Origin of the sequence: Pseudomonas sp. SZ57 (genome assembly GCF_009495975.1) — a bacterium.
Classification (GTDB): domain Bacteria; phylum Pseudomonadota; class Gammaproteobacteria; order Pseudomonadales; family Pseudomonadaceae; genus Aquipseudomonas; species Aquipseudomonas syringae.
The window spans coordinates 139,130-194,078 of record NZ_WIBD01000020.1 but is presented as its reverse complement, the minus strand read 5'-3'; the positions used below and the strand labels follow the sequence as shown (position 1 = coordinate 194,078).

Sequence of the window (54,949 nt, the reverse complement as noted above, 5' to 3'; positions counted from 1 at the left end):
GCCAATGTAGGCAAAGCCCGCAGCTCCGTTTCCGGCCCGACTTCGTCGGGTTCCTTCGCCCTGTCACTGATCCGGGGGGCGCCGCAACGTGCCAGGCTACCCCCGTATCAGCGCCAGGACTCAGCCGTCACTTACGTCGCAATTTGCGTCGTCAGTGCCATCGCGGTTGAAAAGCACTTTAGAGCAATTTGGATTTGGCTAAAGGCACGGCCCGGAATCTGATGACTATCGTTCCTCACGCTCCGCGTGGGAATGCAGTTCGTGACGCTCCGCGTCACACTCAGGTGCAGTAACCACCGGGCAGGGCAAAGAGCCGCACCTTGGGCAGGCGCGGCGCTTCAGGTCAGTTCAGGCCCAGTTTGCCGCGCAGGGTCGAGAGGTCTTCTGCCAGGGTGTTGACCGGGCCGATCAGGGCTTTGCGGTCGTTTTCTTTGACCTTGTCGTAGGTTTCAAAGCCACCGTCCTTGGTTTTGTACTTGGCGAGGATTTTGTCCACGGTGGCGAAGTTCTTGTCGACTTTGCTGGAGAAGGCCTTGTCCTGCTGTTCGATCTGCGGGCGGAACAGGTCGACGATTTTCTTCGCGCCGTCGATGTTGCCCTGGAAGTCATACAGGTCGGTGTGGCTGTAACGGTCTTCTTCGCCGGAGATCTTGGTCGCTGCCACTTCTTCCAGCAGGGCTGCGGCGCCGCCGACGACTTTTTCCGGCGGGAAGGTCAGGTCGGCCACGCGCTTTTCCAGGTCCTTGACGTCGCTCAACAGCTTGTCGGCGATAGGGCCTTGATCTTTTGTGGTGTTCTGCGAGAACAGCGCATATTCCAGACGATGGAAGCCGGTGAAGTCTTCCGCCGTCACGCCTTGTTCATGATCGTCGACGCGTGAGTCGATGGACGCGTCCAGGTCACTGAACAGTTCGGCAATCGGCTCGACCGACTCGTAGTACACGCGGGTTGGGGCGTAGAGCTTCTTGGCTGTCGCGATGTCGCCTTTCTTCACGGCATCGGTGAATTTCTGGGTGTGGCTGACCAGTTCTTCGATGTTCTCGGTCACGTAAATCTTGTAGTCCGACACCGGGCCTACCAGATCCAGCGGCGCGGTGGCGGCGAAGGCCGCCAGTGGAGTCTGGAGCAGGCCAAGGGTCAGGAGCAAAGCCAGGGGCGTCTTTTTCATGAGGGTCTTCCGGGTCAGGAGTGGATAGGTCATGCGTTTTGAGTGGACGATACGGCCGCCAGCAGCGAGCGACCGATGAAATCCTGGTCGCCGGTTACCCCCGGCAGGGTGAAGAAATAGCCGCCACCGACCGGTTTGAGGTATTCCTCCAGCGGCTCGCCGTTAAGCCGGCTCTGTACCGTAATGAAGCCTTTTTCCAGGTCGGCCTGGTAGCAGATGAACAGCAGACCCATGTCCAGCTGACCGTTCTTGTTCACCCCGTTGGAGTAATTGAACGGGCGGCGCAGGATCAGGTTGCGCTGGCTTTCGGCAGTACGCGGGTTGGCCAGGCGGATGTGCGAATCCAGCCGGGTTTTCTTGCCTTCCGGGTCGGCTGCGTAGTTGGGCACATCGCTCTCGACTTTGCCGTCCATGGGCGCGCCGGTGCTTTTGCTGCGGCCGAAAATCGACTCCTGCTCCTGCAAGGGCGTGCGGTCCCAGCGCTCGACGAAGTTGCGGATGATGCGCACCGCCTGATAGCTGCCGTTGGCGGACCAGGCCGGTTCGTCGCTGCCCGGCTGCACCCAGACCAGTTCGTTCATGGTCTTCTGGTTGTTGGAATCCGGGTTCGCCGAGCCATCCCGGAAACCCAGAAAGTTGCGCGCGCTTTCCGGCGGCTGACCGGGTTTCTTCGGTGCCTGGGGCGGCACGGTGCCTTCCTGTTTCCAGCGCACCAGCAGCAGGTCGGGCAGGTTCTTGACGATGTCGCGTAGCGCATGGATGTTGCTGTCGGCGGTGTTGGCGCAGAACTGGATGCTCAGGTCGCCATGGCAACTGGCCGGGTCCAGCGCATCGTTGGGGAAACCGGTCATGCGGCTCAAGCGTTTCGGCTTGATCGGGGCCAGACCAAAACGCTCGTCGAACAGCGACTCGCCCACCGACACGGTGATGGTCAGGTTGTCCGGGGTCACCACCGGACCGAGAATGCCCGAGTCCGGCGGTGGCAGTTTCGGATCGATCTCCGGCACCGGGCCACCGGTCATCAGGAATGCGATGCGCTCGTTCAGCGTGCGAAACAGACGTTCCAGGTCCTCACGGTCTGCGGCCAAAACATCGAATGCCACCAGCATGCCCGCAGCAGGGCGTGGGTTGACGATGCCGCTCTGATGCAGGCCGTGAAACTCGTTGTGGTCCTGCGTTTTCTCACTGTTCGGCGCTTCGGCGACTTGTGCAGGTGCTGCGGCAAGTACGTTGCCACTCAGGCTGCTGCCAGCCAGCGCGGCCCCTGCAGCGCCAAGCCCCATCAGCACGCGGCGGCGTTGCAGGGAGGCCGGAGCGTTGCTTGTTTCTGGATTGCTGTCCGGATTTTTCATCGTGCTGTGCTCCAGTAAATCAAAGGCCGGAGAGGCCGAGTGCCGGGTCGATGCCATTGAGTGCGTCAGCCAGAGCGCCAGCCTTGGCGGCGATCTGCTGACGCTGCGCCTCATCCACTTGATCGTAGGGGCGCACGCCGCCATCGGCGCTGCTCAACGCATCGAGCGTGGTGTCCAGATCAGCCATGGCTGCGTCGATCTTTTGCAACAGATCGCCCGCACTGCGGGCCAGCAACGGCCGCAGCAGGTCGACGATCTTGCGGGTGCCGTCCAGATTGGCAGCAAAGCCGTTGAGGTCTCTGTGGCTGTAGCGTTCCTCTTCGCCGTTGCTGCGCACATCAGCCAGGCTGCGCAGTGTGCGCGTGGCAATGGCCGCCAGTTGTTCGGGCGCCAGCGATTGCGCCATCAACTGTTGCTTGAGCTGGGTGACATCGGTTTGCAGACGCTGTGCGACCGGCGCCAGGCCCTCGACACTGTGTTGCTCGTAAAGGCCGTATTCAATGCGATGAAAGCCGCCGAAGCCGGGGTCCTGTTCACGTTTCTCGTAATAGTCGGCGCGGGCATTGATCGCATTGTCCAGCTCGGCCAGGCGCTGTGCAGCCGGTGCAATGCGCTGGTAAGCGGCGCGGGCGGGCAGATAGGCCGCTTGAGCAGCGCTCAGGTCGCCGGCATCAATGGCCTGTTGCAGAGCCGTCACTGCCTTGATCAGCGCCGAGCTCTGCAGGCTCAGGTACACGCGGTACTCGGAGAGCGGCCCGATGAAGGCGGTCATGGACGGACGCGCCTTGGCCTTGGCGTCGGACTCTGCCGTCGGCGTGACGTGCAAGGTGCCGCGCGGATTACTCAGCAGACCGCAGGTAATCGCGTAATCGCCGGGTGCCAGGTTGGCATTGATCACCTGGCTCAGACCTGGCGCGATGTTTTCCCGTTCTTCAATCACCAGCACGCCATCGAGGATTTCCCATTCGACGGCGCGCTCCGAGCGGTTGACGATGCGGAAGGCGTTGTTGCCCGCGGCGACCGTCAAGGCGTTCGGTTCGCAGTTGTGGGCGTGGATATTGACCACGGTTTCAGTACCGGCATTGGCCGCGCGCTTTTTCGCCGCAACCTGCGAGGCGTAGTAGAACAGCCCGCCTGCGGCGATCATCAGGATCACTGAGCCGGCGACTGCCAATTGCAGGACACGGGGCGGCCGGGCTTTCCCGGAAGGCCCTGAGGGACGGTTAGACATGGAGGCCCTTATTCGTTCGTAACAGAAGATGTGTTTGGCTGCATGACCTTGCCAGCGGTCGGGGTGTGCGGCTTGAAGAACAGCAGCAGCGCCCCGATCAGGTAAATCAGGTAGGCACTCAGGGTGCTGACCGTCGGCGCGTCCTGGTAACCGAACATGCCCGCCAGTACCGAACCGGCAGGGCCGTCCATCGGCAGCAGCGCACTGATGTCGAAAACCACTTCCTGCAGGTGATTCCAGACCCCGGCTTCATGCAGTGCCTGAACGGAGTTGGCGAGAATGCCCGCTGCCACTACCAGAATGAACAACCCGGTCCAGCGGAAAAACAGGCTCAGGTTGAGGCGCATGCTGCCGCTGTAGATGGCCACGCCGAAAGCGACTGCCAGCAACAGGCCGAGCAGGGCGCCCAATGGCGCGCCGGAGCCTTCGCTCTGCTGGAATACGGCGAGCAGAAAGAACACGGTTTCCAGGCCTTCGCGGGCCACGGCGAAAAACACCATGGCGATCAGCGCGTAGGTCTGGTTTTTCGAGCCGGTGAGGGCAGCGTCGAGTGATTCGTGCAGCGCATGTTTGATCGACCGTGCGACCTTGCGCATCCAGAACACCATGGAGCTGAGAATGCCGACCGCGATCAGGCCGACGATGCCTTCGAACAGTTCCTGCTGCTTCTGCGGAAACTCGGCGCTCATCAACTCAAGCCCGCCACCGACGAACAGCGACAGCGCGGCAGCCAGAAATACGCCGATCCACACCGCAGGCATCCACTCGCCGCGGCCGGTCTGCTTCAGGTAACTGGCGATAATGCCAACGATAAGCGCGGCTTCGATGCCTTCGCGCAGCATGATCAAAAAGGGAACGAGCATATCTCACCGGGTCAAAGCTGTAGGGTGAACGTGTCTCAGCGGGTCGTAGGCCGGAAACACTGCGTAACATAATGATACTCATTCTTGAATGCGGGTAGTTGTTTTTTATCGGCTTTGTGTTTTTGGCAGGTCGTTCAGGTTAGGTTCAGCGAAGAATTCAGGAGCAATAAACGGGAGGCGCTGCGCCCAGGGTGTGCGTAGGGTAAAGCATGCCATTTAAGGAAGGACGCCAATGCTCGACCCTACGCTGCAATCAAGGCTCGATTCGGAAAACTGGACCCAGCATCTGCGACGTATCAACGACCATGGGTTTACGGTCTTTTCAGGCTTGTTGCGAGCGGACACCTGCGCGCGCATCGCTGAGTCGTACCCTCAGGAACATTTGTTCAGGTCATGCATCGATATGAGGCGGCACGGTTTCGGCGCGGGACAATACAAGTATTTCGCGTACCCGCTGCCCGAGCCTGTTGCGGCACTCAGGTCTGATATTTATCGTCGCCTTGTGCCTCTGGCCAACTGCTGGAACGAGAATCTCGGATTCGAACACCGATACCCCGAGCAGCACTCATCATTCCTCGACCAATGCCACGCCGCTGGTCAGACCCGACCCACTCCCTTGCTACTGCGTTACGGCGCGGGGGACTATAACTGCCTGCATCGGGATGTGTATGGCGACACTTTATTCCCTTTGCAGATGGCTGTTTTGTTGTCGCCACCGCACGAGGCGTTCTCGGGTGGCGAGTTTGTCATCACCGAACAGCGGCCCAGAATGCAGTCGAGAGTCAGCGTCGTGCCTCTGGAGGCCGGTGACGCGGTGATATTTGCCGTTAACCGGCGCCCGGTGAAGGGGGGGCGGGGTTTCTACTCGGTTTTCGCCCGGCATGGCGTCAGTGAGGTTCTCACGGGGAGTCGCTTCACTTTGGGCGTTATCTTTCACGATGCGCAATGATGCAGGTCGCCGCGCGAACCTGATCAGGAGGGCTGCGTGGTTGCTGGGGCTGGAGCATAACGCGATCATTTGCAGAAACTGCGACGGCTCACTCACATTGAGCTTTCCCTCGGCTCATATCTTTCGCTTTGGAAAACACCATGTCACCAGAATCGGATAGGGCTGATGCGCCACACGCCCATGCAGTCGAGCGGCTCAAGGCCATCGACAGGCGCTGGGAGTTGCTTATCAATCACGTCGGTCCCTGCCTGCACCCGGTCACTTCCGCGCAGGATCCATTTCAGGCACTGATCAAGGCTGTCGCCTATCAGCAGTTACATGCCAAGGCGGGCGACGCGATAGTCATGAGGCTGCGGGCCCTGTTTCCAGACATCGCCTTCCCGGCTGCGCAGGCGTTGATCGATCTGGATGAACAGACACTGCGGTCCTGCGGTTTCTCGGCGTCCAAGTGCCGCGCAATCAAGGCTATTGCTGTTGCAAGGAGCAATGGGCTGGTCCCTGATATCAGTGATGCACTGGCCATGAGCAATGAGGAACTGGTCGCTCGTCTTGTCCAGTTGCCGGGTGTCGGCCGCTGGACCGTGGAAATGATGCTTATCTACGGTCTGGGGCAGATGGATGTGATGCCAGCCAGCGACTATGGCGTGTGCGAAGGCTACCGACGGCTGTATGCTCTCGAGCTCAAGCCAGGTCATAAAGAGATGGCCGCTATGGCTGAACGGTTCGCACCGTTCAGAACGGTTGCGGCCTGGTATCTTTGGCGTGTGCCTATCGATTTGGTCGAAAGCGCCCCATTTCGAATTTGAAAGCAAGAGTCGGAGTGCCAATGGGTTCGGTTGACGATATGTTCATGGAAACTCAAGGCGGGGTACTACCATGGAAAGCACAGAGAATCGAGTCGCAGAGCACGCTCCACGGACCGAAGACGATCCGCGCTGGAATGTTCTGATCAACCGCCGTTCGGGAATCGGCGCTGATTTTGTCTATGGCGTGGTGACGACGGGTATCTATTGCAAGCCGTGCAGCCCGACCAAGCTTCCCAAGCCGGAAAACGTCGTATTCTTTGATACAGAGGGCGAGGCTGAAGCCGCTGGTTTTCGCCCGTCCATGCGCGGCAACAGTGATCAGGAAAGCGTGGCAATCAAGCATGCGGCGGCGGTTTCCGAAGCCTGCAGGCTGATCGACACGTTCGACTCGGTGCCAAACCTCAGCGACCTTGCGGAAAAGGTCGGAATGAGCAGTTTTCATTTTCACCGCACCTTCAAGAAACTTACGGGGTTGACGCCGAAAGCCTATAGCGTCGCTTCCTTACGCTCGCGAGTGAAAGTCCAGCTCTCTCACGATGTGACCATCACCAGTGCGCTGTATGAAGCAGGTTTCAACTCCAATAGCCGATTCTATGAGGCTTCGCAGAAAATGCTGGGTATGAAACCTTCCGAATATCGGGCAGGCGGGGCCAATGTCGATATCAGGTTTGCATTGGGTGAAAGTTCACTGGGCTCGATTCTGGTGGCCAGAAGTACCAAGGGTATCTGCGCCATTTCACTGGGGGATGACCCGAATGTTCTGGTCGAAAGGTTTCAGGATCAGTACCCCAATGCCAATCTGATCGGCGGGGATGAAGAGTTTGAACAACTGGTCGCCGAGGTGGTGGGGTTTGTCGAATCACCCGCGACCGGCCTGGCGCTACCGCTCGATATTCGTGGCACGGTTTTTCAGGAGCGGGTATGGCAGGCGCTCAGGGATATACCTGCCGGATCGACTGCAACCTACACCGATATCGCCGCCAGAATAGGTATGCCGAGCGCGGTACGGGCGGTCGCCAACGCGTGCGGTGCCAACAAGCTGGCAGTTGCCATTCCCTGCCATCGTGTCGTGCGCAGCGACGGGTCTTTATCCGGTTATCGTTGGGGTGTCGAGCGCAAGCGCAAATTGCTTGAGCTTGAATTCCAGGATAAGGCTGAAGATTTTCGACTGGACAACGGCCAGGAGCACGATGACACCACTTTTGCCAAGTGCAAGGTCTGAGGTGCACATCAATGTGGAAGCTCGTGGATGCACAGGGTGAACCCTTTCTGAGCCGCGAGCCGGGTCGGTTGGGAGGGCATCGACGAAGCAAGATATACGGTCGTCTGAATTGTCCCGCCGCGCTTCTGGCGTTGAGCAAGGGAGGTTACAGGCAGCACCGGGTCTTTTTTATTGACGAGCCGACAGCTATTTCTGCCGGTTTTCGCCCCTGTGGCAGGTGCATGGCTGCCGAGTATCGACACTGGAAATCGGAAAGCAGGTCGAACATGAAACTTTCGATTGCCAAGATAATGTGAAAGCAAGAAACGGGGTGTTCCTCGTATCATCCTGAAATAAAGTGATTGTCCCGCCTGCTACTTCTTCTGTTAGCGCCGTCGAGCGGAACGTATTAGAGCGCCTTGGCGCTGTCGTACGTGTGAAAGCAAGTAATGGATTGCCTGATCTAATCGACCGCACCTAATGGCTTGGGAGTATTGCAATGGAATCTGCATTGTCTGTATACGACTTCGACGATCATATGGCTCGCTTAAAGGACATACACCTCTACAAAGATGGTGTTTCCTGGGTTGAAAAAAACAGCGTATGGAAAAGACCACTTCGGCCCCAGGCATTCGCGTATTTGAGTTTTGAACCTGTTTCCCGAACGACATTATTTGACGCTTCATCCTTTACGATGAACCGGGCATTGACTGCACTGTATGAACAAGATTTTTTCTACTTGCCAGACACGTCGGAAAATATTGTTTCTGCCCTCAAGACGTCTTACAGCGACCCGCTCAGAGCACTGGCCGCCACCTTGATTCCTGAACTGGAGCACCGGGTATTGGGCGCGTTGCAGGACGAAGTGACTGTCGGTGGAGAGTGGGACAGTGTGTTGTTCAAGCGCTACCTGGCGAACAGGCTGGAACCTTCATCCTCCGCCGGTAACGATTCGATCAGCCTCATAGAAAACGCCACCGATCAGGCCGTACTGGTGCGTCTTCTGCTGATGCAGCACGCCGTAGACTTCCTGCCCGAGTCATCGCACATGGCCCGGTTTGTGAAAGGTGATTTCGGCGAAGCGCAATCGGCTTTGTTCCGTGTGCTGCTGGATGAGTTTGGCTACGGCAGACATGCTGCCAAACACAGCACGCTGTTCAAGGAAACATTGAAATCTGTCGGCCTCCAGGATCATTCACATGCGTACTGGAATTTTTATCTGAATGCTTCTCTGCTCAATAACAACTACTTTCATATGCTGACGCGCAGCCCCGAACGGTTTTTTGAATACGTCGGCGCAATCACCTATGCGGAAAACTCATTCGGTCCTTACTGCGGACGTGTCAAGGCACTGCTGCAACGCTGCTTTTCAGACGCCGACACGCGCTATTACACCGAGCATGTTCATATCGACGGCTACCACGGGTCCATGACGTTGAATGAGCTGTTGTTGCCGCTGGCAGAGAAGTACGGTGCTTGTGTATATCCCGAGTTTGTCAAGGGCATCGAAATGGCCTGCGCCCTGCAACAGATCATGGAAGATGATCTGTGTGCGCAAATAACATGGATGGACAAGCGTGCGCAGTATCGACAACTGGGCATGGATATCAAAGCCGCAGTACTGGCCAGTATTCACACGATACCCGTGACTCACCTTGACGAGCCAAAAGGCGAACTTTCCGTTCCTCATGTGCATGACGGCGATGAGTTCTGCATCGTGGATGAAGGCCTGCTGAGGTTTTGCCATGGCCCTGACTGCTTCAGCGATCTGGGACCTGGCGAGTGTGTGGTTATTGCCAAAAACAGACTGCACGGTGCATTGGTGCTTTCCGAGTCTTGCAAGTACCGAATTCTTTCTATTGGGGATTATCGCCACTATGCAACTTATAGCCTTTGAAAGCTCAGGTCACGACACGGTTATAAAAACGGCGCTCAAATACATTCAGATGCGACGTGGAGAGCACGGAGAGATTACGTTCAAGGATATGACGTGCCAGCACCGGGGCGGGCCTTTGACGCATGGCAGTGAGGATGAGGAGTCGGTGACCTGCCCCTGGCATGGCAGGAAAACCAGAAAATGCCGGATTCCTTATCTGGATATTCCCTACGTGCAAAACAGGGGCGCTGTGTGGGTCGGCCTTCAGGATTTTCAACGCCTCATACAGAACGTTTGATCAAGTGCGGCATGGAAAGACGATCATTATTATCTTCGGAGAGATGAAATGTTGAGTGTAAACAGTACACCCGTTTTTACTTCCCCCGCCGTGGGCGAGCCCCCTCATAGGGTCACCAGTATTCCTCGCTGGCACTTCGCGATGTTGAATGACCACCAGCGTAACCAAGCGTTTTACGAGGCCATTGAAGCAACAGACTTTTCCGGTAAAACCGTTCTGGATATAGGCACCGGGTCGGGATTGCTCGCCATGCTGATCGCTCGCAAAGGGGCCAGGCATGTTTACACCTGCGAGTTCAATACACGCGTGGCCGACAAGGCACGGGAAATCATTCGCGCCAACGGGCTGGAACAGCAGGTGACGGTCATTAATAAAATGTCTACGGACCTTTTGTCAGGTGTCGACGTGCCTCGGCACATCGAAGTCATGATTTCCGAAACGGTTGACTGCGGTTTTTTTGGCGAAGGTTTCGGTATGGCCCTGTTGCATGCCAAACGCGAGTTGTTGAAACCGGACGCTGAGGTGATTCCTCGCGCCGTCACGTTGAATGCCTGTCTGCTATCGAGCCAGGACGTAGCGAATCTGAACGGTGTGCACGACGATATTTATGGGCTGGATGTCAGCGCTTTCAATCAATTCAAAACTGCTGGCTATTTTCCGGTTCGTCTACAGACCTGGCCTCACCAGCTGATCAGCGATCCGGTCGAGTTTTACAGCGCCAGGTTTGAGGGCCGTGTCTCTTTTGATATGGCGTCAGAAATGACTTTTACCGCAGATGCCAACGCGGTGGCGCATGGTGTTGTTTTCTGGTTCGACCTGTACCTGAAGGACGATAACTGTCTGTCCAACGATCCTCATAACAGTCGCTCTCACTGGATGCAGGCCGTTCAATTGTTCGACAGTCCGGTCTATGTCCGGCAGGGGCAGGATTATCAAGTGCCTTTCTCCATCGATTGCAGTGGTGTGCAGTTCGGCGACAGCCTTTCAACGGGTGCGCTGCGCACGATTGCCGGTTGAGGCACCCGGCTGCCCCAATCAAGGCGCGGCCCGTTCCCATGAGTCAGGAGATGCGGTATGGACGCTGAAACAACAGATCCGGTGCAGCACGCTGCGCACAGGAATTTCAATTTATTATGGTCGGGTCAATCGTTAAGTCTGTTGGGTAATCAGTTTCTGGTTATCGGACTTCCGCTGCTGGCCGTGCAAGTGGTCGGTGCATCGGCGGCGCAGGCGGTGTTGTTGCCGTTTCTGATGTTTGTACCCTTTCTTTTCTTCGGGCTGCCGGTCGGTGCGTGGGTGGACCGCCTGCCCAAGCGCAAGACAATGATACTGGCTGATCTGGTTCAGATGGTCGTGTATGCAAGCATCGCATTGCTCTCGATGCAAGGCTGGATGACCTTTCCCTTGCTGATGGTTTTGGTGTTCTGTGCGGGGGTGGCCACTGTGTTCTTTCAGGTGGCCTATAACTCGTTTCTCCCTGAACTCTATTCCAGGGCCAGTGAGCTTCAGAAAGGCAACGCCAAGCTGTTTTTTTCCGAGTCGATCGCTCGAACGCTCGGACCCATGGCCGCAGGGCCCGTCATTGCCGTGTTTGCGCCGCCGTTAGCCATTTTGCTCAATGGAGGTTCTTTTCTGGTCTCGGCGCTCACGCTGGGCGCGATTCGCCATCAGAGAACTGACCTGGATCGAGCCGAGGTCGCACCGGTAAGAATGTCGATCATGTCCGATATAAAGGCCGGACTGAGATTTGTCTTTTCGCACCCGAAACTTGAGCCGGTGTTTTTATGCGGTGCCGTGTATGTGCTGTTTCTGACCATCATAGAAACCAGCCTTGTGCTGTATTGCAAAGATGTTCTGATGCTGTCTCCCGGCACTATCGGCCTGGTAATCGGTGCCGCAGCGGCAGGTTTTCCGGTGGCTAATCTAATCTCGTCGCGGTTGATGAACCACTTCGGTATTTCGCGCACGCTGGTTATCGCTGCGGCGACCTCGGTCTGCGGTCTGTTCCTGATTGCCGTCTTCGGTGCCGCGGGTTCTATTGCAGGGCTGATTGCTGCCAGCGTTCTGCATGGTCTGGGCGAAGGCGTATTTGGCCCCACTTCATTGACACTGAGGCAGACCGAAACGCCTCTGACGCTGCTGGGCAGAGTGAATTCGGTACAGCGCTTCATGATCTGGGGAGCGATTCCCATGGGCAGCGTCTTGACCTCTCTGATCATCACGTATGCAGGGCTCGAATGGACGCTCTGGTTCGGTGGGATAGGAACTGCTCTGTGTCTGTTGCCGCTCGTACGGCGAGGGATTCTGGCCGATCTACGCGCACCGAATCAGGCAGTGAACGCGGATGTCACCCACTAACCTGCTGGAGAATCGTCGATGAGTTACGCACCTGGTATTGAAGAGTTTGTGGGGCGCTGCAACGCAGTCATGCCGCCTGATTTCTATACGTATCCGCTGGATGAACAACGCCGCTTGTATCAGAGCCTTGTGGTCGAGTTTCCTTACGACGTTCCGGCTGACGTGAGCTGGAGCGAGCAGGATGTGATCCATCGCCAGTTGCCCACGCGATTCCGGTTTTATGAGCCGGCGCAGACACTCCATGCAGGTCTGGTCATCTACATCAGGGGTGGCGGTTTCGTGGTCGGCTCCCTGGACACGCACCACAGTGCTGCTGCCGAGATCGCTTCCAAGGCTTCGGTAAAGGTTATGGCGGTCGATTTCAGACTCGCCCCGGAGCATCCCTTTCCCGGGGCGCTCGAAGATTGCTATGCGGCGTTGGTCTACGCCTGCGAAAACGCCGCGCTTCTTGGAATCGACCCCAGACGCATTGTCATCGCAGGAGACAGCTCGGGGGCGAATATGGCCGTGGTCATCGCCATGATGTGCCGTGATCGCAACGGTCCAGAACTTGCTGGTCAGGCTTTGATCAGTCCGGTGCTGGACTTCACACGGTGGCAAGAGGGAGGCGATGACGCGCCATTGCTGACAGGTGGAGAAATGGAGTTCTATACCGCGTGTTATTCGCCGGACGCCCAGACCGTTTCGCACCCTTATATCTCGCCCCTGATAGCAGGCAATTTCGCGGGTTTGCCCAAAGCCTACATCATGGGGGCGGAAAAAGACTCGCTGGCCATTGATGCCGAGCAGTATGCGCACAAGTTGCAGGAGCAGGGGGTCGACGTCGAGTGGGTGATCGAGCCCGGAATGGTTCATGCCGCCATTCGGGCGCGCTCCTTGAGCCCCTCGGTACAGGATGCATGGGACCGCTACTGCGCGAAAATCGGCGAGATGCTGGGAGCGGCATCATGAGCCCGGTCGCGCAACGCTATGTGGTCATCGTGGACCCGTATTCGTCCGGCAGCCTGTTTGCCAGGGAGTTTGAGTCGTCTGGCTGCAAGGTCATTGCGGTTCTCTCGTCAGTAGAACCGCCGGATGTCTACGCCGCTTCTTATCGACCCTCAGACTTCGAGCGGGTCTGCGTCGCCGATAGCGAAGACCTTGGCCCGTTGCTTGACACGTTGCGTAACTACCTGCCGCTCTGTGTACTTGCCGGCTGCGAATCCGGCGTGGAGCTTGCCGAACAACTGGCTCCGTTACTGGTCCCCGAGTGCGCAAACACGGTTGATCTGGCAGCCGCCAGGCGGGATAAGGGTGTGATGGCGCAGGCTGCGGTCGAGTCTGGCGTGGCGATGATGAAACAGATATGTACGGATGATTTTTCCCTCGTGCAGGACTGGCTGCTGCGCAGCGGACTTGCAGGCCGCAGTCTGGTAGTCAAACCTCCTAAAAGTGCCAGTACCGACGGCGTTGTCAGAGTGGATGACGAGTCTGGCCTCAAGCAGGCATTCGATGCTTTGCTCGGTCAGCCCAATCGGCTGGGAATCATCAACGACCGGGTACTGATTCAGGAGTACCTGTCAGGTACAGAGTACGTTGTCGATACATTCAGCCACGGCGGCACGCACACGCTCTGCAGTGTCTGCAAATACACCAAGCTGGAACATGCAACCGGCATGGCCATCTACGACCGAATGGATTGGGTCAGCCCGGAGGATGCCGTGGTAGAGCCGCTGATGGACTATGCGCAGGAGGTTTTGAATGCGCTGGGCATTCACTGGGGCAATGCTCATATTGAAATCATGCAGACCCGCGACGGTTTGCGCTTGGTCGAAGTGGGGGCCAGACCCCACGGCGGAGGGCACCCGCGGCTTTGTTTTCAGGCAACGGGAGACAGTCAGATTCACCGTTCAGTCAATTACTTTGCACACAGCATCGTGCCTGGTCGGCGCTATACCCTGCTCAAGAACATGACTGTAGTGTTTTTCAGGGCATTGGCACCCTCAGTGGTCAGAGGGGTGGCCAGGCTGCATGCACTTGCGCAGCTTTCCTCCTGTCTGGATACCAGTATTCAGGTTCAGGATCAGCAGGCAGTCCCTGCGACTCGGGATCTGTTTGCCACGCTGGCACTCGGATTTGTCGTGCTGGCCCACAGCGATCCCAGGCAGTTGGAAGAAGATGTCATTGCCGTTCGACAGGCTGAAAAAGCAGTATTTCAGAGCCTTGAGCAGGGGGCTGCATGACCGGACAAGTCTGTATCCAGCATGCACCGGGCACTCTCTGCGAGGTCAGGGGTAAAAGGCTTTGGGTCGAGCAGTGCGGGGAGGGCGAGCCTCTGGTGTTGCTGGCTGGTCTGGGGCCGGCCGGTTCACATGCGATCTTTCATCCACACTTTGACGACCTGCACAGAGATTTTCGGGTGATCTACGTCGACCTTTATGGCCGAGGTCGCTCCGATCGGCCAGGTAGCCTCACGGACATCACCTTTACTGAAGATGTGCTTGATGTAAAAGCGCTGATAAAACAGCTATGCCCGGACGGCGCCCATCTGTTCGGGTTTTCCTATGGTGGGTTGATCAGCCTGCAAGTCACGCTGGATGAGCCCTTCAGCGTGCGCTCCCTACTGCTGTGCAACTCCCTGCACAGCCCGCAGATGTGGCAGAAGAATCACGACAACATCAACCACGTGATCAGGTGTCAGTTGCCTGAAGTGTGGGCGGCCATACAACGAATACGCGCGCAGGGGGAGGTGTCTACGTCGCCAGAGATGCAAGCGTTGTTCGGCAGGGCGACTGCGCTTGTAAGGTTTTACAACCCGGAAAACGCCAGCAGGCTGCTGACCGAACCGGGAGCGCGCAATACAGAACTCTATCCGGTGTTTTGTGGCAAGGATGTCGATTTCGACATCGGCGGCCAGTTGTTGAGCATTCCTGATTTCAGGCCGCGTCTCAAAGAAATTTCGGTGCCTGTAAAAGTATTGGCCGGCCGTCATGACCGCGCACTTTATCCCGATTTGCAACGCGAGTTCGAGCAGGGCTGTGTCGAACTTGAATTTCTTGAACGCAGCGGTTCGTTTTCTTTTATCGAGGAGAACGAACGGGTTCTGAGCCTTTTGAGAGCACATTGCCGCCGCACGTCAGGTTGCAACGGATAACCGCCGCTCCATTGGGCTGTAGTGGTCAACACCCCCTTTGAAACCCATTCGCTCTCAATTGAGGTAACTCCCATGCTCAATCTGCATGATCGTAATGCTCTGGAAGCCGTCGGCGCGCATTACAACGCAAGCAACATGATGAGGGTCCGCAACATGACGCGTGACGCGGTGATGGAAATAGCAGGGCTGATCAAGCCGGGTATGATTGAAGAACAAGCGCTTGAGCTGGCCAAACATGTGCTTGCAGAACGGGAAATGCTTCGCGGATGGCATGGGGTATTTGTCCGCTTCGCAAGCAACACCATCAAGACTTTCGGTGCCCCCTCCGACGTCGGAGTCGTACTTGGCGAAGACGACATTTTCTTTATTGATATCGGCCCGACCTGGCAGGGCTTCGAGGGCGATGGCGGGCAAACGTTCGTGACCGGCACTGATATCGGGAAGGCTCGTTGCGCGCAGGATTCACAAGCGATATTCCACGAAGTACGCCGGCATTGGCTGACCACTGGAGCAACGGGCAAGGCCCTTTACCTTTTTGCTGCCCAAGCCAGTGAGCGGCGTGGCTGGGAGTTGAATATGGACCTTGATGGCCACAGGTTGTCGGACTTTCCGCATACCGCGATCTACAAAGGTGCGATGGCCGATATCGAATTCACACCCAGCAGCCAGTTATGGGTATTGGAAATCCATATCAGGCACCCTGATCACACCTACGGTGCCTTTTTTGAAGACATGCTGCTGGAAGACGAGTATTTCGCCGAATCGTCAGAGCGTACCCGGCTCCTCTGAACAGCACTGCAGTTGGCCAAGAATCCGGTAAGCCAGCTTTGCGCGCTCTTCATTCGGATAGTTTTTGTTGGCCAGAATCACGATACCGAGCTGTTTTTCCGGAATGAACGCCACGTAGCCGCCGAAACCGTTGGTTGATCCGGTCTTGTTGACCCAGACCGAAGATTGCGCTGCCTGCGGCGGCTCGATCATTTCGGCTTTGACCGTGTTCAGCATGGCGCTGGCATTGCCCTCAAGCAGCGTCTCCAGACGGACCGGCAGCGGATACTGCTCCCAGATCAGGTCCTGAGTCATGCCGCCGACTTTGAAGTAGCCGGTCCGAGTGTCGCGCAGGGCTTTTTGCAGCGCGGCGTCGTTTTGACCGAGGCCGATGTTCGCTTCGATAAAACGCAGTACGTCCCGGGTACTCGATTTCACCCCGTAGGCTTCCGCCGCCAGCGGACCTGGATTGACCCTGACCGGCTCGTCGAGTTTGTTGTAGCCCTGCGCATACAGCGCCTGTTTTTCATCGGGTACATCGATATAGGTGTTACTCAGACCCAGCGCCGGAAAAAGCCGCTGCTGCAGGGCTTTTTCGTACGGCAGCTTCATGCTGCGTGCCGCAACCATGCCGAGCAGGCCCACACTGGGGTTGGCGTAGGTGCGATGGGTGCCGGGCAGATATTCGGGCTGCCAGGCCTTGAAATATTCCATCAACTGGCGGGTGTTCTGCACGTTATCCGGCACCTGAAGCGGGAAGCCGCCAGCCGTGTGGGTGCCCAGATGGAAAACCGGCACCTTGCCCAGCCGCGTGGCCTGCAACTGCGGAATATAGCTGTCGATGCTTTGCGTCAGCGACAGCTGCCCATTGGCCTGTGCCCAGGTAGCGAGGGTGGCGGTGAAGGTCTTGCTGATCGAGCCAAGTTCAAACAGCGTATCGCGGGTCACTGGCTGGCCGGTGGCTTTTGACGCGACGCCGTAGGTGTAGAACTGCTGTTTGCCCTGGCGAGTAACGGCGATCGACAGGCCCGCAATGTGATTTTCCTGCATCACTTTGCTGGCTTCTGCCTGCACAAATGCGTCGACAGCCGCTGTGTCGTCGTCGGCAACAGCCACCGCACTGGCCAGCAGAAGTCCTGTGCAAAGCAGCGTTCCATTCCATTGCATCGGTTTACTCCTTGTTGTTTCAGGTCCGTGCCGATCATCAGAGCGCCTCCATGGAAGCCCTGCCGTGGTGGTCGGTCGTCAAAGGTTTGCGTAATATGCCCCCTTTTTTGCGCTTCTTCCACGGAGCGCCGCTCAGGTAACCCATGAAAACGATCCGTATACGTGCCGAAGTCCTGGCAGGCCTCACCACATCTTTTGCATTGGTGCCCGAGTGCATCGCCTTTGCGCTGGTGGCCCATCTCAATCCGCTGATGGGGCTCTACGGTGCGTTCATCATCTGTACCCTGACTGCGCTGTTCGGCGGGCGTCCGGGCATGGTGTCCGGTGCGGCCGGTTCCATGGCCGTGGTGATCGTCGCGCTGGTGGTTCAGCAGGGCGTGCAGTATTTGCTGGCGACCGTATTGCTGGGCGGTCTGATCATGATCCTGTTCGGCTTGCTGCGGCTCGGCAAACTGGTGCGGCTGGTGCCGTATCCGGTGATGCTGGGCTTCGTCAACGGCCTGGCGATCGTCATCGCGATGGCGCAACTGGAACACTTCAAAGTGGGTGAATCATGGCTCAGCGGTACGCCGCTGTACGTGATGCTCGGGCTGGTGGCGCTGACCATGGCGATTGTCTACCTGTTGCCACGCCTGACCCGCGTTGCGCCGCCAGCGCTGGTGGCCATCCTCAGCGTCGGGCTGGCGGTCTACCTGCTTGGCCTGCCGACCCGCACCCTGGGCGACATGGCGCACATTGCTGGTGGCTTGCCGGTATTCGCCATGCCGGACATTCCGTGGAATCTGGAGACGCTGCGCATCATCGCGCCTTACGCGATCCTGATGGCGCTGGTCGGTCTGCTGGAAACCCTGCTGACCTTGAACCTGACCGACGAGATCACCGAAACCCGTGGTTATCCGGATCGCGAGTGCGTGGCACTGGGTGCTGCCAACGTGGTCTCCGGTGCCTTCGGCGGCATGGGCGGCTGCGCGATGATCGGCCAGACCGTGATCAACCTGAGTTCTGGCGGCCGTGGTCGTCTGTCGGGTGTGGTCGCGGGGTTGATGATCCTGATGTTCGTGCTGTTCCTCTCGCCGCTGATCGAGCGTATTCCATTGGCGGCGCTGGTCGGGGTGATGTTCGTGGTCGCCCAGCAGACCTTTGCCTGGGCTTCGCTGCGCGTGCTGCGTAAGGTGCCGGTCAACGACGTCCTGGCGATCATTGCCGTGACCGTGGTCACGGTGCTGACCGATTTGGCCACCGCAGTGCTGTTCGGGATTATCATTGCAGCAATCAATTTCGCTTGGCAGCAGGCTCGCGAGCTGTACGCCGACAGCCATGTCGAAGCCGACGGCAGCAAGGTCTACCACCTGCATGGCACGCTGTTCTTCGCCTCGACCACACCGTTTCTCGACCAGTTCAACCCGGCCAAAGACCCGGCGCAGGTGACACTGGATTGCCGCCACCTGAGCTTTGTCGATTACTCGGCCATCGCTGCGCTCAAAACCCTGCGCGAACGCTACGCCAAGGCGGGCAAGCATCTGCGTGTGGTCCACCTGTCCGAGCGCTGCAAGCGACTGCTCAAGCGTGCCGGCGTGCAGCATGCCTGAGTTGAGTTGAGTTGAGTTGAGTTGATGAGTTGCGTTGCGCGGCGCAGCCTCGTATAGGCTGGATGTCTTTTCTCCGATAGCGAAGGGTGTGTGCCTGATGGATGCCGTCTCTCCTCTGCAAGCCTACGAACGTGCCGTCCAGCGGGGTTTTCAGCCCGATCAGGCGCAGTTGCAGGCCGCCCGGCAATTGCAGGCGTGTTACGAGGGGCTGGCCGACGCTCGCGGTCGGGCCCGCGGCGTTTATCTGTGGGGACCGGTCGGGCGTGGCAAGACCTGGCTGATGGACCGCTTTTTCGAGAGCCTGAGCGTACCGGCCCGGCGTCAGCATTTTCATCACTTTATGCGTTGGGTGCACAAACGCATGTTCGAGTTGATGGGCACTTCCCAGCCGCTGACCGTGGTCGCCAGGGAGCTGGCGCGTGACGTACGGGTGATGTGTTTCGATGAGCTGTTCGTCACCGATATCGGCGACGCGGTGATCCTCGGCGGGTTGCTGCAGGTGATGTTCGAAGAGGGCGTGGTGCTGGTCTGCACGTCCAACCAGCCACCGGAGCAGTTATACAGCCATGGCCACAATCGCGAGCGCTTTCTGCCAGCGGTTGCGGCCATTCTCAAGTACATGGATGTCGTGGCCGTCGACGGCGGCGAGGATCACCGGCTGCACCCCGGGCAACTGCATCAGCGCTACTGGATTGCCGAAGCCGGTCGACCCAGTGCCTTGCAGGGCATCTTCGACGCGTTGAGCGCGGATCAGCCGGTCCACGATTCGCAGGTCATGCTCGGTTATCGCAGCATCAATGTGGTTCAGCATTCCGACACGGCCGTGTGGTGCCGCTATCGCGACCTTTGCGAACAGCCGCTGGCGGCCATGGATTTCATCGCCTTGTGTGATCGTTTTTCGGTGATTCTGCTCAGCGAGGTGCCGCTGCTGGGGGCCGCGCAGCGCGAAGCGAAAATTGCCCGCGGCACCGAGGATGGCGTCGAGCAGGTGACCGCAGGCGATCGCGAGCTGCCGCAGTTGTCGCCCAACGATGACGGCGTGCGCCGTTTCATCGCGCTGGTCGACGAGTGCTATGACCGGCGCATTCCGCTGTATGTCGAAGCGCCGGTGCCGATGGACGAGCTGTACACCGAGGGCTACCTGTCGTTTGCCTTCCGGCGCACCCTCAGTCGGCTTCAGGAAATGCAGCTGGAGCGTTTCACCGAGTCCTGACGCTCAGCTCGCGTCCCGGCGTCGCTGGGCCAGCATATGCTTGGCGCCTTCGATCATCAGGACCACCACGGCCAGCCAGATCGGCAGGTACGTCAGCCATTCATCGCGACTGATACTTTCGCCCAGCAGCAGGGCGACGCCGACCAGCAGGATCGGCTCGACATAACTGAGCAGCCCGAACAGGCTGAACGGCAGCAGGCGGCTGGCAAGAATGTAACTGACCAGCGCCGAGGCACTGATCACCCCGAGCAGCGGAATCAGCAGGTACAACAGCGGTGCCTGCTGAATGGCCTGCGGATGGCCGTGGGCGATGAACCACAGGCCGATGGGCAGCATCAGCAGCATGTCGAACCAGAGCCCGCCGAGGTGATCGGTCTTGAGCTTGCGACGCAGCACGAAGTACAGCGGATAGCCGCCCGCGACCAGCAGGGTTTCCCAGGAGAAACTGCCCAGCCGCCACAGCTCATGCGCCACGCCGATCAGGGCAAACACCGCAGCGACTTTCTGCAGGTAGGAGAGGTGCTCGCCATACACCACGCGGCCGGTGAGAATCATGCTCAGCGGCAGCAGGAAATAGCCCAGCGATACCTCCAGACTGCGCCCGTGCAGCGGCGCCCACATGAAGATCAGCAACTGCGCACCGAGCAGCACCGAAGACAGCAGCAGCGCGAAGATCAGCAGCGGTTGCTGCCTGAGCCGGACAGCCACTTCGCGGACTCGCCGCCAGTCACCGCTGACCAGCATGAACAGCGTCGCGCAGGGCACGGTGAGCAGCATGCGCCAGCCAAAGATTTCTTCACCGTCGAGCGGGGCCATCAGTGACGTATAGAAATACATGACCCCGAACAGCGTTGACGCCAGGACCGACAGCACCACACCTTTGTACACAACGGCCTCCGCAACAGCTGAATCGACAGATTGCGCACCTGTCTGGTGCGCGCGGAGGCTAGTTTAGTGTGCAGGGTCGCAAAAAGCTCGGATTTGCAGGCGCAACGTTCGTCAGGCGAGGGCGCACGGATGTCACCCTGCACCTGACCGAAAACGGGCGCGTCAGGCGGGCGATTCAAGGTGTCGCCAGAGCGCATCACCGTTGAAGTCGCGAATGATGTCCCGGGCACCGGCCGCTCGCAGCTGACCCTCATCCAGCCCCGACAGCATGCCGAAGGTATGGATCCCGGCGGCGCTCGCCGATTGTACGCCGGCCAGCGAGTCCTCGAAGGCAAGCGCCTGATCGGCCGTCACACCGAGCAGTTCCAAGGCCGTGAGATAAGGCATCGGATGTGGTTTGCCACGTGCCAGCTCACCGCCGATCACGATGGTGTCGAACCGGTCGACAATGCCCAGGCCGGTCAGCATGGCCATGGCGTTTTCACGGGGCGCATTGGTCACCACTGCGGTGCGCAGGCCGGTTTCGCGCGCGTGATCCAGGATACGCAACACGCCTGCCACCGGGATCGTCTCGCCCAGTTGAGCGCGAAACATGGCCTCTTTCTCCGCCGCCAGACTGGCGTATTGCGCCGCCGGAATATCGGGAAACAGGCCGCCAAAAATCATGTCATCCGGAAAGCCCATGACATGGGCCTTGTAATAACCGATGTCCATCGAACGTTCCCAGCGTGCGAGCAGCTGGTTATAGGCGTTCAAATGCAGTTCATCGGTGTCGATAAGCGTTCCGTCCAGATCGAACAACAGCGCGCGAAGGGCCATCGATTCCTACTCCTTTGAGGGGGCGGTAGTGTTGCCGGCAGACCAGGCACCACGCAGGGCGGGGACCAGCGGCAACATGAGAAGGGGATAGACGATCAGCAGGCTGAAAGCCGCCTCGACCCCGATTCGTTCGGACAGCAGCCCGAGCAGAAACGGCGCCAGCAGCAGCGCCACACCGACCGCCTGTGATGCCTGGGTACTGAGCGTCGAGCTGGCCTGTGGCGCAATACGCATGGCCGAGCCAAGAATCAGCGGAAAGAAATTGCCCAGGCAGGCACCGAGCACGAACGTGAGGATCGCTGTGCCAATGACGCCTTGTACGAACGACAGCACCAGCAGCGTGGCAATGGCGCTGAATATCACCAGGGTCAGCAATGTAAACGGTGAGACCCGGCGTAGCGCATAGCTGCTGACCAGTCGCCCGCAGACGGTGCCGGCAAAGTACAGGCTCATCAGCGTCGCTGCGACCGACGCGCTGGTCTGTACATGGGTCTTGATGTACTCCGCGCCCCAGAACCCCACGCCCCATTCCGCCGAGATCCCGAGTATCACCAGGGCCCACAGACTGAGCCGGGTCAGGCGTTGCAGGCGCGGGGTATCGACCCTTTGCGATGAGGCGTTGTGGCCGGCCCCGGACTTATGAATAGTCAGCGGCAGGCAGAACATGACCAGCGCCCAGCTGCTGACCAGCAGCGGAGCCATGCGCCACGACAGCCCGATGGCCGTCGCGGCGCCCACCAACAGCGCGCCGCCCAGTACACAGAGGCCCGCGACGATGTGAGCTTCCACCAGTTTGGCGGCAGCCTGCCGACCATACAGTCTGCCGAGCATGGCCTGTCCGACAGCCATGACCAGACCACCCGAGAAGCCCATCAGTACGCTGCCCGGCAGTGTCATGGTCAAACCGCCGGCGATCGAAAACAGTCCGCTGGCCAGCACGATAGAGCCTATGGCGATACGACCGATGCCGATTGCCAGTGCCCGGCCCTCCAGCCAGCGATAGGGCACCCCGATCAGCACCAGCCCCAAGGCGTATGCGGCGAAATGCAGGCCGGTCCAGCGCAGATCAAGATTGAATTCGGCACGCAGAAACGGCATCAGTGGTCCGAGCATGCCTTGCTGAGCCCCGAACAGGCCGAACATCAGGTAAATCCCCCACGGCCGCCGCTCCGTTCTTGCCGGCGCAGAGGGTGACTGCATCGATTGGTTGTGGGCCATGTCGGTCATAGGCCAGCCTTTGTGTCGAACAGTGAATGCCAGCGTGCGCAACGGGCTACTTTGGTATGGCTGGCCTCGATGGCATCCAGCGCCTTTAGGTCGGCCGCTGCCAGTGTATCGCTCGACACGCCACCGACCACGACCTTGCCATAGCGTCGGCTGATGGCAGCAGCGCCCGGCGAAAGCATCCAGCCAAGTGCCTGCAGCGCTTGTGTCGCACGCGGCGAACCGGCGCGACAGCCGAACACTTCGAACTCGTAGCGACGTGCATCACCGGGCACGCACCAGTGCAGGGAACCGCGCTGCGCCGCTGCGCGAGTAGCAGCCGTGGACACCGTCACGCCGACCAGCGCATGGCCCTTGATCACCGCCTCTATCGGGGCGGTGGACGACCCGCTGATCGATGGCCGCAGTTGTGCAATCTGAGCGAGCCTGTCCCAGGCCTGCTCGCCGTACTCTTCGAGCAGCGCGCTCAGGTGCAGATAGCCTGCGCCCGAGCGTCCCGGATCTGGCAAGGCAATCCGATTCGCCCACGCCGGTGCGCACAGCGCTTCCCAGGACAGTGGCGGCGTGAGGTCGTGAGTGGCGAGTACTTGCGGGTCATAACAAAAGGCCGGGACAAAGCCTGACGGGCTGAACCAGCGTCGGTCGACGGCAATCGCCTGCGCGGGCAGCGTCGAGCAATCAAGCGCGTCCAGCGTCAGCAACTGCGAGTTCAGTGCAGGATCGAGCAGGGCGGTGGCAGCCGTCCCCAACAGCAGATCCCAGTCGCCTGCCGTGCCATCGATCACGCGTTCGATCAATTCTGATGTGGACCAGCGCGAGAGGCGCACCGGTACACCGATATGCTCGCTGATGCCTGCCACGAACTCGGCCAGTTCGGCATTTTCCATCGAGCTGATAGCGATAAGTTCATCCATGCCCGGCCTCAATCCAGCAGTCCATGCAGCTTGGCGTACTGTAGCAGCATGATGGTCTTGCCGTCGCAGATCGCCCCGGTGTCTATCATGGCCAGCGCTTCGTCCAGCGGCAGCTCGAGAACCTCGATTTCTTCGCCTTCCGCTTCCAGACCACCGCCGTCGCTCAGCTTGTTTTCATCGAAATATTCGCCGACGAAAAAGTACAGCCGCTCGGTCACCGACCCAGGGCTCATGAACGCTTCGAAGACCTTGCGCACCTCCTGGATGCGATAACCGGTTTCTTCCTCGGTCTCCTTGCGGATACAGGTTTGCGGATCGTCGCGATCCAGCAACCCGGCGCAGGTTTCGACCAGCATGCCGTCGTGCTCGTTGACGAAGGCCGGAAAGCGGAATTGCCGGGTCAGGACGACGGTCTTCTTCAGCTTGCTGTAGAGCAGGATGGTTGCACCGTTGCCGCGGTCGTAGGTTTCCCGGGTCAGGGTGCGCCAGGCGCCGTTGCGCCCCTGAAAGTCATAGGTGGTCTTGCGCAGTACGTACCAGTTGTCCGAGAGCACTTCGACCTTCTTGATACGCACTCTGTCCTGAGTGGTGCCCGGATTGTTCATGCCTTGGCCCCCAGGTGAGTGGCGTTGGGGGCAACCGTCAGCAGGCGCGCGATCATTTCCGGATCGCGGTGCTCGGGGGCGGTCATGACGGCGGTGTCCAGCGCATGATCACACCCGGCTGAGCAGGTACCCTGGTGTTCGCCCAACCGCGTCACGGCTTCGGTGACCAGACGGCGTGTCAGTGCGACCGTATCGGCCATTCGCTGGGCGACCAGCGTCGCGTTGACCTGTTCATGGGACTCGTGCCAGCAGTCGAAGTCCGTGGGGATGGCAATCATTGCGTAGCAGAGCTCCGCTTCGCGTGCCAGCTTGGCTTCCGGCATGGCGGTCATGCCGATCACGGTGCCACCCCATTGGCGATAGAGGCTGGACTCGGCGCGTGTCGAAAACTGCGGCCCTTCCATGACCACGTAGGTGCCGCCGTTGCGGGCCTGCACGTTGGCGGCTTCTGCGGCGCTGGCCAGCACCGAACGCATGCGCCCGCACACCGGGTCGCCAAACGGTACGTGACCGACCAGTCCCGGCCCGAAGAACGTCTTGTCGCGCTTGATGGTGCGATCGATGAACTGGTCGATCAGCACGAAGCTGCCCGGCGGTGCATCGTGGCTCAGGCTGCCCACGGCACTCACCGACAACAGTTGAGTGCAGCCGACACTGCGCAGCGCGGCAATATTGGCGCGCACATTGATGAACGCGGGCGGGATGGTATGGCCCACACCGTGGCGCTGCACGAACGCCACCGGCACCTCGTTGAGGGTGCCCAGCGTGACGGGAGAAGAGGGTTTGCCGAACGCCGTTTCGCACTCGACGAGCTGTATGTCCTTCAAACCGGGCAACTGTTGAAGGCCACTGCCGCCGATGATGCCGATACGTTGAATGTGCTGATGTGCCTGGGTATTCATACGCTGCCTCTGGTTTTCAAGATGGTTTCTGGATGTCCGGTGGTCACCAGACGCTCATACAGTTCGGATAGCGCAGTGGGTGCGCTGCCGCGTCGAAGCAGCAGGCCTTCACTGGCGTTGTTGCTGTAGCGTGGCTCATGGATTTTCAGATGCCGGTCAATCGCCGGCAGGTAGTTCCAGCGCACGCCGGGGTACAGCGAGTGCGCCAGGTGATAGGCGTCGGACGTCGGCGCGATGAACACGCGAATCAGCCACCCGGTGATGCCGAAATAATCGGTGGGTCGGCCTGCCAGGTATTCAAGATCGCGTCGGTCCCTGGACGTCCCTTCGACAAACCAGCGGTGCTCGGTGAGCAGTGACACCCAGGCAAACACCGGATACGACGTTAGCAGCGGAACCAGCCAGCCAAACAGCACGCCTTTCCAGCCGCCTGCCCAGTAGAGCAGCGCGGTAACCGCCAGCAGACACACGACGCGAACCACCGTGCTCAGACGCGAGTGATTCAGCAGACTGTTGCGCGCCATGGTGCTGAGATTGACCCGGGCCCCCTGGGGCGTCAGCGGATAGAGCAGCAACCAGTAGAATTTGCCGGGGGAGATGCCGGCCACGTAGCCACCGGCATGCACCCGTGCGCGGTTGGGGTCGAGATCCGGATGATTGGGGTTACGATGGTGTTCCAGCGTGTGGGTCTGGTGTCGGCTGCGCATGTCACGTTTGAACGCTGGAAACTGATAGAAAATATCGCTCAGCCACCACTGCCAATCATGATTGGGGCATAGCGCAAAATGCACGGCGTTATGGCCAAACTCCTGCAGCGCACGCAGCCGTCCGCCGCTCCACAGCACCACCATCAGCCACGCCAGCGGCGAGGAGTAGAGTGATGCGAGCAGCACGGCGGCCACGATGTCCAGCCAGGTCCAGATGAACGGCAGCGGCGCGAGCCAGCCATCCAGCGGTCGGTAATAGTGCTCCTTGCGGTCAGGGAGGCGGGGTGTCAGGCGCAGCAATCGCAATATGCGCTGCTTGTCGCGGTAGTAAAAGGCAACGATCGCACGCAAGGTCAATGCAGTGGCGATCAGGCCAGACAGAACAATGTGCGATGTGGCCATGCTCAGGCACCCCCGGTTTTGGCGTGCGGTATGGGGAAGGGCGTGAAGCGTTCGAGCAGATCGCCCAGGCCATCGAACAGCGGGGCACCACTGAGTCGCAGGCGTTCGCTGTTCTGATGGCCTGTCGCAACCAGTACCGGCGACCAGCCCACGGCATTTGCGACGTCGAAGTCATGCAGCGTGTCGCCGACAAACAGGGTGCGTGAGGCCGGTGTGCCCAGGGTTTTCTGCAGCACTACGGCCTCGGCGGTCTTGCTGGTGGCCTGGTTATGGCTCAGCCCCACGACATGTTCGAAACAGTCATACAGGCCCTTCGCGCGCAGGGTCTGAACCAGAACGTCACAGTGCGATGCCGACAGGATCGAGACGCCGATTCCGAGCCTGCGCGCCGCGTCGAGAAACTCGATCACACCCGGTTGCAGCGGGCAGCGGGCAACGTTTGCGTCGAAGTGCGCGAGGTAGTGCTGCACGATGGTAGAGAACGGCACACGGTCCAGGTCGAAGCCGAGTGATGCGTAGAACCCGGCAATCGGAAAGTCGAACCTTGCCCGGTATTGTTCGGCGGTGACAGGCGCGACGCCGAACTGCTCGCCACAGCGATTCACGGCGCAGACGGCAAGATCGAGGTCGTCGATCAACGTACCGTTCCAGTCGAACACCACATGCTCTATGCCGGAAAAATGCAGGATGTCGTCGATCATTGTCGGGTATTCCGGGAAAGTACGGCATTGAGAGCGATACGCGACACAAGCGCTGGCGAATACACCCGCGCCGGGTCCATCACCAGGTTAGTCACACTGATCTGCGTTTCCAGCGCACGACGATTGCTGGCCGAGAGCGCACCCAGCCCGGCGCCATACCAATGGTCGAAACGTGTGCGCCAGGTGCGTTCCCCGGAGGTTTCCGGGAAACGGAAATCTTCGGTCGTGGCCATGTTCCAGGCACCGTCAACGACACTGCACAGCAGGCCCTGCAACTGATGGCAGCGGAGTGATTTATCCAGCAGTGCGTCAAGGCGCTCATCGATGCAATCGGCTTCGAGTGCCGCGATGGTCATGCCCTGGCTGTACAGCGGATTCATGCTGCTTAACGCATCGCCCACCACCAGCAGACCCTCTGGCCAGTGTTTGAGACGGTCGTAGTGAGTGCGGCGACTGCCAGGCATCTTGAACGTAAAGATCTCCGAGAGTGGCTCGGCCTCGCGGATGACGTCATGGATGTCCGGGACGGGCAGGCTGGCCAGTGCCTGAAGAAACTCGTCGGGGTCCTTGCCGGGGAAGTGGCCGAACCAGCCCCCGGTGGTGACCATCCAGCGATCGCCCTCGATCGGGCTGATGACCCCCATCGAGCGCTGGGCCGGAGCGGTTGGCAGCACCAGCAATACTTGCCATTGTTCAGCGAAGGCAGGAAGCCGTTTGTAGATGCGCGATGCGTAGCCCAGTTCTGTCTTGACCACACTGTGTTGCACGTTGCCGAAGCCTGCGTCTTTCAGCCAGGAAGGCATGTGCGTGCCGCGGCCGCTGGCATCCACCAGCAGGTCGCAGGACAGGTTGCGCTCGCCCGAGCCGTCATCGATCGCGACGCCGCTCACCTGACGCAGGTTTTCGGCACCGCAAAACTCGATGCGCGTGACCCGTGTACCGGACAGAATGCTGACCTGCGGTACTGTCGTCAGGCAACGGCGCAACTGGTTGTCGATGAGCCGGCGGCTGCAATAGTGAGCTTCGATGCCGCTGCGATAACGGTTTTTCCAGCGGCCGCGTTGATACCACTTCACATCATGTCCGAGGTCCGCCACCTGAGCGCCGCTTTGTTCGAGCGCACTCAGCAGACCCGGATAGATCCGCTCCATGATCTGCTTGCCGCGCAACAGCAGCAGGTGCACATGATGTTCTTGAGGCAGGCTCTGACGCGGGCCTGTCTCGTCGTAAAAGTCGCCTTTTTCGACGACAGTGACACGCTCGAAGCGGCGCGCCAGCACGGCAGCGGTGAGGCAGCCGGTGACACTGCCGCCTATTACTACCGCATGGCCCGAGCGCAGGGCCGGTTCAATCGGGAGAGTAGTCATTGAGCACCTTGGCGATGTAATGCAGATCGTCGTCCAGCAGATTCTGGTGCAGAGGCACCGTCGTCAGTGAACGCAGCAATCTGGCAGCGTTAGGGCAGTCGCGTTGATACCGGGTCAGCAGCGGCAACTGGTAAAGCGGCTGGTTATCGTACTTGCCGATGTCCGATTCGATACCGTGGCGTTGCTGGTAGTGCACCAGTTGGCGACCGTCATGCCCCACTGACTGCAGGAGCAGCGAGTAGGCGTTGACTGCGCCGCCTTTGACGACAGGCAGCTCGCGAAACGCCGGGTTGTCGAGCATGGACAGAAGACGATCGCGGTTTCTCATCCGGCGTTCGAGATGCGAATAGAGCTGACGCGAACGGGCCAGTCCCAGCGCCGCCTGCAGCCCGCCCAGCTTCAGGTTGATGCCCAGCGACTCGCCTGTCAGGTTGCCGAAACGGGTATAGGCGCGGATTCGTCTGGCCCGGTCGTCGTCATCGGTCATCACGAAGCCGCCTTCGCCGGTCGAGATGAATTTGCAGTCATGGGTACTGAAACAGCTGATATCCCCATGCCGTGCGAGCCAGGTGCCGTCCAGCCGGGTCATGTGTGCGTGGGCCAGATCCTGGATCAGAGGAATACCGGCTTGGCGCATGGTCGCCCAGGTTTCATTCGAGCGAATCGGATAGCCCCACATCGGTACTTCGATGACTGCGCAGGTACGAGGGCCTATGCAGCGCTGCAGGTCTTGCGGATCCAGGCCGAAACTGTCCTGCGCGACATCGCAGAAAACCGGCACAAGCCCCAGCGAGAGGATCGGCAGGACCGTACAGATCGGCCCCGTCGGGGCGACGATGACTTCGTCGCCCGGCTTGAAGTCGACACCGGCAAGCGCAGCGGTCACTGATGCTGCACCCGAAGACACAGCGATCACATGCTTGATGCCATACAGCCCGGAAAGCGCCGCTTCGTATTCATCGACCACCTGCGAAGTGCCTGTCAGGCCCGAATGCAGCGCCCGCTCCAGCTCATGCAGGTCATCGATCGAATGCATCGGCCCTTTCTGGGTAATGGTGCGCATCCGGGTAATGGTATTCAGGCTCATGGTGCCACCTTCATTCCCACCAGATCCCACAGCGCATCGTCCGCAAAAACCCGGTCGACCATTCGCCGGAAATTGGGAAACATCTTCAGGTCTGCGGTTTCCGCATGGCTGAAGAACCGCGCATGCTCGACTTCCCGGTTGTCCGGGCAGGCCTGCAGGCTGGTTGCCGTGACATAAATCAGGTCCAGGTGATAGTGCGGGCCGCGTTTGTCATTGATGTATTCGCACAGCACCCGGTAAGGCTGATGCAGGACGGTGACATCGGTTTCGACATCGGCGAGCTCTTCATCACGCTCGCCGAGCAGCTCGGCATGAATGCCCGTCTCTTCGAAAATCTCCCTGAGCACCGCGACGTCGGGGGTTTCACCCTGTTCTATGTGGCCGCCCGGATAGAGCCAGACGCCCAGCTTGCGGTGATGCAACAGCAGCATCTTGCGCTCCGGGTTCAAGACGAATCCGGATGCGGTGAAATGCCGATCCAGTTGTGAGCGATCGAGTGGTTCAGTCATTTATGCGCCACCGTACTGGTTGATGCGATCAGCCATATAGTCGAGCTCCGCCCGGGTAATGCCCGGATGAACCGGAATCGTCGTCATGCCTGCCAGCAGCGCTTCTGCATTCGGGCATTCGTTGCGGTACTGTGCCAGTGCCGGGAACTCATAGAGTGCCTTGCAACCGTAGCGCTTGATGTCGGAAGGGATGCCGGCGTCGTCGAGGTAATCGATGAATGCACGGTTGTCGGCGAAGTGCAGCTCAAGGTTCAGGAAGTAATAGTTAGGCAGGCCGCCGTCGATGATTTTCTTCTCCCGGACCTTGCTGTGGTCGAGCCGGGCAAGAAAGTACGCCGCGTTCTCTCTGCGTTTCTGGATCTGCTCATTCAGTGACGCCAGGCGGCTGCCGCCCAGCGCCGCTGGCAGTGCAGCGAGTTTGTAGTTGAGGCCGAAATCCTTGCCATTGAGGTTGCCAAAGCGGCTGTAGTCGCGGCAGCGCTGCGCCAATGCATCGTCGTCGGTGAGAATGAAACCGCCTTCGCCGGTTGCCAGTGGTTTGCGCTCGTGGGTGCTGAAACAGGACAGGTCGCCGAACTGCGAAAGCGGGCGGCCTTCCAGCGTTGTGCCATGCGAATGGGCCAGGTCGAGAATCAGCTTGATACCCAGCTCACGGGTCAGGGTGCGCAACTCGTCGACTTCCGTCGGATAGCCCCACATCGGAATATCGATGATGGCCTTGGTGCGTGAGGTCATGCGCGCTTTTATGGACGTCGGATCGGCACCGAAGCCGTGGGCTCGGGTGTCGACGAAGATAGGGTTGGCCCCGGCGGCGATGATCGGGTAGATCGTGCACAGCGGGCAGCTGGGCGTCAGCAGAACGTCGTCGCCCGGACCGACCCCGGAGGCGTAGATAGCGACACTTAACGCGGCACCACCTGACGATACGGCAATGGCGTGTTGCGCTTCGAACCAGGCGGCGAGTTTGCTTTCGTATTCGCCGACCACATCGCTGGTCCCCGACAGCGGACGCTCCAGCGTCAGTTGCATGGTCAGCAGGTCGTCCGCATACACCGGGCGATATTTATCCGAAACAGCAGGTCGGGCAGTGGTGTTACTGGAAAGACTGGACATGTGTGCAAGCTCCGAAAACAGGCATTGGTGGCGTAGGGTCAGGCGCTCAGGGCCAGGTCGGGTCGAGCGACGGCATCTGCCTTGCAAATGCTTTCGATGACCTCATAGGTCGGCCGCAGGCTTTCGAAGCTCGCCTCATAAGCGGTGTTGTGACGAACGGCATGGAAGAACTGCTCCAGTTCGCCGAAGTAGCCACTGCGCTCATACCCGGAATCCAGAGGCCCCGGCTGCCAGGCGCCTCTCCAGCGTTTACCCGGACCGGTAGCGCTGGTGCCGTGCTCCGGCTCGTGCATGGTGATATTCCACAGGTTATTGAGCTCGACCATCATCGAGTTCGAACTGACGATTTTCATGTCGAATTCAAAGTAGGGGAACATTGTTCCGCTGAGCAGACTGACGCTGGCGCCGGTGGTGAATTGCAGCTCCAGACTGACCAGTAACGAATCGCCATGACGTTGCACTCGCGACTCGATATCACGCAGCTCGCCGCCGCCGAACGTGACGCCCAGATCGATGGTATGGATGGCCTGTGCGAGCAGGAACGACCTCAACGTTGAGTCGAGCCCCCAGAGTGGCGAGGTGGGTTTGCTGGCGTAGTGGTTGAGCTGGATATGCACGACCTGGCCGAATTGTTCGGCACTGGTCATCTGCCGCAACTGACGCATGGGCTTGGCAAATTTGAAGTTCATGCCGACGCCGGTGATCACGTTCGAGCGGCGACTTGCGTCGATCAACTGGTCCAGTTCGTCAAGGGTGAAGCAAGGCGGCTTCTCGACGAAGACATGCACACCTTTGGCCATTGCCTTGAACGCAAGATCGCGGTGAGCCTGGGGCGGGCAGGCCATGACGACCGCATCGAGCCCGGCGTTTGCGAGCATGTCGTCGAAATCGTCCGTGATCATCACATTCGATACAAAACGATTGATCTGCTCGGCTCGGCGGCGATCACTGTCGCAGACCGCCACAATACGAATGTCCGGCATTTGCAAAAGCGTGGGCAGCAGATTTTCCTGCATCTGTGCGCCGAGACCAACAATGCCAACTTTGAGTCCAGTCATAATCATCTCCGTCTTGAAAAGTCAGATGTAGTTCATGGGAAAACAAGGGCGAGCGCGTACACGAATTCCGTAACGGATTAGCCGAAGGGCAAACCGAATGAGTGCAGTGTTCGTTTTGAGTTGGTAAAGCAGGGCAGCAGTGCCCTAAGGTATGAGGCCCGTCAGGCAGGGGGGACTGCCATCATGTGCTGCAGACTGGCTTGTGACGGGGGGCATCAAGTCAGGGGCGTTCGATATCCGTGGCAACCGGTCAAGCACGTTGCACAGCAGGACAGAAGATTGACGATTGAGGGGGTTCGACACGCGCGGAGGGCCGGAGCCTTTATTGTTCTGACTGATTCCGGTGAGGAACAGTACGCTGGCGAAAGACTCATGCGTTGCGTTACGCAGGGAGCGATGGTTTTTCGTTCGGGCAAGTATTCATATATCGAATCCTCCATGAACATCTGGTTCTTCCGTGGCCGCTGACGACTCCCAAAGGGAACATCTCATCGGTTAGTTGCACTAACCCAGTGCGGGAATGAATCTAACCCAGCCTTTTACGCATGGCAATAAACAGGTCTAGACCAAAAAAACATAAAAGAAGGTTACGAAGATTATGCTTTCGTATTAAGTTCATTGAGACACCTTGCAATGATTTTGATATTTAACGATTTTTTCAGTTATCCTTGGCGTTTGCTGGCTTTTTGCCAATCATGGATACACAGATTATTCATGTTTAAGGTGCTTTTGAGTAGGCGTGAATCGATTGCGTATCATAAGTTTGTCTGACGCTTTGGTTTCTGAAGTGCCGAGTTTCGCGACTCGTGGCGACCCAACCCCAAAAAGGAGCATGCATGACCTCTTTCAGCACCGCAGCCCAGGATGCCAAGGCTCGGGCGGAGCAGTCTTCGACGCGTATCGCGTTTTTCATTGCCGGTTTCAGCGTGGCCTCGTGGGCGCCGCTGGTGCCTTACGTCAAACAGCGGATGGGCCTCGATGAGGGCACGCTCGGGCTCTTGTTGCTGTGTCTGGGGGTGGGCTCGATCATTTCGATGCCGCTGGCGGGAGCACTGGCGGCGCGGTTTGGCTGTCGGCGTCTGCTGGTGTGTTCGACGCTGCTGATCTGCCTGTGCCTGCCGCTGCTGGCGACGATTTCCAGTCTGCCGCTATTGATCGCCACGCTGTTTCTGTTTGGCGCGAGCATGGGCGGTGTGGATTGCACGGCCAACGTGCAGGCGGTGATTGTCGAGCGCGCCAGCGGCAAGACCATGATGTCGGGGTTTCACGGCCTGTTCAGCCTCGGCGGGATTATCGGTGCAGCGGGCGTCGCCGGCTTGCTCAGCCTGGGTATCTCGCCTTTTGTTGCGATGCTGATTGTGGTGGTGCTGACCCTGGCTGCGCTGGCGAAAGCGGCGCCAAATCTATTGCCCTATGGCAGTCCGTCCGACGGGCCAGCGTTTGCGATCCCGCGTGGCGTGGTGCTGTTCATCGGCCTGCTGTGCTTCACCGTATTTCTGGCCGAAGGCGCGATGCTCGACTGGAGCGCGGTATTCCTGACCTCGTTGCGTGGTGTCGAGCCTTCCTATGCCGGGCTGGGCTATGCGGTATTCGCCGCGACCATGACCCTGGGACGGCTGTTTGGCGATGCAGTGGTAAAACGGGTCGGCTCCAATCGAGTGATTATTCTCGGCGGACTGTGTGCCGCGGCAGGCCTGGCCGTCGCGACATTGATCCCGTTCTGGCAGGCGGCGCTGCTGGGGTATGCACTGGTGGGGGCGGGTTGCTCGAACATCGTGCCGGTCTGCTACAGCGCAGCCGGCCGGCAGAAGACCATGCCCGAAAGCGTGGCGATCCCGGCCATCACCACAGTCGGTTATGCCGGGATTCTGATCGGTCCTGCGGCAATCGGTTTCATTGCCCATGTCAGCAGCCTTGAACTGGCGTTCATGATCGTTGCTGTGATGCTGGTGGGCGTGGCGATCGGGGGCAGCAAACTCAGGACCTGATCGGTATTACAACCTGCGCGCCATCCCCGACACCCGGATCGAGCTTCCCGGTTGCTGCGGGATTTCGGCGCGCAGGCGCGACGGGCTGCCCATGTCCTCGCCCTGAATAATGTCTATCAAACCGCCATGCGGCCAGCCGATATCGCGTAGATAGCCGCCCAGTGCTGCCGTGGCAGCGCCCGTGGCCGGGTCTTCGTAGACGCCGCCGAATGCAAACGGGTTGCGCGTGTGGAACAACTGATCGGTCTCGGCCCACGCCAGCAGAATCGTCGCCCAGCCTTCACGGACCATCAGGTCGTGACCCGCCTGCTGGTCATAGCGCATATCCTTGAGCCTGGCCCGGCTGTTCAACGCCAGCAGCAAATGGCCGGCACCGCCATTGATATGCGCGGGGGTAATGCGCTCATCCAGATCGGTCTGGCTATAGCCGAACAGCGCAAGGGCTTCTTCCAACAACGGCGCGCTGACCGGCTTGCTGAAAGTGGGCGGCGATTGCAGCGCCGCCGACGTCAGCGAGCCCTGCGCATGGCCCTCGACAGTAATCTGCGCCTGATTGAGTGTCAGCTGAAACACGCCATCGCCTTGCTGCGCCGCCAGCGCTGCGCCCAGAGCGACGGTCGCGTGCCCGCAAAACGGTACTTCTGCCAGCGGCGAGAAATACCGCACCCGCCAGCCGCTTTCGACAGGCGCAGCGAACGCCGTTTCGGAAAAACCGATGTCGGCGGCAATCTGCTGCATGACGGCATCATCGGGTAACGCATTGCCGATCCATACGCCTGCCGGGTTGCCACCGCGATCGCCATCGCTGAACGCCGCCAGTTTGAGTACTTCAGTTGTCATCGAAAGGTGTCCTTGCCTGGGTCAGTAGGGGACAGTGTGCAATGACGAGGATTTGATTAGCCAGTGAGAACATTTGATGCACGGTATGTGTGTGCCTCACACTTCACACCTCGCCAGACGTCGCTGCACCAGGCGTTCACGCAGTGTGTCGTAGGCCCAGTTGAACAGCAGGGTGTAGGGCAGAAACATCAGCAGCAGACCGATGTCCAGCCAGAACGCTTCCATCAGGCTGATCGTCAGCCACCATGCGGCCAGCGGCACCACGGCCAGAATGAGTCCGGCTTCGAAACCCGTTGCGTGCAGGATGCGGACCGTCAGGCTCATGGTAAATCCGTAGCGGTTGCGCAGGCGGTCGAACAGCGCGTTGTAGGTCATGTTCCACAGCATGGCGATGGTCGAGATCATCACCGTCATGGCGCCCATCATCGCCAGTGACTGTTCCATCAGCCAGGCCAGCAGTGGTGCGACCAGAATCACACCGCCGATCTCGAACAGCGCGGCATGCATCGCCCGCTCACGCAGGGTTTTGCTGGCGACGCCGGGTTGCCGGTCGGTGTGCGGTTGGCTGTTACTCATGACTACGCGGCCCTTGGTGCTGATGGATGGCGGTATTATCATCGGTGTTTGCGTTAAGCTGAAAATCAATACCATCGGTTAAACCGATATGAGAGCGCCATGAGTTATTCGCCAGAAGCCCTGGAAGCCTTCGCCCAGATTGCCGCGCTGGGTTCGTTTAGCGCCGCCGCACGCCGTCTGGGCAAGAGTCAATCGACCATCAGTGAAGCGATCGCCCGCCTGGAAATCGATCTGGGGCTGGAGCTGTTCGATCGCTCTTCCAGGCAACCGGTCCTGACCGACGCGGGGAGGGTCATGCTGGGCCGTGTCGATGATCTGCTGTGCGCCTCGGACCGGCTGCGTCGTGCTGCCGCGCGGCTTGCGGCAGGCGTCGAGCCACGGCTGACGCTGGTGCTGTCGGATGCCAACCAGTTTGCCGATTTCGAACGGCTGATGACCGAGCTCGATCAACGCTTTCCAGAGCTGGAGATGGAATGCGTGTTCGCCGAGCATGGCGACGCCATCAGCCTGGTGCAGTCGGGCAGGGCGTCACTGGGGCTGCTGTCGGCGCAAGCCAGCTACCCACCGGAAATCGGTCACGCGACCATCGAGGAAAGTGCCGATTTCGGTCTGTTCGTGTCGCACAAACATCCGCTTGCCGCGCTGGAACGGGTCGATTACCAACAGCTGGCCCGCTATCGCGCCTTGCGCCTCAATACGCTGATCGAGCACAGCATCCCCACTGACGACCTGCCCACCAGCGGCCATCGGCATTGGTCGGCACCCAATTACCTGCTGTTGATGGACATGGCTGCGTTCGGCTTTGGCTGGTCGGCATTGCCGCGCTGGCTGGTGTCGCGCTATTCGGGCGGCCTTCTGAAAGAGCTGCAAGTCTCCGGCTGGCCGCGGCGCTCGGCGGTGGACGTCATCTGGTCGTTTCAGCGCAGTCTGGGGCCTGCGGGTGCGTGGCTGCTGGAGTCGTTGGTGCCGTTCGCGGGAGAGTGAGGCGGGGTTGCGCAATTTCCTGTACGCCACAAGCCTTTCCAGCCTCGCGACTGCAACAGAATCCGGCTATAAAGAGTGCCTGCAACCCGACAGCAGAAGGAATCAGGCATGGCTTTCGATTGGCACTCCGGCCTCATCACGCGTGATACGCCGGTGAATGACACCTATCGGAACACGCAGAACGTGAGGCGCTTCATGACCTTGCAGTGCGGGGCGTCGTTCAGGTTTGATCGGCCATTCATGGCATGGATCAACAATGGCGAGACCAAGACCATGGGGCAAGTCGTGGACCAATGGCTGCACCTGCATGCTGCTTCCTCAGCGTCGAACTGACATCGCGCGCCGGAATGGGACAGTTCCTGCAGGGCACGCTCCTGGACTCCTGAAGGCTGTTCACACAATCGTATCTCGCTCTGATCTGGCGAAAACCCACAATATTTGAGCTCAAAACGCCATTATTTTTGCATGCGAGGGTTTTTTCTCGTAGCGTGCTCGTGCCGCCCCGCATGACGGGAAAGCGGCGCAACCAATACCTCAGGTGCCGCCGCTTTGACCCCGACAGATTTACAACATCTCCAGAGCCGATTGGCGGCTCTGGAGCAGGAAAACGCCTCGCTTAAAGAGAGCCTGAGCGTCACCGGTCGGGAGGCCGAATACGCCCTGGCCCAATCCCAGGAGCGCTATCGTTTTCTGTTCAACGCCATGGATGAAGGCTTTTGCATCATTGAGTTCTTTGACGGGCCGCACGGTCCGCTGAGCGATTACATTCACGTCGAAGCCAATCCGGCCTACGAATACCACGCCGGCATTTCCAATGTGGTGGGCAAGAAGCTGCGCGAGATGGTTCGTGAGGAGGCTGATGGCTGGGTGAAGTTTTACGGCGATGTGTTGCGGACCGGCAAGCCGATCCGTTTCGAGCGCGAGCTGGTGGCCACCGGGCGCTATCTGGCCTTGACCGCGTTTCGCATCGAGCCGGCCAGCCGCAAGCAGGTCGCCGTGTTGTTTCAAGACATCACTGAACGCAAACGCGCTGAACTGGCGCTCAAGCAACTGAACGAAACACTGGAGGCGCGCATTGTCGAAGCCGTGGCCGAGCGCAATGTGCTGGCCGATGTCGTCAACGGCACCAATGCGATCATTCATGTCGTCGACTGCAATTTTCGCTGGATGGCCATCAATGGCGCTGCCCTGCGCGAGTTCGAGCGCCTGTTCGGCGTCCGGCCGCAAGTGGGTGACAGTATGCTCGACCTGCTCGACGACCGGCCGCACAGCAAGGCTGATCTTGAACGGCGCTGGACGCGTGCGTTAGCGGGCGAGGAGTTCGCCGAAAGCGTCAGCTTCAGTGACTCGAACGATCCGGCCAGCCATTTTGAAATACGTTACAGCACGCTGCGCAATGCTCAGGGGCAGGCCATTGGCGCTTACCTGTTTGCCTACGATGTCAGCGAACGGCTGCGCGAACAGGAGCGCCTGAGCCAGGCTGAAGAAGCCTTGCGCCAGTCGCAGAAGATGGAAGCCGTAGGCCAGTTGACGGGTGGTATCGCCCACGATTTCAACAACCTGTTGACCGGCATCACGGGCTCGCTGGAACTGCTCAAGACACGGGTGAGCCAGGGCCGTTTCAATGAATTGGACCGCTACATAGGGGCTGCGCAGGATGCCTCCAAACGTGCGGCGTCACTGACTCATCGATTGCTGGCGTTTTCGCGTCGGCAGACCCTGGACCCCAAGCCGGTCGACGTCAACCGGTTGGTCATCGGCATGGAAGAACTGATTCGGCGCACGGTCGGGCCGCACATCACCGTGGAGGTGGTGACTTCGGTCGGGTTGTGGTCAACGTTCATCGATGCACCGCAACTGGAAAATGCCTTGTTGAACCTGTGCATCAACGCCAGGGACGCCATGCCGCGCGGCGGGCGGATTACCATCGAGACAGCCAACCGCTGGATTGACGAGCGTGGTTCGCAAAGCCGCGATCTGATCCCCGGGCAGTACCTGTCGCTGTGTGTCAGCGACACCGGCACAGGCATGTCGCCCGAGGTCATCAATCGGGCCTTCGACCCTTTCTTTACCACCAAGCCGCTGGGACAGGGCACGGGGCTGGGGTTATCGATGGTGTACGGTTTCGTGCGCCAGTCCGGCGGTCAGGTGCGCATCTATTCCGAGCCTGATCAGGGGACGAACATGTGCCTGTACCTGCCGCGTCATTACCTTGGGGCGCCGGAAGAGATCGAGTCTGCAGATGCCTCTGGGTCGGCCGCGGTACAGACCGAGCGCACGGTGATGATTGTCGACGATGAGCCGACCATCCGCATGCTGGTGGCCGAAGTGCTGGAGGATCAGGGCTACATTCCGATCGAGGCGGGCGAAGGCGCATCTGCGCTCAAGGTGATCGAGTCCGATGCGCGTATCGACCTGCTGGTGACTGACGTCGGGTTGCCGGGTGGCATGAATGGCCGGCAATTGGCCGATGCGGCGCGGATCATTCGACCCGACCTCAAAGTGCTGTTCATTACCGGTTACGCAGAGAACGCCATCATTGGCAACGGCCATCTGGATCCGGGGATGTGGGTGCTCACCAAACCCTTCACCATGGAAGCGTTTGCCAGCCGCATCTACGAAATGATCGAGCGCGAAGACTGATTCCAGCAGCCGTCAGCGGACAGGCGGCGCCTGGAATTCACCTTTGGACAAGCCTTCCACGTCATTGCCCATGCTGTCACGAATGCTCAGGTCTGCGCCCTTGTCGGTCAGTTCCTTGAGCACTTCAGTACGTTTGAACAAAGCGGCGTACATGGCTGCGGTCTGCCCGGCATTGTTGGTGAGGTTCGTACCACAATCTGCCTGCACCAGACGCTTGGCGATGCTCAGTTCACCTTTGAAAATCGCCCCCATCAGCGCCGTATTGCCGCGATTGTCCTTGGCGCAAGGGTCCGCTCCGGCGTCTATCAGGCGTATCACCGAATCTTCATGGCCGTGATAGGCCGCCAGAATCAGGCCGGTATAGCCTTGTTCGTCACGGATGTTGAGGTCGTAATGAGCCTCGATAAACGTGTCCAGCATGGGGTTGTTGCCTTCGCGGGAAGCATCGAAAAACAGCGTGCGCAGTTGGCTGGCAGTCTGTTCGGCGGTCAGCTCTGAAGGCGGTGGAGTGGGGGTGGGTGTCGATGCCGGTGGTGTGGCGTTAGCGGCTGCGGCAAACAGCAGCAAGCCATAGATCAGATGCTTCATGGGCGTTCTCCTGACGGGAACCGTCCCGGCGACAAAGCACCGGGACGGGGTATCAGATCATCAGTCCTTGAGGCTTGCAGCCAGGGACTTGACCTTGCTCAGATCGCCTTTGGCGACTTCGGCTACCCGAGTGCCGTAGTCCGGATCTGCCTTGTACAGGTAAGACAGCATGATGTTCTTGCTTTCAGTGTCGGTGTCGGCCAGCGACTCGCCAAAGCTCTGCACGAGGTCAGTCTTCTCTTTCGCGCTGTAGGAGCGATACAGATCACCCGCCTGCTTGAAGTTCTGCTCACGCGTGATCTTCGCCTGCTGGGTAGTGCCACTGAGCGGCAACTGGCTGTAGCGCGCCTTGTCATCCGCTGGACGCGGTTCCAGACGGCTCGGCTCATAATTGACGCCGCTGGTGGTGTGACCGGTATTCAGCGCACCGTCCTGATTGCCGTTGTTGACCGCAACTTTTGGCTGGTTGACGGGCAGGCTCAGGCCATTCGCGCCAAGGCGATACATCTGGGTGTCAGCGTAGGAGAACACACGGCCTTGCAGCAGACGGTCCTCGGAAGGTTCGATACCTGGAACCAGGTTGGCCGGGGCCATGGCGACCTGCTCGGTTTCCTGGAAGTAGTTATCGACGTTCTTGTTCAGGACCATCTGCCCGATTTTCTTCTCGGGAACATCCGGCCAGATCTTGGTGGCGTCCAATGGGTCGAAGTCGAATTTCGCCAGCTCTTCAGGCTTCAGCACCTGAACGTACAAGTCCCATTTCGGGAAATCACCCTTTTTGATCGCGCCGACCAGATCGTTGGTCAGGTGGCTGTAGTCCTTGGACTGGACCTGAGCGACTTCCTTGGGATCAAGGTTCTTGAGGCCCTGCAGGGATTTCCAGTGGAACTTGACGTAGTGCACTTCGCCCTTGGCGTTGACCAGTTTGTAGGCGTGTACACCGTTGCCGTCCATGAAGCGATAGCCCGCTGGGGTGCCCTCGTTCGAATACAACAGGGTCAGCGTACGGGTGGCTTCCGGTACGTGGGAGAAGAAGTCGAAGCGACGCGAATCGTTGTCCAGGTTGGTACGCGGGTCCGGTTTGAACGCGTGGACCATGTCCGGGAACTTGATGGCGTCACGAATGAAAAAGGTCGGGAAGTTGTTGCCAACCAGGTCCCAGTTACCGTCAGCCGTGTAGAACTTGGTGGCGAAGCCGTGCGGGTCGCGCAGGGTTTCAGGCGAGTGATTACCGTGAACCACGGAGGAGAAGCGTACAAATACCGGAGTCTTCTCGCCGGATTTGAAAACGGTCGCCTTGCTCAGGTCGCTGATGTCGGCGGAGGCCGTGAACTCGCCTTTGACGCCAGTGCCACGGGCATGCACGACGCGCTCAGGGATGCGTTCGCGATCAAAGCGCTGCAGCTTTTGCAGCAGTTGCACGTCTTGCAGCAGGACAGGCCCTTCGGCGCCTGCGGTCTGAGAATTCTGATTGTCTCCGACGACGGCGCCATTGTCGCGGGTCAGGGTATCGGCTGCATAAGCGGTCGGAATAGTAATCAGACCGGCTGCAGTTAGACACACCATGTGTCTGGACCAGTTTAATAACGGCATTTTGAATCCCTCATATTTTTAGTAGGCCGGATTATCTTAGGCGCGTGAGGGAAATGCGGTGATTATAAAAATGTATCGGGGTGATTGAGATAAATACTCAGGCAAAAGGTGGACCCGGTAAAGAATGTTTGCACTGAATTCGCCCGGTGCATTGGTGCACGTTCAGACGTTCTAGATCACGTTATATATCCGTGTTTTCTCTAGTTCTGTATCCCTCTGAAATAAATGGATTTTTATTGAATGTCGACAGTCATTAAATGTGCTCGCTCGCCCCTCTTTCAGGTGGATGTGAATCATTATCAACTTTATTATTTGGTTACTGGCAGGTGGCTGTGGCTTGTGCTGGTACTATCGTACTGATAGTTAGGATCACCGTTCAGGTGGGTGGCTATTTGATATTCTTTTTTTCAAGTCATCGTATAAGTTGCAACTAAGTGTCGCGCTGCAGGATGCTGGCAATATGACAATATCGGTCCTGAATGCTTCGACGCGCTATCATGTGGCCACACCCTGTACAGACACACCTATTAAATGGAGCCCCTTGTCCCATGCCGACGATCATGCTGCTACACACCCCGCCGCCGGAATTCATCCGGAGCCAGATCCAGCAGATGGTCGTCGATTACGTGACTGACATCAGCCTGGTAGCCATCGCGCCGAGCAACCCGCTGTACAACCTTTACCAGTACGGCGTGGGCTACGAGGTGCATCTGTACCTGAATGCCATGGATGGTTCGCAGCAGCTGACCGTGGAGCTGATCGTTGCGCTGGACGATGAAAACCCCGAAACCGTATTGGGTTTTTTGCTGTACCTGCCTGTGCAGGATGATCCGCAGGCCTGCGCCGTAGCCTACATGGCGGTGCGCGACAGCCACCGTCGTCAGGGCATCGCACGCTCGATGCTGGAGAAAATGACCAGTCGCTATCCGCACGCAGAGCTGTATTGCGTGGTCGGCAAAGTCGCGTATTTCGAGGCAATGGGCTTTCAAGTGCTGGGTGCGCGTGGTCCGCAGGTCATCATGAACACGCGTGATCACGGTACTGACGGCTTGCTTGCGGTCATGGATATCGCGCCGATCTACAACTCGGTGGAGGTGCGGCAGATTCACGCGTACCTGCTCAAACAGCACGGCAACAGCGCGATGGTCGATGCGGAGAAGCAACGCGATCGCCATCTGGACCGTATGACCCTTGAGGCGAGAACGTTCGCCGAGCAACATCTTGGTAACAAGCCGCTGGCAGACGGCGCGTCGCAAACCTCGCGTCTGCACTGACAAAGAGTGCCAGTGAGGCAGGACCGATAGAGAGCGTTAGGCGCACAAGTGCGACGTGTAAAAGTTTTCTATCAAAAAACGAGGAGGGGGTGGAACGATCCAAATGAGGTGAAGTCATTATGACATCATCGCTGCTTGATCAACTCATTCCGGCACTGACACCACTCCTCATTCAGCAACAGGTAAGCCCCATGAACGTCCTGCGTCAGTCCAAGTTTTCCACCAAGCTGCTCTCTGCTTTCATCATTTGTGCGTTGATCACGCTGGCCGTCGGCGCTTTGGGAATGGTGGGCGTGACCCGCCTGGCCAACGCCCTTGAGCTTACTTTTTCCAATAACCTGGTCTCGGTCAGCAACACCAATGAAGCGCTGACCAGCTTCACCGCTCACAACCGCGGGCTTTACCGTTTGCTGGATGCGCAGGATGGCGGTGTCTCCGAAACGGACAAGGATCGCGTTCGTCAGGCGTTGAGTGATGACCTGGCCCGTGCGCAAAAAGTGTTCGCGATCTACCGCGCCACGCCTCTGGAAGATGACGAGCGCGCCGCCGGTGACCAGTTGGAACTGATGCTGCCCGCTTACGTTTCGGGCTCTCAACAGGTTGTCGACCTGATGAAGGCGGGTAATTACGAGGCTGCCCGGACCCAGTTGAACAGCCTGTCCTCGGAAAGCTTTACCAAGGTGCGCAGTTACATGCGCACCATGATCGATTCCAACAACCGTCAGATCAAGGAAGGCGCAGCCGCTGCTGCCGACCTGAAGGCCAGTTCGGTATTGATGCTGGAGATTGGCGTGGTGATTGCGTTTCTGGTGGCCATCATGCTGGGCGTGCTGATTACCCGCATGATCACCCGTCCTTTGGCTGTCGCAGTCGCCAGTGCTCAGCGCATTGCGGGCGGTGACCTGACCCAGCCTATTGTTTCTAACAGTGGCGATGAGGCCGGGCAACTGTTGGACGCGCTGTCCGACATGCAGGGCGGTCTGAAAAACACCATCCAACAGATTGCCAGTGCCTCGGACCAGCTGGCTTCCGCTGCCGAAGAACTGAGCGCCGTCACCGATGAAAGTACCCGCGGGCTGACTCGCCAGAACGACGAAATCCAGCAGGCGGCAACAGCCGTCAATCAGATGACTGCCGCAGTGGAAGAAGTGGCGCGCAACGCGGTGTCCACCTCCGAGGCTTCAAAGTCTGCGACAGACGACGCCGTCGATGGCCGTGGTCAGGTCGATCACACGGTCAAGGGCATCACCACCATGGTCCACGAGATCACCGCATCCACTGGCGCTGTCTCCGAGCTTGCCGGGCATGTGCGGGAAATCAGCAAGGTGCTTGACGTGATTCGCAGTATCGCCGAGCAGACCAACCTGCTGGCCTTGAACGCCGCCATTGAAGCTGCGCGTGCTGGTGAACAGGGGCGTGGTTTTGCGGTGGTGGCTGACGAGGTTCGGGCTTTGGCGCACCGTACTCAGGCATCGACAGTGGAAATCGAAGGCATGATCAGCACCGTGCAGTCGGGCGCCGACGGCGCAGTTGCGGCGATGGGCAAGAGCCTGTCGCTGGCCACCAACACGCAGGAACTGGCCCTGCGTGCGGGCGCGGCGCTGGAGAAAATCACCCTGGGTGTAGCCACCATCAACGAGCGCAACCTGGTCATTGCTTCCGCCTCGGAAGAACAGGCGCAGGTGGCCCGCGAGGTAGACCGAAACCTGATCAATATTCAGGACCTGTCGACCCAGAGCGCTGCCGGTGCCAACCAGACCAGCGCGTCCAGTCAGGAGCTGTCGCGACTGGCCACCTCGTTCAACTCACTGGTTGCCAACTTCAAGCTGTAAGTCGCCCTCACGAGGCATTGTCTGGCGCACGTCTGGGCCCGATCGGTTGTTAAATTCCGGTCAGGCATGAAAAAGGCGTTGCGCCCGACCGGGTCATTTCGCGCATCATAGGCGGACTCAGCCCGAGAGAGACTTTTCATGCCTGTCATTCATTACCTTCTGCGCCTGTCGCTCCCGCGAGTGTCGATATCCTTTCTGGCCGTGTTGTGCTCTGGCGTGTTTGCCAGTGCTGCGCTGGCCGGCGACGAAACGCAATTGATCGAATCCCTCAATGCCTATCGCGGCCAGGCGCAGCGCTGCGGCGAGCAGGTGTCCATGGAACTGCCACCGCTGACCAGCGATGCGCGTCTGGTGCTGCCGGCCAGTGGCAATCTGGACCTGCAACAGGCGCTGACGCGTGCTTCCTACCCGATGGTCACCGTGCAGGCGATAAGCCTGTCCGGTCCGAACAATGCAGACGCTGCACTCAAGGCGGTTCTGGAGAGTTTCTGCCGTGTGGTGCTGGACCCGCAGTTCGTCGACATCGGTGTCAGCCGCGAAGGGCGAGACTGGCGTATCGTGCTGGCGCGCTCGCTGGTCGCGTCGCGTCTTGGCGACTGGCAGACAGAGGGGCAAAAGATACTGGAAATGATCAACAACGCCCGCACTCAGGCACGCCAGTGCGGCATACAATCCTTCGCCGCTACCACGCCGCTGGCCTGGAACCTGGTACTGGGGACCGCTGCACAACGTCATTCCCAGGCGATGGCCAATCAAAACTTTTTTGACCACAAGGATCGTGACGGCCGTACACCTGGCGACCGCGCCGAACTGGCCGGGTATGTGGGTCAGCAGGTGGGGGAGAACATTGCCGCCGGTCAGGACAGTGCGCGCAAGGTGGTGGATGGCTGGCTGCTGAGCCCGGGCCACTGCGCCAACCTGATGAATCCGGATTTCCGCGAGCTGGGTGCAGCCTACGCGATGGACCCGAAAAGTGACGCAGGGATTTACTGGGCGGCAATGTTCGGCACGCAGCAGTAGCGTCTGCCGCTGCGCAACGGGCTGTCAAGCCTGGGCAAGCTATTCGACAAGGAAAGATGCCGGGAAGCGAGCTTCCCGGCAGAGGGGCTTAAACGCGGAATTGCTTGGTGAGACGGTTCAGGCTTGAAGCCAGGGTTGACAGTTCGGCAGTGGCGATGGCCGTCTGATTGGAACCCTCGGACGTCTGGCTGGACAGATCACGAATGCTGACCAGGCTTCTGTCGACTTCTCGAGCGACCTGAGCCTGTTCTTCAGCTGCGGTGGCAATCATCAGGTTCCGTTCATTGATCTGGCTGATGGATTCGGTGATTTCCAGCAGCGCCTTGCCGGCGCCATTGGCCATCTCCAGCGTCTTGTGGGCCTGAACGCTGGTCTGCTCCATTGCGCTGACGGCATTGCCGGTTCCGGTCTGAATCGAGCCGACCATCTGCTCGATTTCTCGGGTCGATTGCTGAGTGCGATGCGCCAGTGCCCGGACTTCGTCCGCAACCACCGCAAAACCTCGTCCGGCTTCACCTGCGCGGGCCGCTTCGATGGCCGCGTTGAGCGCCAGCAGGTTGGTCTGTTCGGCGATGGCGCGAATCACATCCAGCACCTTGCTGATATCCGTCGCCATGACGGCCAGGCCCTGTACCTCGGTGGAGGTGATCTGCACCTTGGAAACCATCAGGTTGATCGCCGTGACGGTCTCATCGACCTGCGCGCGTCCGGCCATGGCTGCAGTGCTCGATTGCGAGGTCACTTCCGATGCCGATGCGGCATTACTGGCCACTTCTTCCACCGCCGCGCTCATCTCGTTAACGGCCGTGGCTGCCATTTCGATCTCGTTGGTCTGGCGCAGAATGGTGCGCGATGCGTCTTCCGTGACTGCATGCATTTCCTCGGAGGTGGCCGCCAGCTGGGTGGACGAGTCGCCGATCAGGATCAGGGCATTGCGCAGGTTGGCCTGCATGGTGGCGAGTGCGGCAATCAGTTTCGCCGCCTCGTCAGTACCATGTTGCGGGATATCCTTGCTCAGATCATTTGTGGCAATGCGTTGCGCGATACTCAACGAATCGCCAATCGGGCCCGTCAGACTGCGGGTGTACATCCAGGCAAGGAGCAGCGTGGTAATGACGCCGACGGCGATGAAAATACCCACCATCCACAATGTCTGCTCATAGGCAGCCTGAGCGGTAGCGCCAGCTTTCTGGGCTTTGCCGTCGTTGATGCCGATGAGTTTCTTCATCCCGGCTTCAACCTGATCGGCCGCGCTTTTCATTTCACCATTGGAGGTTGCCACTGCGGCTTCCAGATCGCCAGCCGCCACCGAGGCCAGGTAGCGGTCCTGTGCCACTTGATACCCGGCCTGTGCCTGAGACAATTCATCGAATGCCTGGCGCCCTTGCGGAGTCACGATCAATTTGCCGAGTGCGTCAAAATAGCCGGCGATCAGCGAGCGAGACTGCTGGATATCGCTGAGCGCCTTGGTCTTTCGATCCTGCGGTTCAATCGGATTGCGCACGCGGGCGTTGTTGCCGCGGATACTGACAAACTCCCGATCAATCGACCCGAGCTGCTTTATGCTCGGAAGCACATTGGTCTCGATGAATTTTTCCGCCGCATTGAGCTCGGCCGCCTGACGCAGGGCGAGCAGGCCCAAGGCAATGATCATCAGGCAGAACACGCCGAAACAGAGCGTCGAACGGGCGGCCAGGTTGAGTTTTCGCAGGATCATAGTGTTTCTCCGAAAGGGTAATCAGCTATCGCCCTCATTCGGATTAACTTGGCTGTAAAAGAGTAACAAGGTATTTCAGAAGGGTTGCAATATCGGCTCTTATCAGTACCGCTTGGTTCTGTTATGCGGACTCAGCGTTTCTCCATACCCAACATGAAGGTATCCACTGCGCGTTCGACCATGGCGCGAATTTCTTCGATGCTCAGCGGCATGGGCGCCTGTTGGTAAAGGCGAATGTCGGTCTCGGCCGTCAACAGCGAGGTTAACTGCAACGCGGCGATGTGCGGATCGGTTTCACGCAACTGGCCTTTTCGCATTGCCAGAGTCATCAGTGAGGTGACTGTCTGCAGGCACTGGCTGGGGCCGGATTCGTAGAACATCATGCCGATGTCCGAGTGCCCGGACTCTGCGACCACCATGCGATACACGGCCAGTGCCTTGTCATCATTGATAAGCACCATCAGCATGCGTTCCCCGAAGCGCGTGAACAGGGTGCGCAAATCGATCGGTTTGTCATCCTGGATCACCAGCTCTGAAACCGCGTCGGCCAGATGAGCGGTTGCGAGCCTGTTGACCACGGCAATGAACAGTTCTTCCTTGGAGGGAAAGTAACTGTAGATCGTCGCCTTGGAGCCACCCATTCGTTTGGTGACTTCATTCATCGAGGCACGCTCGTAGCCCATTTCGAGGAAGACACTTGCTGCGGCATCAATGATGGCCTCGCGGCGAGCTTCAGTACGGACCTTCATTCATATCCTCAATTCTCCAGTGGGCAGATCGTGTGCAAAATTCTCTAGACTGGAACTGAACCGTTCGGTACGATTTCAGTCGACTCCGTGGAGCTTACTGGAAAAGCAGGCGTAGATAAATGCCGATGGACTGCACCCGGCCATTCGTTGCCCGAATCCATTCAAAGATGGAGTGAACAGTTCTATGACCATTATCGACTTCAACAAATCCGTCAAACGTGCTTTTCGTAGTAATACGGCAGCCGCTCCTCAGCTGGAAAAAATGCTGACCGTGATTCTGAAGACCGACGCTCCTGTGCTCATGGGGATATGCAGCGACGGACTGCGTAGCAACAGCAATGTAGTGGGCGGGGAATTTTACGGCGAAAACTTCAGCGGCTCGGTACTTTCCGGCGGTAGCAATACGCTGGTTGAGTTGTCATCCGAGCTTGCCTTTCTGGAAACCCGTTTCACGCTGGTCACCCAGTTGGGTGAAATGATCAACGTTGAAAGCAGAGGCGCTCTGCTCGTTGACGAAACGGGCCAGCACGAATTGCAGAACGGAGTATGGCCAATCAGCGAAGGCCATTATCAGTGCACCTGCACACCACGCTTTCAGGTCTCTCTGGGCCCTAACGAGTGGCTGGAGAAGAGCGCATTCATCGGCAGGTTCGAATACCTGTATGGCAATGAAGCGCTGATCAGCTTTTACCGAATTAAGTTCTGATACATCCCTTCAAGTGCCACCGAGCAAGCCCGCGCAGGCCTGCTCTGTGGCAACGTCTTAAAACGTGACGCTGGCGCTCAGGCGTGCGGTGCGCGGTTCACCCACATTGACCTGCAACTGGCTGCCGGTGCTGGAAGGGTAGTACTGCTTGTCGAACAGGTTATCCACGTTCAACTGCAGGCGTGTTTTATAACCGGCCATTGGCACATCCCAGCGCAGGAACGCATCAGCCACGGTATAGCTGCTCATGTAGAACGTGTTGGCATCGTCGCCAGCGCGTTCGCCGACGTAGCGTGCGCCGCCACCTGCGTGCCAGTGCCCCAGACCGGACGGGACTTGCAGGTGATGGGTGAGGTATAGGCTGGCCGTGTGCTTGGGGGCCTGGCTCAGACGATTGCCCTTGTTGCTTGGATCATCCAGCACTTCGGTGTGGGTGTAGGCGTAAGTGCCGATCATGTCCCAGCGCTCGGCAATTCGACCGGTCACATCCAGCTCTATGCCTTGTGAACCTACCTTGCCGGCTGCTTCGCTGACACCGGTCACGCCGGTAGGCGTGACGACGTTTTTCTTCTCGATGTCGAATACCGCGAGGTTGAAGTCGAGTTCCGGTGCCAGTGCATATTTGGCCCCGACTTCGTAGCTGCGGCCCTCTTCCGGGTCGAAGGTGGTGCCGTCATCGTTGACGTCATCGTTGGGTACGAAAGAGCGGCTGTAGTTGCCGTACAGCGACAGGTCCTCATTGACCTTGAACACCAGACCCGCCATCGGCAGGAATATATCGTCGCTGGTATCCAGGTTCACCGTGCGGTTCACGCCCAGTCCCTGTTTGATGTACTGGTCATAATGCTGATAGCGGCCACCCAGGACCAGAATCCAGCGATCATCGAGGTGCCAGTTGTCCTTGAGGTAAACGGACGACGAGGTCAGTTGATTGCTCAGGTTGCTGGTGGTCGCACTGACGACACTGGGCTCCGCCAGGCCGCCATAGCTGGGCGAAAAGATGTTGAAGCCGTTCTGCGCGGTGTTGCGGTAGGTCTTGCCGCGGTACTTGTCGGAGTCTTCCTGCTCGGCACCGATCAGCAGATCATGTTGCTGGCCGAACACCTCCTGCTTGCCGATGAAGTCCCAACTGGCATAACGCGTTTCATAATCGTAATGGCCGCCATTGGCCTGACGCCGCAGCACGCCGCTGCTGGACAGCGTGCTCGGCTGGGCAATCGAGAGGCTGTAGCGGTCGTTGTTCCAGCCGTAGGTCAGGCGGGTTTTCCAGTCATCGCTGAGCTGGTACTCGAAGCGCGCGATCGCGGTTTCGCTGATGCCGACGGTATTTGCCCATTTTTCGTCCAGGCGCTTGTCGTAGCTGATATCGGCCGGGTGACCGCCCGTGAACACCGTGCCACGGTCGAACGGGCTGACGTAGTCGTTGTATTCGTAAGCCAGCGTCAGGCTGGCGCGCTCCCCGGTCCAGGACAGCGACGGTGCGACCAGCGTGTGCTGGTCAACGCCATAGTTGCGCCAGTAGTCCTCGCTCTGACGCTCGGCCACCAGGCGGTAAGCCAGCCCCGAGTCGCCCAGCGGGCCGGTGGTGTCGATGCCGAAACTGCCGCCGCCTTCACTGTACGCCGAGCCACTGAGCGTGGTGCTTTGCACGTATTGCGGCTGTTTGCTGATCACGTTGATCACGCCACCTGGCTCCATTGCTCCGTACAGCAGCGAGGCCGGGCCTTTGAGCACTTCAACGCGTTCGGTCGTGGCACCGAAATTTTTCGACACCACCGAGCGCACGCCGTCACGCAGCACCGAGCCATCATCGTTGGTGCCGAAGCCGCGCTTGACCAGTGAGTCCTTGGTGTTGCCGAGCGTATTGCCCTGGCTGACGCCACTGACAAACTTCATGGCATCGTCCAGCGAGCGCACGTTGTAGTCGGCGATGGTCTGCGGTGTCACCACGTTGACCGACTGCGCTTCTTCCTTGAGCGGTACATCGCTCTTGCTCGCGGTACTGGCGCTTTTGGCGCTGTAGCCTTCCTGTGTTTCGGTCGCGGTTGCCGACACCTGCGTGGCGGGCAGCGTCGCGGTTTCGGCTGCATGCACTGCGCCGCCGGAGAACATCGCCAGAGAAAGCGCGGACAGCAGAAAAGTGCCGGGGCGGCGAGGGCATTGGAAGGAAGTGCTCAAGGGGAGATGCTCTGCTAGGACGTTAATAGCAATAATTGTAATTTGATATTAATTCTCATGTAAATAAATGATTGAGGCGCCCGATGGTTTCGGTCGCCTCGGCAAACAGAGAGCGCTCGGCTCAGGACTGAGCCGTTACGTTGGCATCGATCCGCTTGCCCATGCTGATAATGAGTTCAGGCGTATAGCCCAAGGTTCGATAGAAGGCCTGCACGCTCTCATTGAAGGTATGGATCTGCAGGTTGATCTTCACGCAGCCGAGATCCGCAAGCGCCTTTTCTGCGTGCCTGACCAGTCGGGTGCCCAGGCCGTTGCCGCGCTGTTGTGGATCAACGGCGACCGAATACAGCCAGCCGCGATGCCCGTCATAGCCGGCAAGAAGGGTACCGGCCACCTCGTCATCCGCAAGAGCAACGAAGAACAAATGGTCGTCGACAGCCCGTTTCTTGTCGATCGACAGGTCTGGGCGATTGTGCGGCATGTCGTCATTGAAGACCGTCTTCCACAGCTGGATGACGGCGAGGCGGTGATGCGGGTCTGAATACTCGACAATACAGTTCATTGCGGGGTCCTTTGGCCATGAGTCCGAAGACTACTGCCACGTGCCCGGCGCTGTCTAACCCGCGGTCTTTGAGTCCTTGCCCTGTTTTGTCACCTGAGGCAGCGATGCCGGCGTATCGAGCAGGGCGCGAATGGCCCGACTGTAAGCGGGCTGCCCGAGTTGCATGCTGTTGTTATGCGTACCGCCAGGCACCAATAGCAGCTTCTTGGGTTCCTGCGCGGCTGCAAACAACTGTTCGCTGAAGCGAGCCGGTACATAGCGATCCTCGGTGCCGTGCACGATCAGCACCGGCATATGGATGTCTGCAATCTTGTCCAGCGAGTCGAACTTCTGCGACAGCAGCCAGCGCACCGGCAGCGAGGTGTTGGCCAGCGCGGTGGCCACATCGGCCAGGTTGGTGAACGTCGATTCTATGATCAGCCCGCGGGCCTGAACCGGCGCATTGCCCTTTTCAGCGTCTTCGCCCAGTTCGGCGGCCAGATCCACCGCCACCGCGCCGCCCAGAGAGTGTCCATAAATCAGCCTGCGCTGCGGGTCGGGTTGCAATTGCTTCAGGCGTTCCCAGGCGATGCGTGCGTCTTCATACACAGACCTTTCCGACGGCAACTGGCCCATGCTTTGCCCGAAGCCCCGGTAATCGATTGCCAGTATCGAGTAGCCCTGTGCCTTGAGTTGCTGGATACGGAACAGCTGGCCGGTGAGGTTCCATCGTGATCCATGCAGGTACAGCACCGCCGGGGCGTTCTTGTCCGCAGCGGGCCACCACCATGCGTGGATATTCTGCGAGGTACCGAGTGCCGGTGTACTGAGTTCGATTTCCTGCACATCTGCCGGCAGACCGCTGTACCAGCTGGCGGTACCGGGCTCGATGCGAAATACCAGTTCGCGCTCCTTGTGTTCAAGCACAGCACAGCCGACGGGCAGACCAAGGATGATGGCTATCATGCTAATCCATCTGAGCGGACGGGCTTTGAAGCGAGCCAGAGGCGAAATCGACATAAGAAGAATAGTCCGGTCAACAAAGTGAAATAAATGCAGAATCTGCATCCGGGATGCAAGGCCAGCCGACGAACGCCGGGTTACAGGATATTGCGTAGCTGCGTCGCAAGCACTGAACGACCGAGGCGAGTAAAACCCGTGGCTTCAATACCTTGCGCGATGTGGCCCGAAGGCAGCCTGGACAACGATGCTCATTAGCACGTTTTGTTATTGAGGTAGCCCTTTTCGATAGCTGCGGATTATGCTGTGTGGGCGAGGGCGCTGTGTTTTTGTCATCTACCGTCGCCGGATTCGCCGATCTGCTTGCTGTATTCCCGCGCTTTCTTCAATTTCTTCAAGAGGTTACCGCCTATGTTCACTCACCGTCCCCTGGAAGAAAAAGACGTCCCCCTCATCTGCGAGATGCCGCAGAATGCCGATGAGCTGTTCTATATGTTCCCCAGGGCAACGTACCCGCTGACCGCCTCGCAACTCATCCATGCGCTCGAGACGCGTCATGATTCGACCGTCATCGAGATGGATGGCGAAGTGGTAGGGTTTGCCAACTTCTCTCTCTGCACCTTTCGCGGCCGCTGTTCGCTGGGCAACGTCATCATCGCACCGAAAGCCCGCTCCAGAGGGGTAGGGCGCTTCATGATCACCACCATGATGGGGATTGCGTTCGACAAGCACGAAGCGAGCGAAATGATCGCGTCCTGCTACAACCACAACGTCCCGGGCCTGCTGTTCTATCCGCGGATGGGGTTCCGTCCTTTCCATATCGAAGAAAAGCTCGATAAGCGTGGCGAGCGTGTTGCGCTGATTCACCTGCGGCTGTCCGGCACCGACGCAAAAGAGAATATGCAGGACGAACAAGAGTAAGTTTTCGAGCAGGGCACGCACGACTCTTTTGAAGGAGCGGGCGTGCCTTGCGAGAGCCGCCCCCGTTTCACTCTTCAACCGTTCGTCAGTCTTTACTTCCTTCTTTTACGTGCATGTTATCCACGGTGGTTCACGCCACGTGCCATTTTGTTGATGAGCAGGGCGGTGAATCGTTTTTTCCACGGGTGCGTTCAATAAGAAGCGGCGTTAAAAGGGTTATCGATATTCAGTTATGGAAGTTGCCTGAAGTGCAGCGCGCAGTGTATAACGGGTTTAAGCATCACGTGAGTGGCGACGGATAATTGGCGGGCTGGCGCGGGCCGTTTTTAAAAAGTCATCAACAATAAAAATTATCAAGAATTTGTCACTGTCGGGACATGCTTACACACATAAGGAGATAAAGAGATGATCGCGAGTGGACTGTCCGAGTTAGAACTCAGGAGTATGGTTGAACGTGCGCTTCTGCCGTTGCGTTGCACCTGTACGATTGCCAATGATCAGATGAATGTGCAGATAAGCGATCCGGTATCGGGGCGCGCCCAGCTTCAGAAGAGCCGGCCGCTCAGCCGTATCAATACGGTTCGGGACATCGCTGACCTGGTGGCTGAATTGCGCGAAGCGCCGGTAATGCCCCGTGTCTCGAAAGCGTATTACAGCGCTGCCTGATACTGCTGCACCCCGCTGATGCCCTGGCATCACGATACCTGGCCCTGATCATCGCTGATCGGGGCCTTGTCGTTTCTACGGGCCGCTTGTCGACCGCATTCAGCGCAGGGAGAGAGGCTCGGCTGGTCTTCATGAACGCGAACCTGTGTTGGCGCACAGCCGTTTTGTGCTCGTCAAATTAACAGCGTCGAAAGCTTGCTGTTTTTAGCGCAGACGATAAAAAATAAGTTGAACGCATTGAATGCGTTAATGTCAGCGAAAACTGCTCTTTTGAAGGGGCATTTAACGATCAAAAGATACAAGATCATTCAAATCATCAGGTTATAAAGCGTTCCAGACCGTTGCCGCCCATTTGACACTCCCGCTTTTCTTTGCAACTATTCAGTTGCCCTACTTATTTTGTAACGGATTGTCACTCTTTTCAGGTTGATAAAAACGTTGCCTTAAAAAGGGCGGTAGCATGATGCCTTCTTCCTGTCAGGTCTGAACTCAGGGCCTGTGTCTGTTGGTCCTATTGTAATTTTTTGTGAAGAACACCTTCTCTAATCATGTCGTCCCATGGGCGCCGTGAATGAGCGCGTGTGTAGTGTGCTGCATGTGTTTCGCCTCGAATCGTGCAGGGACGCTGGTTCGCCTTATCAATCAGGTATTCGACATCCAGAACTTCTGGACTGCACCCACGTATGAAAATGACGATGGAGCATCATTATGTTTGATAACTGTATGGAAACAGCTTGCGGTTGCGTGGTGGGAGGGGCCGGGCTCGCGGGCATGGGCTTTTTGTTCAACGCCCTGAAGAGCGGCGCGATGCCCGGGCTCGCTGCCAAAGGACTGATTGTCATTGATGCGAGCGACCAGCCCGGTGCGGGTGCGCTGGGAGATTACCGGATCACTGCCAACTCGGT

52 protein-coding genes (1 of these 52 only partly in view) are annotated in these 54,949 nt (G+C 58.8%); 25 read left to right on the top strand and 27 right to left on the bottom strand.

Features of this window, described 5'->3' with window-relative positions:
- Positions 1-343 precede the first annotated feature (343 nt).
- From efeO (GE543_RS18640) to efeU, 4 genes are read right to left on the bottom strand one after another with little or no spacing between them, the layout of a single operon-like run.
- Positions 344-1,168, bottom strand: a complete 825-nt coding sequence (efeO, locus tag GE543_RS18640) for an iron uptake system protein EfeO (RefSeq protein WP_003417764.1) — start codon at positions 1,166-1,168, stop codon at positions 344-346.
- Positions 1,169-1,197: 29 nt separating this feature from the next.
- Positions 1,198-2,520 (bottom strand): iron uptake transporter deferrochelatase/peroxidase subunit, encoded by a 1,323-nt coding sequence (efeB, locus tag GE543_RS18635; protein WP_153222104.1) that lies wholly within the window; start codon positions 2,518-2,520, stop codon positions 1,198-1,200.
- Positions 2,521-2,539: 19 nt separating this feature from the next.
- A complete protein-coding gene (gene efeO, locus GE543_RS18630; protein WP_153222103.1) occupies positions 2,540-3,751 on the bottom strand; it encodes an iron uptake system protein EfeO in 1,212 nt (403 codons plus the stop codon).
- Between the two features lie 8 nt (positions 3,752-3,759).
- Complete coding sequence (gene efeU / locus GE543_RS18625) at positions 3,760-4,614, bottom strand: iron uptake transporter permease EfeU (protein ID WP_153222102.1); 855 nt, start codon at positions 4,612-4,614, stop codon at positions 3,760-3,762.
- A 232-nt stretch (positions 4,615-4,846) separates the two neighbouring features.
- On the opposite strand from efeU, the gene GE543_RS18620 reads away from it, so the two are divergent.
- The 12 genes from GE543_RS18620 (at position 4,847) to GE543_RS18565 (ending at position 16,024) form a co-directional block, all read left to right on the top strand.
- Entirely contained in the window at positions 4,847-5,563 is a 717-nt protein-coding gene (locus GE543_RS18620; protein WP_153222101.1) for a 2OG-Fe(II) oxygenase, read from the top strand.
- 140 nt (positions 5,564-5,703) lie between these two features.
- Entirely contained in the window at positions 5,704-6,369 is a 666-nt protein-coding gene (locus GE543_RS18615) for a DNA-3-methyladenine glycosylase (protein ID WP_153222109.1), read from the top strand.
- Between the two features lie 70 nt (positions 6,370-6,439).
- Positions 6,440-7,591 carry a bifunctional DNA-binding transcriptional regulator/O6-methylguanine-DNA methyltransferase Ada gene (ada, locus tag GE543_RS18610; RefSeq protein ID WP_046237249.1) on the top strand — a complete coding sequence of 384 codons (1,152 nt, stop codon included), beginning with the start codon at positions 6,440-6,442 and terminating at the stop codon, positions 7,589-7,591.
- Between the two features lie 11 nt (positions 7,592-7,602).
- Positions 7,603-7,887 (top strand): Ada metal-binding domain-containing protein, encoded by a 285-nt coding sequence (locus tag GE543_RS18605; RefSeq protein ID WP_153222100.1) that lies wholly within the window; start codon positions 7,603-7,605, stop codon positions 7,885-7,887.
- A 182-nt stretch (positions 7,888-8,069) separates the two neighbouring features.
- On the top strand, positions 8,070-9,467 hold the full coding sequence (locus GE543_RS18600; protein WP_256664777.1) for an iron-containing redox enzyme family protein: 1,398 nt from the start codon (positions 8,070-8,072) through the stop codon (positions 9,465-9,467).
- Entirely contained in the window at positions 9,448-9,744 is a 297-nt protein-coding gene (locus GE543_RS27980) for a Rieske 2Fe-2S domain-containing protein (protein ID WP_046237247.1), read from the top strand. The genes GE543_RS18600 and GE543_RS27980 overlap by 20 nt, the downstream gene beginning before the upstream one ends.
- 48 nt (positions 9,745-9,792) lie before the next feature.
- The gene (locus GE543_RS18590) at positions 9,793-10,761 is read left to right on the top strand and encodes a 50S ribosomal protein L11 methyltransferase (RefSeq protein WP_153222099.1); all 969 of its coding nucleotides are present in this window, start codon (positions 9,793-9,795) and stop codon (positions 10,759-10,761) included.
- A gap of 57 nt (positions 10,762-10,818) precedes the next feature.
- Positions 10,819-12,102: an MFS transporter gene (locus GE543_RS18585; protein ID WP_004410992.1), complete on the top strand. Its 1,284-nt coding sequence runs from the start codon at positions 10,819-10,821 to the stop codon at positions 12,100-12,102.
- Between the two features lie 18 nt (positions 12,103-12,120).
- Positions 12,121-13,053 (top strand): alpha/beta hydrolase, encoded by a 933-nt coding sequence (locus tag GE543_RS18580; protein WP_153222098.1) that lies wholly within the window; start codon positions 12,121-12,123, stop codon positions 13,051-13,053.
- Positions 13,050-14,324, top strand: coding sequence for an ATP-grasp domain-containing protein (locus GE543_RS18575; RefSeq protein WP_153222097.1), 1,275 nt, complete (start codon positions 13,050-13,052; stop codon positions 14,322-14,324). Before GE543_RS18580 ends, GE543_RS18575 begins: the two co-directional genes overlap by 4 nt.
- Positions 14,321-15,235, top strand: a complete 915-nt coding sequence (locus GE543_RS18570; protein ID WP_256664776.1) for an alpha/beta fold hydrolase — start codon at positions 14,321-14,323, stop codon at positions 15,233-15,235. The genes GE543_RS18575 and GE543_RS18570 overlap by 4 nt, the downstream gene beginning before the upstream one ends.
- Before the next feature lie 72 nt (positions 15,236-15,307).
- A complete protein-coding gene (locus GE543_RS18565) occupies positions 15,308-16,024 on the top strand; it encodes a M24 family metallopeptidase (RefSeq protein WP_103688965.1) in 717 nt (238 codons plus the stop codon).
- Here GE543_RS18565 and ampC read toward each other — a convergent pair.
- Positions 16,001-17,170: a class C beta-lactamase gene (gene ampC, locus GE543_RS18560; protein WP_153222096.1), complete on the bottom strand. Its 1,170-nt coding sequence runs from the start codon at positions 17,168-17,170 to the stop codon at positions 16,001-16,003. The two genes, GE543_RS18565 and ampC, sit on opposite strands and share 24 nt — an antisense overlap.
- Before the next feature lie 143 nt (positions 17,171-17,313).
- On the opposite strand from ampC, the gene GE543_RS18555 reads away from it, so the two are divergent.
- Complete coding sequence (locus tag GE543_RS18555) at positions 17,314-18,759, top strand: SulP family inorganic anion transporter (protein WP_153222095.1); 1,446 nt, start codon at positions 17,314-17,316, stop codon at positions 18,757-18,759.
- A 97-nt stretch (positions 18,760-18,856) separates the two neighbouring features.
- Positions 18,857-19,972: a cell division protein ZapE gene (zapE, locus tag GE543_RS18550; RefSeq protein ID WP_004410979.1), complete on the top strand. Its 1,116-nt coding sequence runs from the start codon at positions 18,857-18,859 to the stop codon at positions 19,970-19,972.
- Between the two features lie 3 nt (positions 19,973-19,975).
- On the opposite strand, the gene rarD is transcribed toward zapE, so the two are convergent.
- The 13 genes from rarD to GE543_RS18485 form a co-directional block, all read right to left on the bottom strand.
- Positions 19,976-20,860: an EamA family transporter RarD gene (gene rarD / locus GE543_RS18545; protein WP_003417740.1), complete on the bottom strand. Its 885-nt coding sequence runs from the start codon at positions 20,858-20,860 to the stop codon at positions 19,976-19,978.
- Positions 20,861-21,022: 162 nt separating this feature from the next.
- On the bottom strand, positions 21,023-21,679 hold the full coding sequence (locus tag GE543_RS18540) for an HAD family phosphatase (protein WP_153222094.1): 657 nt from the start codon (positions 21,677-21,679) through the stop codon (positions 21,023-21,025).
- Positions 21,680-21,685: 6 nt separating this feature from the next.
- On the bottom strand, positions 21,686-22,906 hold the full coding sequence (locus tag GE543_RS18535; protein ID WP_153222093.1) for a sugar MFS transporter: 1,221 nt from the start codon (positions 22,904-22,906) through the stop codon (positions 21,686-21,688).
- On the bottom strand, positions 22,903-23,817 hold the full coding sequence (locus tag GE543_RS18530) for an ABC transporter substrate-binding protein (protein WP_153222092.1): 915 nt from the start codon (positions 23,815-23,817) through the stop codon (positions 22,903-22,905). Before GE543_RS18530 ends, GE543_RS18535 begins: the two co-directional genes overlap by 4 nt.
- An 8-nt stretch (positions 23,818-23,825) precedes the next feature.
- A complete protein-coding gene (gene nudK / locus GE543_RS18525; protein ID WP_046237237.1) occupies positions 23,826-24,422 on the bottom strand; it encodes a GDP-mannose pyrophosphatase NudK in 597 nt (198 codons plus the stop codon).
- Positions 24,419-25,324 (bottom strand): S-methyl-5'-thioadenosine phosphorylase, encoded by a 906-nt coding sequence (mtnP, locus tag GE543_RS18520; RefSeq protein ID WP_153222091.1) that lies wholly within the window; start codon positions 25,322-25,324, stop codon positions 24,419-24,421. Before mtnP ends, nudK begins: the two co-directional genes overlap by 4 nt.
- Positions 25,321-26,433, bottom strand: coding sequence for a fatty acid desaturase (locus tag GE543_RS18515; protein WP_153222090.1), 1,113 nt, complete (start codon positions 26,431-26,433; stop codon positions 25,321-25,323). Before GE543_RS18515 ends, mtnP begins: the two co-directional genes overlap by 4 nt.
- A 2-nt stretch (positions 26,434-26,435) precedes the next feature.
- A complete protein-coding gene (locus GE543_RS18510; RefSeq protein ID WP_153222089.1) occupies positions 26,436-27,134 on the bottom strand; it encodes an HAD family hydrolase in 699 nt (232 codons plus the stop codon).
- Complete coding sequence (locus GE543_RS18505; RefSeq protein ID WP_153222088.1) at positions 27,131-28,501, bottom strand: NAD(P)/FAD-dependent oxidoreductase; 1,371 nt, start codon at positions 28,499-28,501, stop codon at positions 27,131-27,133. The genes GE543_RS18510 and GE543_RS18505 overlap by 4 nt, the downstream gene beginning before the upstream one ends.
- Positions 28,482-29,588, bottom strand: a complete 1,107-nt coding sequence (locus tag GE543_RS18500; RefSeq protein WP_153222087.1) for a DegT/DnrJ/EryC1/StrS family aminotransferase — start codon at positions 29,586-29,588, stop codon at positions 28,482-28,484. The genes GE543_RS18505 and GE543_RS18500 overlap by 20 nt, the downstream gene beginning before the upstream one ends.
- The gene (locus GE543_RS18495; RefSeq protein WP_003417728.1) at positions 29,585-30,097 is read right to left on the bottom strand and encodes an NUDIX hydrolase; all 513 of its coding nucleotides are present in this window, start codon (positions 30,095-30,097) and stop codon (positions 29,585-29,587) included. Before GE543_RS18495 ends, GE543_RS18500 begins: the two co-directional genes overlap by 4 nt.
- A complete protein-coding gene (locus tag GE543_RS18490; RefSeq protein ID WP_153222086.1) occupies positions 30,098-31,210 on the bottom strand; it encodes a DegT/DnrJ/EryC1/StrS aminotransferase family protein in 1,113 nt (370 codons plus the stop codon).
- Positions 31,211-31,248: 38 nt separating this feature from the next.
- The gene (locus tag GE543_RS18485; protein WP_004410946.1) at positions 31,249-32,268 is read right to left on the bottom strand and encodes a Gfo/Idh/MocA family protein; all 1,020 of its coding nucleotides are present in this window, start codon (positions 32,266-32,268) and stop codon (positions 31,249-31,251) included.
- Positions 32,269-33,104: 836 nt separating this feature from the next.
- Here GE543_RS18485 and GE543_RS18480 point away from each other — a divergent pair.
- Positions 33,105-34,256: an MFS transporter gene (locus GE543_RS18480; protein WP_004410943.1), complete on the top strand. Its 1,152-nt coding sequence runs from the start codon at positions 33,105-33,107 to the stop codon at positions 34,254-34,256.
- A gap of 6 nt (positions 34,257-34,262) precedes the next feature.
- Here GE543_RS18480 and GE543_RS18475 read toward each other — a convergent pair whose 3' ends face one another.
- Complete coding sequence (locus GE543_RS18475) at positions 34,263-35,096, bottom strand: PhzF family phenazine biosynthesis protein (RefSeq protein WP_003417724.1); 834 nt, start codon at positions 35,094-35,096, stop codon at positions 34,263-34,265.
- 96 nt (positions 35,097-35,192) lie between these two features.
- Positions 35,193-35,672, bottom strand: coding sequence for a multidrug/biocide efflux PACE transporter (locus GE543_RS18470; RefSeq protein WP_153222085.1), 480 nt, complete (start codon positions 35,670-35,672; stop codon positions 35,193-35,195).
- A gap of 99 nt (positions 35,673-35,771) precedes the next feature.
- Between GE543_RS18470 and GE543_RS18465 the strand changes: the two genes are divergently transcribed.
- The 3 genes from GE543_RS18465 (at position 35,772) to GE543_RS18455 (ending at position 39,299) form a co-directional block, all read left to right on the top strand.
- On the top strand, positions 35,772-36,656 hold the full coding sequence (locus tag GE543_RS18465) for a LysR family transcriptional regulator (protein ID WP_153222084.1): 885 nt from the start codon (positions 35,772-35,774) through the stop codon (positions 36,654-36,656).
- A gap of 108 nt (positions 36,657-36,764) precedes the next feature.
- Complete coding sequence (locus tag GE543_RS18460; RefSeq protein ID WP_153222083.1) at positions 36,765-36,989, top strand: DUF6434 domain-containing protein; 225 nt, start codon at positions 36,765-36,767, stop codon at positions 36,987-36,989.
- A gap of 216 nt (positions 36,990-37,205) precedes the next feature.
- Positions 37,206-39,299, top strand: coding sequence for a PAS domain-containing sensor histidine kinase (locus GE543_RS18455; RefSeq protein WP_003417721.1), 2,094 nt, complete (start codon positions 37,206-37,208; stop codon positions 39,297-39,299).
- Positions 39,300-39,311: 12 nt separating this feature from the next.
- Here the strand turns inward: GE543_RS18455 and GE543_RS18450 are convergent, their stop codons facing one another.
- Positions 39,312-39,887, bottom strand: a complete 576-nt coding sequence (locus GE543_RS18450) for an ankyrin repeat domain-containing protein (RefSeq protein WP_153222082.1) — start codon at positions 39,885-39,887, stop codon at positions 39,312-39,314.
- A 60-nt stretch (positions 39,888-39,947) separates the two neighbouring features.
- Positions 39,948-41,453 carry a catalase KatB gene (gene katB, locus GE543_RS18445; protein WP_003344123.1) on the bottom strand — a complete coding sequence of 502 codons (1,506 nt, stop codon included), beginning with the start codon at positions 41,451-41,453 and terminating at the stop codon, positions 39,948-39,950.
- 575 nt (positions 41,454-42,028) lie between these two features.
- Between katB and GE543_RS18440 the strand changes: the two genes are divergently transcribed.
- The 3 genes from GE543_RS18440 to GE543_RS18430 all read left to right on the top strand — a co-directional run bounded on the left by GE543_RS18440 (position 42,029) and on the right by GE543_RS18430 (position 45,606).
- On the top strand, positions 42,029-42,754 hold the full coding sequence (locus GE543_RS18440; protein ID WP_153222081.1) for a GNAT family N-acetyltransferase: 726 nt from the start codon (positions 42,029-42,031) through the stop codon (positions 42,752-42,754).
- 191 nt (positions 42,755-42,945) lie between these two features.
- On the top strand, positions 42,946-44,586 hold the full coding sequence (locus GE543_RS18435) for a methyl-accepting chemotaxis protein (protein WP_024664603.1): 1,641 nt from the start codon (positions 42,946-42,948) through the stop codon (positions 44,584-44,586).
- Between the two features lie 138 nt (positions 44,587-44,724).
- Complete coding sequence (locus GE543_RS18430; RefSeq protein ID WP_153222080.1) at positions 44,725-45,606, top strand: CAP domain-containing protein; 882 nt, start codon at positions 44,725-44,727, stop codon at positions 45,604-45,606.
- Positions 45,607-45,694: 88 nt separating this feature from the next.
- Here the strand turns inward: GE543_RS18430 and GE543_RS18425 are convergent, their stop codons facing one another.
- Together GE543_RS18425 and GE543_RS18420 are read right to left on the bottom strand one after the other, a co-directional pair.
- Positions 45,695-47,323 carry a methyl-accepting chemotaxis protein gene (locus tag GE543_RS18425; protein WP_153222079.1) on the bottom strand — a complete coding sequence of 543 codons (1,629 nt, stop codon included), beginning with the start codon at positions 47,321-47,323 and terminating at the stop codon, positions 45,695-45,697.
- 131 nt (positions 47,324-47,454) lie between these two features.
- Positions 47,455-48,072: a TetR/AcrR family transcriptional regulator gene (locus GE543_RS18420; protein WP_003412253.1), complete on the bottom strand. Its 618-nt coding sequence runs from the start codon at positions 48,070-48,072 to the stop codon at positions 47,455-47,457.
- Positions 48,073-48,256: 184 nt separating this feature from the next.
- Between GE543_RS18420 and GE543_RS18415 the strand changes: the two genes are divergently transcribed.
- Positions 48,257-48,778, top strand: a complete 522-nt coding sequence (locus GE543_RS18415; protein ID WP_003412250.1) for a DUF3237 domain-containing protein — start codon at positions 48,257-48,259, stop codon at positions 48,776-48,778.
- A 57-nt stretch (positions 48,779-48,835) separates the two neighbouring features.
- Here the strand turns inward: GE543_RS18415 and GE543_RS18410 are convergent, their stop codons facing one another.
- The 3 genes from GE543_RS18410 to GE543_RS18400 all read right to left on the bottom strand — a co-directional run bounded on the left by GE543_RS18410 (position 48,836) and on the right by GE543_RS18400 (position 52,517).
- Positions 48,836-50,956 (bottom strand): TonB-dependent siderophore receptor, encoded by a 2,121-nt coding sequence (locus GE543_RS18410; protein WP_153222078.1) that lies wholly within the window; start codon positions 50,954-50,956, stop codon positions 48,836-48,838.
- Positions 50,957-51,077: 121 nt separating this feature from the next.
- The gene (locus GE543_RS18405) at positions 51,078-51,518 is read right to left on the bottom strand and encodes a GNAT family acetyltransferase (protein ID WP_003412247.1); all 441 of its coding nucleotides are present in this window, start codon (positions 51,516-51,518) and stop codon (positions 51,078-51,080) included.
- 54 nt (positions 51,519-51,572) lie between these two features.
- A complete protein-coding gene (locus GE543_RS18400) occupies positions 51,573-52,517 on the bottom strand; it encodes an alpha/beta hydrolase (RefSeq protein WP_153222077.1) in 945 nt (314 codons plus the stop codon).
- Between the two features lie 351 nt (positions 52,518-52,868).
- Here GE543_RS18400 and GE543_RS18395 point away from each other — a divergent pair, with 351 nt between their 5' ends.
- From GE543_RS18395 to GE543_RS18385, 3 genes are all read left to right on the top strand, one after another.
- Entirely contained in the window at positions 52,869-53,378 is a 510-nt protein-coding gene (locus GE543_RS18395) for a GNAT family N-acetyltransferase (RefSeq protein ID WP_003412242.1), read from the top strand.
- A gap of 405 nt (positions 53,379-53,783) precedes the next feature.
- Entirely contained in the window at positions 53,784-54,044 is a 261-nt protein-coding gene (locus tag GE543_RS18390) for a DUF1652 domain-containing protein (protein ID WP_032699109.1), read from the top strand.
- A gap of 708 nt (positions 54,045-54,752) precedes the next feature.
- A protein-coding gene (locus tag GE543_RS18385) for a pyridine nucleotide-disulfide oxidoreductase (RefSeq protein ID WP_153222076.1) crosses the window boundary here: on the top strand, positions 54,753-54,949 show its start. 1,204 nt of this gene lie beyond the right edge of the window; the window shows 197 of its 1,401 coding nt (coding positions 1-197); it begins with the start codon at positions 54,753-54,755; the stop codon falls past the right edge of the window.

Coding starts and splice junctions, on each gene's coding strand:
- GE543_RS18470 (WP_153222085.1), bottom strand. CDS start 35,672: ATGAGTAACAGCCAACCGCACACCGACCGGCAACCCGGCGTCGCCAGC.
- GE543_RS18605 (WP_153222100.1), top strand. CDS start 7,603: ATGTGGAAGCTCGTGGATGCACAGGGTGAACCCTTTCTGAGCCGCGAG.
- GE543_RS18450 (WP_153222082.1), bottom strand. CDS start 39,887: ATGAAGCATCTGATCTATGGCTTGCTGCTGTTTGCCGCAGCCGCTAAC.
- GE543_RS18580 (WP_153222098.1), top strand. CDS start 12,121: ATGAGTTACGCACCTGGTATTGAAGAGTTTGTGGGGCGCTGCAACGCA.
- GE543_RS18440 (WP_153222081.1), top strand. CDS start 42,029: ATGCCGACGATCATGCTGCTACACACCCCGCCGCCGGAATTCATCCGG.
- GE543_RS18565 (WP_103688965.1), top strand. CDS start 15,308: ATGCTCAATCTGCATGATCGTAATGCTCTGGAAGCCGTCGGCGCGCAT.
- GE543_RS27980 (WP_046237247.1), top strand. CDS start 9,448: ATGCAACTTATAGCCTTTGAAAGCTCAGGTCACGACACGGTTATAAAA.
- nudK (WP_046237237.1), bottom strand. CDS start 24,422: ATGAACAATCCGGGCACCACTCAGGACAGAGTGCGTATCAAGAAGGTC.
- GE543_RS18420 (WP_003412253.1), bottom strand. CDS start 48,072: ATGAAGGTCCGTACTGAAGCTCGCCGCGAGGCCATCATTGATGCCGCA.
- efeO (WP_003417764.1), bottom strand. CDS start 1,168: ATGAAAAAGACGCCCCTGGCTTTGCTCCTGACCCTTGGCCTGCTCCAG.
- GE543_RS18475 (WP_003417724.1), bottom strand. CDS start 35,096: ATGACAACTGAAGTACTCAAACTGGCGGCGTTCAGCGATGGCGATCGC.
- GE543_RS18575 (WP_153222097.1), top strand. CDS start 13,050: ATGAGCCCGGTCGCGCAACGCTATGTGGTCATCGTGGACCCGTATTCG.
- GE543_RS18555 (WP_153222095.1), top strand. CDS start 17,314: ATGAAAACGATCCGTATACGTGCCGAAGTCCTGGCAGGCCTCACCACA.
- GE543_RS18535 (WP_153222093.1), bottom strand. CDS start 22,906: ATGACCGACATGGCCCACAACCAATCGATGCAGTCACCCTCTGCGCCG.
- GE543_RS18510 (WP_153222089.1), bottom strand. CDS start 27,134: ATGATCGACGACATCCTGCATTTTTCCGGCATAGAGCATGTGGTGTTC.
- katB (WP_003344123.1), bottom strand. CDS start 41,453: ATGGTGTGTCTAACTGCAGCCGGTCTGATTACTATTCCGACCGCTTAT.
- GE543_RS18505 (WP_153222088.1), bottom strand. CDS start 28,501: ATGACTACTCTCCCGATTGAACCGGCCCTGCGCTCGGGCCATGCGGTA.
- GE543_RS18530 (WP_153222092.1), bottom strand. CDS start 23,817: ATGGATGAACTTATCGCTATCAGCTCGATGGAAAATGCCGAACTGGCC.
- mtnP (WP_153222091.1), bottom strand. CDS start 25,324: ATGAATACCCAGGCACATCAGCACATTCAACGTATCGGCATCATCGGC.
- GE543_RS18620 (WP_153222101.1), top strand. CDS start 4,847: ATGCTCGACCCTACGCTGCAATCAAGGCTCGATTCGGAAAACTGGACC.
- zapE (WP_004410979.1), top strand. CDS start 18,857: ATGGATGCCGTCTCTCCTCTGCAAGCCTACGAACGTGCCGTCCAGCGG.
- GE543_RS18395 (WP_003412242.1), top strand. CDS start 52,869: ATGTTCACTCACCGTCCCCTGGAAGAAAAAGACGTCCCCCTCATCTGC.
- GE543_RS18390 (WP_032699109.1), top strand. CDS start 53,784: ATGATCGCGAGTGGACTGTCCGAGTTAGAACTCAGGAGTATGGTTGAA.
- GE543_RS18490 (WP_153222086.1), bottom strand. CDS start 31,210: ATGTCCAGTCTTTCCAGTAACACCACTGCCCGACCTGCTGTTTCGGAT.
- ada (WP_046237249.1), top strand. CDS start 6,440: ATGGAAAGCACAGAGAATCGAGTCGCAGAGCACGCTCCACGGACCGAA.
- GE543_RS18405 (WP_003412247.1), bottom strand. CDS start 51,518: ATGAACTGTATTGTCGAGTATTCAGACCCGCATCACCGCCTCGCCGTC.
- GE543_RS18540 (WP_153222094.1), bottom strand. CDS start 21,679: ATGGCCCTTCGCGCGCTGTTGTTCGATCTGGACGGAACGCTTATCGAC.
- GE543_RS18465 (WP_153222084.1), top strand. CDS start 35,772: ATGAGTTATTCGCCAGAAGCCCTGGAAGCCTTCGCCCAGATTGCCGCG.
- GE543_RS18425 (WP_153222079.1), bottom strand. CDS start 47,323: ATGATCCTGCGAAAACTCAACCTGGCCGCCCGTTCGACGCTCTGTTTC.
- GE543_RS18570 (WP_256664776.1), top strand. CDS start 14,321: ATGACCGGACAAGTCTGTATCCAGCATGCACCGGGCACTCTCTGCGAG.
- GE543_RS18485 (WP_004410946.1), bottom strand. CDS start 32,268: ATGACTGGACTCAAAGTTGGCATTGTTGGTCTCGGCGCACAGATGCAG.
- GE543_RS18585 (WP_004410992.1), top strand. CDS start 10,819: ATGGACGCTGAAACAACAGATCCGGTGCAGCACGCTGCGCACAGGAAT.
- ampC (WP_153222096.1), bottom strand. CDS start 17,170: ATGCAATGGAATGGAACGCTGCTTTGCACAGGACTTCTGCTGGCCAGT.
- efeO (WP_153222103.1), bottom strand. CDS start 3,751: ATGTCTAACCGTCCCTCAGGGCCTTCCGGGAAAGCCCGGCCGCCCCGT.
- GE543_RS18460 (WP_153222083.1), top strand. CDS start 36,765: ATGGCTTTCGATTGGCACTCCGGCCTCATCACGCGTGATACGCCGGTG.
- GE543_RS18590 (WP_153222099.1), top strand. CDS start 9,793: ATGTTGAGTGTAAACAGTACACCCGTTTTTACTTCCCCCGCCGTGGGC.
- GE543_RS18600 (WP_256664777.1), top strand. CDS start 8,070: ATGGAATCTGCATTGTCTGTATACGACTTCGACGATCATATGGCTCGC.
- GE543_RS18495 (WP_003417728.1), bottom strand. CDS start 30,097: ATGACTGAACCACTCGATCGCTCACAACTGGATCGGCATTTCACCGCA.
- GE543_RS18480 (WP_004410943.1), top strand. CDS start 33,105: ATGACCTCTTTCAGCACCGCAGCCCAGGATGCCAAGGCTCGGGCGGAG.
- GE543_RS18415 (WP_003412250.1), top strand. CDS start 48,257: ATGACCATTATCGACTTCAACAAATCCGTCAAACGTGCTTTTCGTAGT.
- GE543_RS18515 (WP_153222090.1), bottom strand. CDS start 26,433: ATGGCCACATCGCACATTGTTCTGTCTGGCCTGATCGCCACTGCATTG.
- GE543_RS18500 (WP_153222087.1), bottom strand. CDS start 29,588: ATGAGCCTGAATACCATTACCCGGATGCGCACCATTACCCAGAAAGGG.
- GE543_RS18430 (WP_153222080.1), top strand. CDS start 44,725: ATGCCTGTCATTCATTACCTTCTGCGCCTGTCGCTCCCGCGAGTGTCG.
- efeB (WP_153222104.1), bottom strand. CDS start 2,520: ATGAAAAATCCGGACAGCAATCCAGAAACAAGCAACGCTCCGGCCTCC.
- efeU (WP_153222102.1), bottom strand. CDS start 4,614: ATGCTCGTTCCCTTTTTGATCATGCTGCGCGAAGGCATCGAAGCCGCG.
- GE543_RS18435 (WP_024664603.1), top strand. CDS start 42,946: ATGAACGTCCTGCGTCAGTCCAAGTTTTCCACCAAGCTGCTCTCTGCT.
- GE543_RS18615 (WP_153222109.1), top strand. CDS start 5,704: ATGTCACCAGAATCGGATAGGGCTGATGCGCCACACGCCCATGCAGTC.
- GE543_RS18400 (WP_153222077.1), bottom strand. CDS start 52,517: ATGTCGATTTCGCCTCTGGCTCGCTTCAAAGCCCGTCCGCTCAGATGG.